This window comes from Konateibacter massiliensis (genome assembly GCF_900184995.1).
Lineage (GTDB): Bacteria > Bacillota > Clostridia > Lachnospirales > Lachnospiraceae > Lachnotalea > Lachnotalea massiliensis.
The window spans coordinates 178014-235684 of record NZ_LT860098.1 but is presented as its reverse complement, the minus strand read 5'-3'; the positions used below and the strand labels follow the sequence as shown (position 1 = coordinate 235684).

The following is a 57671-nucleotide window of genomic DNA, read 5'->3' as shown; positions in this document are numbered from 1 at the left end:
AGGTGTAACGATGTTATTAGTAAGAGCGATTATCAGACCTGAGAAGGTGGGAACCGTATTATCAGAACTATTATCAGCAGGTTATCCGGCAGTAACAAAAATGGATGTGTATGGACGTGGTAAACAAAAAGGAGTTAAGGTCGGAGAAATTTACTATGACGAAATTCCAAAAGATATGCTTCTTATCGTAGTGGAAGATATTGATAAAGATGACGTCGTAAAAATCATTATGAGGTATGCAAGAACGGGAGAAAGCGGGCATTTTGGAGATGGTAGAATTTTTGTCAGTCCAGTAGAAGAAGCCTATACAATTAGTACAAAGAAAAAAGGATTGTAGGAGGGCTAAGCTATGAAAGAAATTATGGCAATTGTCAGACAAAATAAAGTCAATGCAACAAAGGAAGCTTTGGCAGAAGCAGGAGTTCCGGCATTTACTTGCAGAAAGGTATTAGGTAGAGGAAAGAAGCTTATTGATATGAATCTATTACAATCCATTGTGGAGGCAGGAGAAATTCCAACCACTCATCTTGGCGAATATATGTCAGAAACCACAAGATTGATATCGAAACGTGTATTTACCATGATTGTAGAAGAAACGGAGGTTGAGAAAGTAGTAGATGTCATTATGGAGGTGAATTCAACGGGAAATCCGGGTGACGGAAAGATATTCATCTTACCGGTTTTTGAAAATTATCAGGTACGAAACGGCGCATCAACCATAGAAGCATATTAACGTAGGAGGTGAAAATATGAGCGTTGCAGAAAAAGTACTGGATCAGTACAGTTCGAGAGTATATAAAAACAGAAAAACACACATCGTTGAAGTTAATAACAATGATAACAATAATGAAATTGCTGCAAATGTCCGTACCATTCCCGGTATTATGACACAGCGTGGATGTTGTTACGCAGGTTGTAAAGGCGTTGTACTTGGACCAATCAAGGACGCACTTCAAATTGTACACGGACCAATCGGCTGCTCTTTCTATGCGTGGGGAACAAGAAGACACAAAGGAAAAAATGCAGAAGGTGTAGACAACTATTTGCAATACAGTTTTTCCACTGATATGCAAGAGCCGGATATTGTATTTGGAGGAGAAAAAAAATTAAAACAAGCGATTGATGAGGCAATGGATTTATTTCATCCGTCCACCATTATGATATGCTCCACTTGTCCCGTGGGTTTGATTGGTGATGATATTCATGCAGTGGCAAAATGGGCAGAAGAAAAACACTCCATTAAATGTATTGCTTTCAGCTGTGAAGGATATAAGGGTGTAAGCCAGTCTGCCGGACATCATATTGCAAACAACCAATTGATGAAATTTATCATTGGTGAAGGTGACCGAGAAATTAAAAATAAATTCTCCGTTAATATTCTAGGTGAATATAACATCGGCGGTGACGGATGGGAAACAGAGCGTATTTTAAAAAGAATTGGCTATGAGGTAGTATCTGTTTTTACAGGAGACAGCAGTATAGAGGATTTAAAGAATGCACATCAGGCGAATTTAAGCCTGGTACAATGCCATCGTTCCATCAATTATATTGCAGAAATGATTGAAACCAAATATGGTGTGCCTTGGATGAAGGTCAACTTTATCGGAGTAAAAGGAACCATTCAAACCTTAAGAAATATAGCCAAGTATTTTAATGATGAGGAGCTGACAAAAAAGACAGAAGAAGTGATTGCAGATGAATTGGAAAAGATAATTGATGATATTGAATATTACAAGACAAAGTTAAAGGGCAAAACAGCGGCACTTTATGTTGGAGGCTCCAGATCTCATCATTATCAGACACTTCTAAAAGACTTTGGAGTTCAGACTGTTTTGGCAGGATATGAGTTCGCACATCGGGATGAGTATGAGGGAAGAGAAATCCTGCCATTTGTGAAAGAAGATGCAGACAGCAAAAATATTGAAAGCATTACGGTGCAGCCAGACCCTGAAAAGTACCATGTATATGTATCGGAAGACGTTTTATCAAAATTAAAAGACGAAGGACTTCTCGGTTATTACAGTGGTATGGCAAAAGAAATGGAAGCGGGTACCTATATGGTGGATGATTTAAACCATTTTGAAACAGAGGAATTTTTAAAGTTGTTAAAACCGGATATTTTCTTTTCGGGTATCAAGGATAAGTTTGTCGCTCAAAAAAGTGGGATCTTATCAAGACAGTTACATTCCTATGATTACAGTGGACCATATTCAGGATTTCGTGGTGCAGTAAATTTTGCAAGGGATATTACAATGGGAATTTATACCCCGGCGTGGGGCTATGTAAAAGCACCTTGGAAAACAGCTCCGGTGCTGACGGGAACCATGGGAGGTGAAACAGCATGTTAGACTACACGAAAAAAGAAAAGTATGATAGAACGGCACTTCGAGTAAATCCGGCAAAAACCTGCCAGCCGGTAGGTGCAATGTATGCAGCACTTGGAGTACACGAATGTATGCCGCATAGCCATGGCTCACAAGGATGTTGTGCTTTTCACAGAATGTTCTTAACAAGGCATTTCAAAGATCCGGCAATGGCATCCTCCAGTTCTTTTACCGAAGGCGCATCCGTTTTCGGAGGAGGAAGCAATTTAAAAACGGCAGCTAAAAATATATTTGATATTTATAATCCAAGAATCATTGCGGTACACACAACATGCCTTTCTGAAACCATAGGTGATGATTTAAATTCTTTTATCCAGGATATTGATATACCGGAGGGGAAATTCATGGTACATACCAATACCCCAAGCTACAAAGGCTCTCATATTACAGGCTTTAGCAACATGGTAGAAGGTTTTATCAAATATCTTTCTGCTTCAACAGGCAAGAAAAATGGAAAAGTAGCATTGTTTCCGGGGTTTGTTAATCCGGGAGATATGAGAGAAATGAAGAGGATTGCAGCCTTGATGGGAGTTTCTTATACCATGCTTCCTGATACAAGCGGGGTAATGGATAGCCCGATGACCGGTAAGTTTGAAATGTATCCAAAGGGCGGAACGACAGTAGAAGAAATCATAGAACTTGGAGACAGCAATTTTAGTATTGCGTTAGGAAAATTTGCAAGTGAGCTAGGAGCTGAAACTCTCAAGAAAAAATGCGGGGTACCTTATAAAACACTTGGATTGCCAATCGGTATAGAAAGAGCAGATGAGTACGTGATGGAATTGCAAGCTTATTCTCAGGCAGAGGTTCCTTATGAGTTAGAAGAAGAACGAGGGCAGTTAGTTGATATATTAATCGATATTCATCCTTATACCTATAATAAAAAAGTGGCAATTTACGGAGACCCTGATACAGTACTTGGAATTGCACAATTTGCATTAGAGATGGGAATGATTCCTAAATACATTGTAACAGGTACACCTGGTGAGGCGTTCGAAAGGGAGGCAGCAGAACTGTTTGCTAAATTTGGAGTAGAAGGCTGCAAGGCAAAGGCGTCGGGCGACTTGTATGAGCTGCACCAGTGGATTAAAGAGGAAGGAGTTGACCTGCTCATAGGCGGAACGCACGGAAAGCATATTGCAAGAGCAGAAGATATTCCGTTTGTACGTGCAGGCTTCCCAATCATTGATCGTTATGTGCACTCCTATATGCCGTTGGTCGGCTATAAAGGTGCAATGCGATTAGCAGAGCTTATCATGAATGCCCTTATGGACAGACAAGATAGAGACTGCAAAGAAGAAGACTTTGAAATGGTCATGTAACTTATCGGAAGCAGGAGGTAACTCCTATTTACTAAATTCGAAAAAACCTCATTAAGTAAATAGGAGTACATTCGCACATAAGAGAGCAAACTACGCTCTCTAAGTGCTTGAAGCAAGAGGTAACTCCTATTTACTAAATTCGAAAAGACCTCATTAAGTAAATAGGAGTGCATTCGCACATAAGAGAGCAAACTACGCTCTCTAAGTGCTTGAAGCAAGAGGTAACTCCTATTTACTAAATTCGAAAAAACCTCATTAAGTAAATAGGAGTGCATTCGCACATAAGAGAGCAAACTACGCTCTCTAAGTGCTCATAGCAGGGGGCATCATTATGGGAAACGCAAGTGTTTTAGAAGAAAGAAAAGATTTTATCCTGCATAAGCAGGATGGATGCAGTGGAAATGGGATGCGTTGTGATGCGAACAGTGTGTCTGGCGCAGTCAGCCAAAGGGCTTGCGTATACTGTGGAGCACGAGTCGTATTAAATCCCATAACTGATGCATTTCATATTGTGCATGGACCAATCGGATGTGCCAGTTATACATGGGATATCAGAGGAAGTCTGTCAAGCGGGGAAGACTTATACCGCAATAGCTTTTCAACTGATTTAAGAGAACCGGATATCATATTTGGCGGAGAGAAAAGATTAACGGCTGCAATTGAGGAGATTGCAGTCAAATACCATCCAAAACTTATTTTTGTCTATGCTACCTGTATTGTGGGAGTCATTGGAGATGATGTGGATGCAGTCTGTAAAATGATGTCAGAAAAATATCATATGCGTGTGATTCCCGTTAAGTCCCCGGGCTTTTCAGGAAACAAATCCGTAGGATATAAAATGGCTTGTAATGCAATTATGGAGCTGATAAAAGGGCAGACGCCGGAGAAAAGAAAGGGTGTCAACATATTAGGTGATTTTAATCTGGCGGGAGAAATGTGGATTATAAAAGATTACCTAAAGAAAATTGGGATACCCGTTATCTCCCGTTTTACAGGAGATTCCAATTATGAAAATTTGTTAGAAGCGCCCAAAGCGACACTGAACGTTGTTCAGTGCGCAGGCTCCAGTACTTATCTTGCAAATCGTATGGAGGAAGAAATGGGAATACCATATATCAAGGTAAGTTTTTTTGGAATTGAAGATACTACCAGTTCCCTGATTCGAATTGCAGAAGCATTGCAGGATGAACAAGCAAGACAAAAAGCAATCGAATTTACCAGTGCGGAGGCAGAAAAATTACAACCGCTTATAGAAAAATATAAAAGAAACTTAAAGGGGAAGAGAGCAGCCATTTATGTCGGTGGAGGCTTTAAAGCAATTTCTCTAATCAGACAATTTGATTCTCTGGGAATGGAAACTGTAGTGGTAGGAACGCAGACAGGGAAAAAGGATGATTATGATGTGATTGAAAGTCTGGTTGGCAAGGATACCGTGATTTTAGATGATGCAAATCCTGCTGAGTTAGAAAAGTTTATGAAAGAAAGGAAGGCTGACATATTAGTCGGAGGAGTAAAGGAAAGGCCGTTAGCCTATAAGCTTGGAATTGCATTTTGTGATCATAATCATGAAAGAAAGCATCCTTTAAGCGGATTTGTCGGAATGATTAATTTTGTGAAAGAAATTAATGGAAGTATAAATAATCCGGTGTGGAAGTATATGGAGGGAAGCCTATGAGAGGTACATTAGTCAATTTAAATGTAAATCCGTGTAAAATGTGTATGCCGATGGGAACCGCAACAGCGTTGTATGGAATTAATAAATGCATGACAATACTGCATGGCTCTCAAGGGTGCAGTACCTATATCAGAAGACATATGGCAACTCATTACAATGAACCTGTTGATATTGCGTCCTCCTCCCTTACCGAGGAAGGAACCGTATATGGAGGCGAAAAGAATCTATTACAAGGGCTTAAAAATTTAATCAAGTTATATAATCCGGAAGTAATTGGTGTTGCAACTACTTGTCTTGCTGAAACAATCGGAGAAGATTTGGTACGAATGATTGATAAATTTTACAGAGAAAACCCAAAGTATCGGGACATAAGGATCATTCCCATTCCATCGCCTGGATATGGAGGAACCCAGTTTGAAGGCTATATGCGGGCTTTGTATGAAGTAGTGAAAAATGTTGACATGGATACGACGAAAAATGAAAAGGTAAATATCGTAACTTCCACGCTGTCTCCGGCAGATACGAGGTATTTAAAGGAATTGCTGGAGGAGTTTTCAATTGATTATATTCTACTTCCTGATTTATCGGAGACGTTGGATGGTACTCATAAAACAAATTATGAACGATTGCCTTCAGGAGGAACGTCTATCTCGGATATCAGTAAAATGGCGGGTGCAAGCCTAACATTAGAGCTTTCAAGCTTTACGGAGGATAAACCGTCTGTGGCAGAATATTTATTTGATACATATGGTGTGCCCTATAAAAAATGTGCACTTCCTGTCTGTTTAAGAGATACAGATAAATTAATAAAAATATTCTCAGATATCTCCCAAAATCCAATACCTGAGAGAATAAAGAATCAAAGAGGGCGCTTCTTGGATGCGATGATAGATGGACATAAGTACAATGGAGAAGCAAGGGCTGCCATTTACGGGGAACCCGATTTTGTACATAGCACCGTAAGGCTTTGCGTTGAAAACGGAATTATGCCAATGTTAGTTGCCACAGGCTCCAAGTGTCCCGGTTTACGAGAGCTTGTTGAAAACGAAATACAACAGGTTGCAGACGCATATCTGATTGAACAGTTTGAGATTCTGGACGATATTGATTTTCAGACAATTGAAGAAAAAGCGAGAGAGCTGGGAGTTAATATTTTAATAGGAAGTTCAGACGGAAGAAGAATAGCAGAAAAGCTTCAGATTGGTCTGGTACGAAGAAGCTTTCCAATCCACGACAGGGTGGGAGGACAAAGGCTTCGTATGCTCGGCTATGAAGGAGCTCTTACTTTTTTAGATGAAATTGCAAATGTAATATTGGCAAAAAAAGAAACGAGTTTTCGTAAAGAACTATATCAGGAATATTACATGGGAGAGAATACTATGGAAGAAAAAGAAATCATAGAAAAGACAATTGAAGAAAAAACGGCCACCCATCCATGCTATAACTGCGGCGCACATCAATATGCCAGAATGCATCTGCCAATTGCTCCTAAATGCAACATAAGTTGTAATTACTGTCTAAGAAAGTATGATTGCCCAAATGAAAGCAGACCGGGTGTTACAACAAACATCTTGAATCCAGATGAAGCTTTCACAAAGTATATGGAAGTAAAGAAGAAAGTTCCCAATCTTTCCGTAGTCGGAATTGCAGGACCGGGCGATGCATTGGCAAATTTTGAAGAAACAAAAAAGACGCTTTCTCTTATTCGAGAAGCAGATAAAGACGTAACGTTTTGTTTATCAACAAATGGATTAATGCTTCCGCGTTATGCCAATGATTTAATTGAACTTGGTGTATCCCATGTAACGGTAACCATGAATGCTATTGATCCAAAGATTGGCGGACAAATATATAAATATGTGGATTATATGGGCACAAAATATTATGGTGAGACAGCAGCGGCAATCTTGCTTGCAAATCAATTGACAGGAATACAACTGCTTACATCACAGGGTATTGTCTGCAAGGTAAATATTGTTATGCTGAAAGGAATCAATGACCATCATATTCCGGAGGTGGTGAAAAAGGTAAAAGAACTAGGCGGAACCATTACAAACATTATGCAGCTTATCCCGGTAGAAGGCAGTGTGTTTGAGAACCTCCCGCTGGTAAGCAATAAAGAAATTATGGAAATGCGCAAAAGCTGCGGGGAAACCATGAAGCAAATGTATCATTGCAGACAATGCCGGGCAGATGCCATCGGTACCTTAGACCATGATCAGTCCATTGAATTCAATGCCTGCCATAAAGAGGAGGAAAAAGAGAAAGAAAATTTGAGTGAAAGCGTGGCACAAAAATTACAGGTGGCAGTTGCAACAAAGAGTGGCATGATTGTAGACCAGCATTTTGGCCAGGTATCCGAACTATATGTTTATGAATATTTCAAAGGAAATGCTAAATTCATAGAAAAGAGAAATATCGATAAGTATTGCAGCGGCAAAGAAGAGTGTGAGGAGAAGGAGGATAAAATATCTATGATAATTGATACAATAGCAGATTGTGATGCTGTTATAGCTATGAGAATTGGAGATTCCCCAAGAATGAAATTAAACCAAAAGGGAATTAAGGTATTTACTACATACGATAAAATTGAAGATTCCGTGAAAAAGGTTGCAGCAGAAATAGAAATGAAATAAAAACAGTATAAAAGAAAAGGAGAATGCATATGGTTAGTCCAAAGTATCACATTTTTGTCTGTACAAGTTGCAGAGTAAATGGTCAGCAAAAAGGCTTTTGTTTTTCGAAAGGAGCAGTTGATTTAGTACAACGCTTTATGGAAGAAATCGAGGATAGAGACTTGTCAAGTGAAGTCATGATTACCAATACAGGTTGTTTTGGCATCTGTGATAAAGGTCCTATTGTGGTAGTTTATCCGGAAGGAGTCTGGTATAGAAATGTAACGGAAGATGATGTGGAAACTATTGTAGAACAGCACATTGAAGGTGGTTCAGTCGTTGAATCATTGGTGCTGTAACTGATCGAAAAGAAAACCGGTATTTGATTTTAACTAAAATAGAGGTAAGGGGAGGTATGCTTGGTGATTCAAATCATAGATAACACATTAACAGCCTTTGATAATTGCCTGCCAACCAAGGAGGAGCTGCATCTTTTTTGCGAGCTTCTTTTTGCCATAGGCGTGGATATTGTGGAATTATCCGTTGATGCATATGAGAAAATGGAGCAGTTACCGATAGAGAAAAAATTTGCTCTTCATATTGAATTGCCTGAAATAATGGATATGTTCCCTGGATTTTACCGCTATATATGTCACACTGAAAAATCAAAGGAAAAAGTTATAAATGAAATTCAGCTTAATGATGTAAGAGAGATTGTAAGGCTAAGAGCACTTCAAGCATGTAATGAAATCCGCATTGTCGGTTTAGATGACTTAATATGTAAATCATACGATAAAACGATGAATGAAATAAAGAATAGTTTACCAAAAAGTAAAATTAATTTCTGCCCGGAAAATACTTACGGATGTGCAAGTGCGCTAGCGGTTCAATGGGTTATGATGGGAGGAAGTTATATTACAACAAGCTTTGCGGGTTATAAAAATAATGCAGCAACCGAGGAGGTCATAATGGCGCTTCGACTGGCAATACGGCATAAGCCGAACAAAGACTTATCCATTCTTCCTCAATTGGCAAATTTGTTTGAGAAGATAACCAATACTACAATCAGTAACAAAAAGCCTATAATCGGTAAAAGTATTTTCAAAGTGGAATCGGGTATTCATGCCGATGGAATCAAGAAAAATCCTGCCAATTATGAAGCTTATGATCCGAAAAGCGTAGGTGGAAAAGCAGAGTTAGTAATAGGAAAGCATTCCGGTTTAAAGGCAATTCAATACAAAATGCAGGAACTGGACATACCGTTGCCAAAAGAAGCGGTACTGGAAAAGATATTGTACTCAGTGAAAGAAACGTGCACAGAAACGAAAAACAGTATGGAAGATGATGATTTTCAAAATCTTGTTTGTGAGGTGATTGCCGATGAAAGAAACCAAATACATAGTTGACACCACATTAAGAGATGGGGAACAAAGCCCCGGAATTGTTCTTCGAACAGAGGATAAAGTGAAGATAGCTAAGTTTTTAGATGAATTAGGTGTGTATGAAATAGAGGCAGGAGTACCTTGCATTAACAGCGTTGAAGAAGAAAGTATTTGCAGGATAAAAGAAAATACAAAAAATGCTAAGATTTCAGTGTGGAGTCGTATGCATCCTGTTGATGTAAAAAAATCCATTGTCTGTCAGCCTGATATTATTCATATTGGGACACCTGTATCGTATATACAAATTTATAGCAAATTAAAGAAAAATAAAGTATGGGTACAAAAGCAGATACTAGAATGCGTCTCCATTGCAAAGAGTCAAAACGTTGATGTTACCGTAGGATTGGAAGATGTCTCCAGATCCGATATCGGTTTTGTGCTTAGTTTGATTAAAGAGCTTAATAAAGAAGGCGTAAACACCATACGTTTAGCAGATACCGTTGGGGTTTTAACACCGAAACGGACAAAAGAAATCGTAGAGACAATCAAGGAAAATAGTAATATGAAAATAGAAATGCATGTCCATAATGATCTTGGCATGGCAGTCGCCAATTCTATCATAGGGGCAAAAGCAGGTGCGGACTATATTGATATTACTTTATTTGGAATTGGAGAGCGAACAGGTAACTGTAATTTTTATGATTTCATTAAAGCAAGTGAGTCTATTTTTCAGTTTGCCATGACAAAAAGGCAGATTCGGGATGTAGAAAAACAAGTATACGAAGAGTTGAGAGGGGCGATGTAGGGTGCTAAGAATCGGTGTTGTTTTAAACGAAAAGCAAGAGATTGCTTCTATTATGGATGGAGTAAAAATAGCTGTTTATGAAAAAAAGGAGTCTGGGTGGTTTCCAACCTATGAAGTGAAAAATTATTTGGGGCAAAAAGAAACGATAGATGAGATGAGAGAATTTATCCAGCAGTTAATACTTGAGTTAAAAGGCTGTAAGATATTGGTTGCTTTTGCTTTAACAGGGATTCCTTTTATGATGCTGGACAAAGAAGGATTTATGCTTTGTGAGGCAGAAGAAATTTCAGAACGTTTATTTGAAGAGATTGCCTACGATTACGCCAAGACAGAGCAAGAAAAACTGCGACATTCCCTAAAGTTACAGATAGATTATCCATCAAAGCCATTTGAAACAAACATAAAAGGAATTTTCGAATTAGATTTAAAAAAACTGCAAGAGTGTCATCCGCAGATTTCTTCCAAAATGGCAGTCATTCCATTTTTAAAAGAAGAAACCTTTTATCAGCTCAACCTATATTGCGATCATGTCATGCCATGGCTGGAACATAATCCTATTATGCTAGGATATCAATATGAGGTGATAAAACTAGAAAGCAAAGGTTATCAGGTTTGTATTGGAAAGAAGCTGTGCCGCTGATGCAGAATAGATTTCTAAAAACCCCCACTCCGGTTCCTAACAGCCGGAATGGGGGTAAACTATAGCAAAGCCCTTATGAGCAAAAACAAAGTAGTAAAAGAATCCAAATGAAAGAATCTCCGCGACTATCGCAGCCATGCCCCCAGCCACCATTATTACAGCAGGATAATAAAATAATTGGCAATAAACAACCTAAGCCATTATTGTGGCAATCGTCTCTACAATTCAATGAATTTAAGTCAGTCATATTGTTTCTCCCTTAACCTTTAACACTATATAATATGAGAAATAGCATGTTTCAGTGAGAGAGTTTATGAAAAAATTAACATAATCTCCAGCATTGCGATACGTCTGTTAAACTGTCGTCCAATATTTTTTCTTCTGTTCCTCGGAAAGTGAGGCGGCAAATTCCCCTTTAATTTGAAGAAAATATTCAAAATCCTTTAATATCATATACAAAACCGCCCGCGCTTCAAACTCCTGCCTTGTGGCAGGTAAATCACTTTCCTGAAACTTTTGGAATAAGGCGTGGCACTCCAATAGAAGTCCGCCGGCATTATTTGATTCCTTCAGACTCTTTTCAATATGATCGATAAAATCTGAGATGTCCTTTGCCTGTGGGGGAATATGATTCAGAGAAATTATTTTTTCATAAATATTTCTTAGAACCTGGCATTGCTGCTTTCTCATCTGCATATAATCGATAAAATATTGGGAATCCTGTGAAAAGCTGTTGTTTGTGTTGTCATAAGCATATTTTAGACCGGTTTGAATATGTTCCTCCAAAGCCGTAAAGCAATCATCGGTGTAACCCTCTTTGAATTCAAGCAAAAGATACCGAGACATTTTGGAGAGCACCTTTTTTAAATCAGTCTCCAAGATTGCTTGTGTATTTCGAATATGCTTTACTTTATCCGGCATAAAAAGGTTGAGCACCGTACCGACGCCTGCGCCGATGAGTAAAAGCATAAATTCATTTGTGATTAAGGAGAGCGGAATGCTTCCCTCCAAAAGATAGTGAGTAGCCAAAACGGCATTCATTGCAATGGCATCCTGTAACCGCAGCGCATAACAAATCCAAACAAAGGCAAGGAGAAAAATGCCAAAGGAGACGGCATGATAGCCAATCAGGTTGAAGATGGCAAAAGAAAACAGGGTTGCAAAGCAAAATGCCAGCAGCCGCTTTAAGGAAATAAAGATGGTTTCTTTCGTCGTATCCTGAATGGTGAGCAAGGTAATGATACCCGCAGCGGTACTGTAGTTAAGACCTATCAGGTCAGCCAAAATAATAGCAACAGCGCTGCCAAATGCAATTTTTAAAATTTTCATATCAAACGCCCTCCTGTATGCCAAGCTTTTTGGGCAAATCATCCTTCGCTCTGCCCTAGATTTTCAGAGACAATTACTTCTGTGTCTTTACCGCTTTCTGATAAGAATAAGCCAACTAAGATAAAGCCAATTCCACCGACAGCCGCCCCTGTAATAGGCTCATGCAAAATGAGAACGGAGACAACTGTGGTGATAACCGGAATCATGTATATGTAAACACTTGTTTTTACAACGCCAAGAACCTTTACGGCAAAATTCCAGGTCACGAAGCAAAGTGCCGAAGCCCCAAGTCCTAGAAATAGGAGATTGAGAAGGTTTGTGAGCTGAAATACCTGTGATAAATTTACATCAAAGCCCATGATTCCAACACATGGGAGCATAAACAGCAGCCCGTAAAAAAAGGTGCGTCTGGTTGCTGAAATAGTGGAATAACCAAAAGACGAAATCTTTTTGAAAAGGGTTGAGTAGGCAGCCCATATTGCAGCCGCTAAAACCGCCAAAATATTGCCGATTACCGAAACCTCAAAGGAGGTATCCCCTTTCAGACTGATGAGGCAGATACCTGCCATCGCAAGCACAAAACCCAGATAAAACCGAGCGCCCGGGCGTTTTTCCTTCAGAAAAATGCAGCTGCAAATTGCCGAGAAAAAGGGTGAAACCGAAACAATAATACCCACATGGGAAGCTAGTGTGTGGGTAAGTGCAATATTCTCAAAAAGATAATATAATGTAATACCGCATAAACCGGCTGCGGCGAAATACCATTCCTGCTTTTTGGACGTCAAGGACAGTCGGTGCGGATAGGCAAGCCATAATGCTGCATAGCCCATGATAAAGCGGATAAGCAGAATTTCAAGCGGTGAAAAATCCTGTAAGAGCACCTTTGTCGAGATAAAGGTTGTTCCCCAGACAAAAATGGTAAAAAGAGAAAGGGCATGCCCTGTTATAGTTTTATTTTTCATTGTATTTACAAACTCCTTTGTGCTGCATTGGTAGAACCGTAACCTATTTTAACACGTATATTAGCGCTGTTCCAGTAAATTCCTATTTTTTGTTGCATTAAAGTGTCAAAAAAGTGTCACGCGCAAAGGGAAAAATATATTGACACATCATGAGTAGTAACGTATAATTGCATTGTAAATTATATTAACAGTGTTAAGGAGCGAACTATATGGGAATTAAAGAACGACGTGATATTGAAAAAACAGAAATGAAAAGAAAAATCATAAAAGCTGCCATTGAGATTATTGAGCAAGAGGGATACGAAAAATTATCAATAAGGAAAATTGCTGCTAAAATTGAGTATTCACCGACCACTATCTATCTTTACTATAAAGACAAAGCGGAAATAATTGTGGATATGTCTAACAAACTCTATAGTAAAGTTTTTGATGGTGTGACGGCTCTCATAAATGTGAACCCAGGATTATCCGCGGAAGAACAATTTTATAATACTATGTGCACATTTATTAAAGAGCTTTGCAGTGAGTCGGAAATGGTAAAAGCAATTATGTTTAGCGGAACAAATGTCATATTTGCAAATGAAAGCGCAGATTGTACACCTACCAATTCGGGAATAGATATACTTGATAATTTGATTTCTAACGGAATTGCCCAAAAAGTTTTTAGATCTGACACGCGGAATACTTCGTGGATGATTGTAAGCGCATTACTCGGTTTCGTAATGAGTTCTATCGCAAACCAATTACATCTACATGATAATTTCGACCAACTTGTAGATGATTTTGTAAAAATACTTATGGAGGGGGTTAAGGAATGAAGGAACCAAACAAAGCCGGCAGGGATAATTTACGAAAGGTAATACTAATAATAGGTATTGTACTTTTCGTTTTATTTAGTATCTTTGCCGCTATAGTACTAACACAAAAGCCTACGGATTTACAAGTATCTAATGTAGATATAGACACAATCAATGATGGTGTTTATGTTGGAAGTGCTGATAATGGATTAGTAAGGGCTACTGTATCAGTCGAGGTAAACAATGGAAAAGTCCTAAGTGTTACGATATTAGAACATGAACAGTTGTTAGGTAAGAAAGCTGAGAAAATCACAGATAGTATCATAGCTCAGCAGTCATTGGAAGTAGACGCTGTTACTTCTGCAACTTATAGTAGTGACACAATACGAAAAGCGATAGAAAATGCTTTAAGACAAGGAGAATGAAAAATGAATACAATTATTATTTATTCAAGTAAATATGGATGCACAGCGGATTGTGCAGAATACTTAAAATCTGGCTTGTCTGATTCGGCAAAGCTCACTGACATAGACAAGACTAATTCTAACGCCATTGCTTTAGAAAGCTATGATACTGTCATTTTTGGTAGCTCAATCTATGTTGGTGCAATTTCAAAGAAAATGCGTAAATTTTGCAAAGAAAATGTTGAATTGTTAAGTAAAAAAAGAGTTGGGATATTTCTTTGCTGCGGGTTCCCAGAACAAGCAAAAGAATACTTAACTACAAATTTCCCATCCACACTACTAAAAAGTGCAATCGTTATAAAAGATTTTGGCGGCGAAGCAAGAATAGACAAAATGAAGTTTATTGATAAGTCAATTATGAAAACAGTAATGAAAGGCAACCATGAAGCCTTAAAAATTTCACATGAAAATATTGATGCATTTATAAAAGAACTAAATAAATAATACATAAAAATCAAGGTAAGACAATAGGAAAATTTGTACAGCTGTTATGTCTAATTTGCAGAAATAAAATAAGAACAAAGTGTGTGAAGATACAGTACTTGAAAACGTCGGGCTATTTTTTGTTGCATTTTCTTCAAGCCATGGTATAATTATTTTTTGTTATTGCTATTTAAAACTTAGGGATAAAATAGCAGAGAAACGAAAGAAGGGAACGAGTTATGAAAAAAAGAATATTATCCATGTTTTTATCAGCCATCATTATATTTATTATTATAATGAGCCCTATTCAAGGCAATGTAATGGTTGCCGCTGCGGCATCTGATAAGACTAAAGTAAAAACAACTGTTAATAATTATTTTAAGGCTGCAAAGAAATATGATGTAAAAAAAATGAACAAGTATGTAAAAAATACGGACGATTATGATCCGTCGGAATTATATGCATATTCAGCTTTTCGTAATTATATAAAAACAAGAAATAAGTCATTGAATTACTCTGTGCAGAAGGTAGCGGTTAAGGGGAGCAATGCAACTGTTACTGTAAAATGTAAATATTTAGATTCGTCAAAAACCTACGAACAAGCATTTACCAATCTTCTTTTATTTGCGATTATAAACTATGATAAAGACTATTCAGAGAAAGAGCTGTTAAGGGAATTTAATACTATTTTTAAGTTAACGATTAAAGATAATAAAAGCGCTTATGCGAAAAAATACAAAACGAAAACCTTTAAAATTAAGTTAGTAAAAGAAAAAGGATCTTGGAAAATAAACAAGATGACCTATGATTTGGCAAATTCTGTAACTGCAAATTTTTACAAAGCTGCAAACTCTATATTTTCTGATTAAACCGCATAAAGAACGAAGCATAATTCCCAAATAATAACTCAGAAAGCATCCATAGGGGTGCTTTTTGAGTTATTATTTGAGGATTATATCCTGTTACAACGATATAATTTATGTTATAATGTGATAACGTAAGTTTTTAGAATTAAGTTATGAGATTAAGGCGTCAAAAACACCTTTTGACATCTTAATCGGTTTGGAAGAAGGGTGAAATGAAAAAAGATACGATTAAGCGTCTTGGGGACGCAGAACTTGAAATAATGCTTATAATATGGGAGGCAGATGAGCCGGTTACCTCAAACTATATCTTGGAGAAGCTGGCAGGAAAGAGAAAGTGGGCTTTATCCACACTTATGACAGTGCTTTCAAGACTGACGGAGAGACGTTTTCTTCAATGTGAGAAGAGGGAACGCAATTATTACTCTGCTCTCGTAACGGAGAAAGAGTACAAGGTCAAGGAAGGCAGCCTGAATTTAGAAAAGCTTTACGGGAATTCAATTAGTGACCTTATCACAACACTGTATAAGGGAAAAGTAATTAATAACGATGATTTGGAAGAGCTGAGAAGATTTATTGACAAGATTTCAGACGAAGGATAAAGGGTGTGTGAGTTGTGGCGGAAATAGTTTTTGCTACAATAATTGAAAAGTCTATGATAGCCGGATTTATAATCTTAGTGCTAAAGACGGCAACTCCGATTTTGAGTAAAAGGTATACTGCAAAATATAAATATTTTATTTGGCTTTTGATTGCACTATATTTAATCATTCCGATACAGATAACGATTGACGTAGAGCCAATTAAAATTGAGGTTCCGGTTATTGAATTTGCGGAGGAAAAAGGCGAGAGCATAAGTGAAAGTGATGGACAGCATGCGGAGAATGACAGTGCAAATATAGGAAGCGCAGAGGCAGGCACGGAACAGGTGCAGTACAATATTAATACGAATACAGACATTCTAAGTGCAGATACGAAGAAAGAACATACATTAAATACACAGAAGATAAATGTTTCACTGGAAGCACGTATAGCTGATGTGAAAAATGACATAAAGGCATCAATTACCCTAATCAATATTATGTTACTGTTGTGGATGATTGGTGCTTTAATTTTCTTTGCCTATCATTTGTTTTTATATAAGCTCCAAAAGAAAATGATATTTCGCTGGCAGCGTCCAAGAAAATCGGATTTTCCCGAACAGTGTATAAAGGAAATTGCAGGGAGGAAAGGTATTAAAAAACTCCCGTCTATCATAGTCAGTGAAAAGGTGCCAAGTCCGATGCTTATTGGACTTTTCAAGCAATATTTGGTACTTCCTTGTGAAAATTATACTAAACAGGAATTAGATTATATATTGCATCATGAGCTTGTGCACTTCAGACGCCATGATTTGTGGTATAAATTGATTTTACTGCTGGCAAATGCAGTACATTGGTTTAATCCACTTGTATACATAATGAGAAAAGAAGCGGATATGGATATAGAATTATCCTGCGACGATGAAGTGATGCGGGATAAACCACTGAAGGAACGTCAGGAATATGCCGAGACTATTTTGGTTTCCATTCAGCAGTCCATAATGAGGAAAAATGCTCTGAATACCTGCCTGTGCAAAGAGGCAAAGGCGATGAAAATCAGGCTGAGAAATATCATCTCCTCCGGGAAGAAGTACAGCGGTAAGGTTATTTTGGGTGTTGTCTTTTTCCTCGTTATTACGGCGGGTTCGGTTAGAACTTTGGCGGTGTCGGAGGAAGTGTTGGATTATGTTATCATTGGTGCGAGACCGCTGAGTGGGGAAGATTGGTATAACAGAGGAAAACAGATTGCAAATGGGACAAAGGCAAGCAGTTCGGCAGTGATTGAAGGAGATGCTCCTCCTCCGGTTACAAGTGATATCCTAAGTGAGGAAGAACTGGAAGATTTTTTTGCAGTCACAGTCACCAATATTTCGACAGAACAGGAGGATGGGTATTATAAAATACCGGATATTATCACTAATTCGGCAGATATGGCGATTTTTACAAAACCAGACGGAAAAGGCTGGTATCTTGAAAAAGGGCAGACAATAGAAATATCATTTAGATTAGACCAAGAGAGAGTGGCAACGGCGAATGGAGCTAAAGTTGCGGTGGAAATCGGATATATATTCAATGGTAGTATGTATAAAATGTATTCAAATAAAGAGCAGGTATTTTCTGTTAAGATGACGGCAGAAAATGATGGAGAATATTTTTTATATACGACAAACAGGACTTCTGGTTATGAAATAATGCTAGACGGAAGAGTGAATGTCGAATAACGAGAAGAAATGTCGAAATATAAAGTGTTTATGTAAAAACTATTTAAATTTTAAGAAAATAAATCAAAAAATAAGAAAAAAATGTAAAATAAATATTGACGCAATCATTATACAATAGTATAATCCGATTATACAGCTGTATAATAAGAGAGCGGAGGTAATTATATGTTAAAAAAGGTAATAGCAATGGCATTAACCTTATGTCTGCTGATAAGCAGCGGTACAGTAGCAAATGCCGCAACATTGTCAACAGCCGAAGATTTGTCAGAAGTCACAATTACCGTTGGCGGACAAGTATACTCATTGAGTGAATTGTCCTATGAAATCGTTGACAAAGATGGTAATGTGGTAAATTCTGGGCCGGTTCTTTATTCTTACCCACTTGCCAGCGCTACAGTCGGTGTAGGTCAGACGGTTAGATGGTATCCGACAGGTAACACCAATGGTTTTAAGTTTGGAAAGTATATTGCGGTAATCATTTCTTTATTGACTGATGTAGAGGCGACTTGTACGATTTCTCTTACAAATGGTACAAGTATAGGTACCACTGAAAAAAATCCGAATGTAGCGCTAGTATCATTGACAGACGGATATGGCAAATTGGCAGTATATAATGGCGGCTCAAGCAGTTTCAAGGTTACTGGGGGAACTATTAGCTGGGATTAATTGTGAATAGCTAATAGCAGTAACAGATACGAAATGGGTCATCAATCCACCACCAAATTAACAACAATAACAAGAATGAAATTGAACAACAATCCATCACCAAATTAACAGTAACACCAACAATGAATTTGAAACAATCATCAAATCCATCACCAATCATAAAATACAAGGGGAGTATTTTATAAGGGTATAAAAATGTAATGGAATAAAACACAATCACCAAACAAAATGAATCAAAAAGAGAGACAGTTCGGGTTAATGATAATCTGGACTATCTCTCTTTTTAATAGTAATTACATTGCATTGTGGAATGTACGTGCAATTACATCATTTTGCTGTTCTCTGGTAAGCCTGTTAAAATTAACTGCATAGCCGGATACACGGATGGTCAGCTGAGGATATTTATCTGGATTCGCCTGTGCATCCAAAAGAGTTTCTTTTGTAAACACATTTACATTGAGGTGATGTCCGCCTTTTTCTGCGTATCCATCTAATAAAGCTACTAAGTTATCTACCTGATTTTGATTTGCCATAGGAAAAACCTCCTTTATTATTTAAGTAATAGTAATTATTATTGTTATTATCTATATGAAAAATATATCATATATTTTTATTTCTGTCTATAGAAACAACGGTTTTATACTGTTCTTTTTTCAAAACAAAATTACTAACATAAATTGTCAATCTCCTCATATACTGTTTTAAGAGGTGAGTGAATGATAAAAAAAGACGAGCTGATTAAAATTTTTTCAGGTAACATCAGAAATATTTTATTGCAGAGCAATTTGGATTTTGAGCAACTGCAAGAGGTACGCTTACGGGTCAACAGCCCGCTCCTTATCATTTATAAAGGAAGAGAGTACTTTGTCTGCGAGGACGGGTCACTTCATAATGGGGAGAATGCCGCATATTATGTAGCAAAGCAGGAAATCAAAGAGACGATGGACTACATAAGCAGTTATTCCCTGTATGCCTTCGAGGATGAAATTAAGCAAGGCTTTATTACCATTCAGGGAGGGCATCGTATTGGAATAGCCGGAAAAACAGTGTTAGACGGAGAAAAAATAACGGGGCTGAAATATATTTCCTATATTAATGTAAGAATTTCACACGAGGTGAAGGGCTGTGCAGACAAGGTAATGCCCTTTGTGGAGGAAGAGGACAGGGTTCATCACTGCCTCATCATATCTCCGCCGAGATGCGGCAAAACAACACTGCTTCGGGATATCATAAGGCAGATATCAAACGGGGTAAACGGAATGACAGGAAAAACAGTCGGTGTTGTAGATGAGAGAAGCGAAATAGGCGGCTGTTACATGGGTGTGGCGGTCAATGATTTAGGGATTCGCACTGATGTGCTGGATTGCTGCCCAAAGGCGAAAGGAATGCTGATGCTCATACGCTCCATGTCGCCAAGTGTGATTGCCGTGGATGAGATTGGTGATTACGAGGATGTAAAGGCGATTGAGGCAGTTATCAACTGCGGCTGCAAGCTACTGGCGACAGTGCATGGGAGCTCCATTGAGGATATCAAGAGCAAGCCGCTTCTCCAGAAAATGATTACAGAAAAGGTATTTGAGCGATATATTGTTTTAAATAATGACAAGAAAGTCGGAAATATCAAAGAAATTTACGACGAGAGAGGAAGTATAATTTATCGAGAGGGGGCTTGAGGATGATAAAGCTGGCGGGTTCGGCACTGATTATTTTTGCGACAACGGGAATTGGATTTACGGCAGGAAGAGATTTAAAAATACGTTTGGATAACTTAAGATACATCAAAAAACTTATGCTGATGCTCCGAGGTGAAATACAATATTTGAAGGCACCCTTGGGCGAAGCATTTTTTAATGTAGGAAAAAGGGCGAGAGCACCCTTTGATTTATTTTTTGACCGGATTGCACAGGAGATTGAAAGTCTGGAGTGCGAAAGCTTTTATGCCATCTGGTGTAAGCATATTGATGAGGAGCTTTCCCAGATTAAGCTGACCAAGCCGGACTGTCAGACTTTAAAGCGTGTGGGAGAGCATTTGGGCTATATGGATAAGGAAATGCAGCTGGGAATGATTGATTTGTATGTGGAACAGCTTGAGGAGGAAATCAAGTTGTCCAAGGAAAATATAGATGAAAAAATCAGGGTGTATCACTGCCTTGGCGTAGCCGCCGGAATCTTTGCAGTGCTGATTATACTTTGACACGGCGGGTACGGATGGAGGAAGAGATGAGCGTAAATATCATATTTAAAATTGCGGCGGTAGGAATCCTGGTGTCAGTTTTGGGACAGGTGTTAAAACATAGCGGCAGGGAAGAACATGCATTTTTGACCAGTCTTGCGGGGCTGATTGTCGTACTGTTTTGGATTATACCGTACATATACGATTTGTTTGAAACCATCAAAAATTTATTTGCATTGTAGGTGATTGGATTGGATATGTTAAAAATAGCCTTTATTGGCTTAATTGGAGTGATACTCTCCATTCAGTTTAAGGGTACAAAAACAGAATACGGAATTTACATCAGTCTTGCGACCAGCCTTATCATACTATTTTGTATTGCGGATAAGCTTTCGGTTGTCATAGATGCCATCAACAAAATACAAGGCTATATCAAGCTAAATACGGTATACCTGACAACACTTGCAAAAATTATCGGCATCACCTATATTGCTGAATTTGCCGCCGGAATATGCAAGGATGCAGGGCATAGTGCAATTGCAGGACAAATTGAGGTGTTTGCAAAAATTTCGGTTATGGCACTGAGTATGCCGGTACTCATTGCCCTGTTGGAAACAATCGACAGCTTTTTAAGCTGATAAAGGCAGGTGAGGGTATATGAAATGTGCATTTTTAAGATGGACAAGGCGTAAGGTGTGCTGTTTCCTTTTTTTCTTGGCGCCGCTGACATTATATGGGACAACCGCATATGCGATGGAAAGCGATTTATCAATCACTCAGAGCAGTGAATTTGATGACGTGAATAAGAGTATCGACAATATTTTAGAGGGAGAAACAATTGATTTTAAGCAAATGATAGCAAACGTGATAAAGGGAAAGGAACCCCTTGATATCGAAAAAATCATACAAGCCCTGGCAGAGCAGGCATTTGGTCAGGTCGGCTATGTAAAGAGGACGGTTGTACATATTATGATTATCACGATTGCCGGAGCACTTTTGAGTAATTTCAGCAATGTGTTTCAAAACAGCCAGATTTCCGATATCAGTTTTTATGTGGTCTATATGCTGATGCTTACGATACTGATGAAATCCTTCGTGGCGGTGACAACTATCGCGGAGGAGGCGGTGAGTGCGTTAATTGAATTTATGCGGGCACTTGTACCGGCATATTCTCTCGCCCTGACCTTTGCAGGCAAGGTCACGACTGCGACGGTATTTTATCAGGCGATCCTGATGATTATTACAGGTGTTCAGCTTCTGTTTGTCAATCTGATTTTACCGCTCATCAATATTTATGTAGTTCTAATGCTTGTGAATAATTTATCAAAAGAGGATTTTCTATCAAGACTTGCACAGCTCATCAAAGGAGTGGTTGAGTGGCTGTTAAAAGCGATGCTCACGGTTGTCATTGGTTTCAATGTAATCCAAACTCTTGTGGCACCCGCGGTGGATGCTTTTCGCACCACTATGCTGAATAGGACTGTCAGTGCCATACCCGGAGTAGGAAATGCAGTCAATGCGGTGACGGACATGGTAATCGGCTCCGCCGTCATCATCAAAAATGGAGTGGGCGCCGCGGCACTTATCATATTGGTTGTACTAGGGCTTACCCCTCTTATACAGCTTTGGATTTTTTCGATTATGTACAAGGTGTCGGCGGCGGTTATGCAGCCTGTATCAGATACCAGAATGATTAGCTGTATCGGAAGTGTGGGCGATGGGGTTAGACTGTTAATTAAGGTTGTGACAACGGCACTTGTTTTATTTATCATTACGATTGCGATTGTCACGGCAACGACGATGGGATAAGGGGTTATGATATTATGATTGCGGGAATTTATCAGTGGATTAAGAATATTGCATTTTATATGATACTCATAACCGCCGTTATGAATGTCATACCAAATAATAACTACAAGAAATATATCAACCTATTTACAGGTATTGTTATGATTATTCTGGTTATCTCGCCAATCAGCAGTTTGCTGGGTGCGGATATCAGGCTGGATACGAATTTTATCAAAAATATTTATAATCAGGAGCTAGGCAACATAAATCTGGATACCTACGAGATTTCAGAAACAGGGGCTACGAACCTGTTGGAGGAATATAAGGTTGAAATCGGCAGGCAGGTGGAAGAGATTGTGGAGAAGGAGGGGTATCATATGGTAGAAGCCAATATCACGATGGATGAGGACAGAGAAAGTGAGACTTACGGAAATCTTGAGAAAATTGGGGTTGTCCTTACGTCGGGAGAAGAGGAGGGTCAGAGAATTGTGGTGAGCAAAATTCAGATTGGGGAAAATCAGGTGGAAAGTCCCGAAGAAATTAGTGTGAAAAATGTGCTGGAAGACTTCTATAATGTTGGTTTGAGTAATATAAATGTTAATATACAGAGGTAAAATATGGAGCTGAAAAACAAACTAAAATTTGATTTTAAAAATATAAAAAAGGATAATCTCCTTATTGTACTGTTGGTGGGCGTCCTACTTATTGTGATTGCATGGCCGACATCCGGCACACAAAAAAAAGAGAGTGAAGCAAAAACAGCAGTTGAAACCTCAGAGACTCAGAAGGAAGCAGAAGACTCAAGTTATGAGACGGAGCTGGAAAAACGCCTTGAGAATATACTCAGCAAGGTTTCCGGCGTGGGTGAGGTAAACGTTATGATTACACTGAAATCCTCAAAAGAGCTTATTGTGGAAAAGGATACACCTGCGACGTCTTCCTCCACACAGGAAGAGGATGCGGAGGGAGGAAAGAGGACGACGACGGATAAAGCAACGACGGAGGCAACCGTATATGAGCAGGATGAAAGCGGAAGCAATATCCCGTATGTAGTAAAGGAGCTTGAGCCGGAGATAGAAGGAATCATTGTCATTGCAAAGGGAGGAGATGACCCTGTAGTAGCGAAAAATATTTCAGATGCCATACTGGCATTATTTCACGTAGAAGCACATAAAATTAAGGTAATGAAAATGGAATCTAATTAGTAAGGAGGACGAAGCAATTGAAGAATGTATTTAAAAGAAATCAGATTGTCATTACGGCATTGGCAATTATGATTGCGGCGGCATTTTACTTAAACTATGCGGAAAAAATAGATGTCAATGAAGCTACGCAGGAAACCAGCGCGCCGGTGGAGGATGGAGAGGTTGATGTAGGCGATATCTCCGATGAGGACGTTTATCAGGCATCAAATACGGAGAGCAGTGAAAATGAAATATTAGACGCACTGGCTCCAAGTGGTGAGGATGACATTGAAAGCTATGATTTGGACTTGACCTCTGACACAACGAGTGATGCACAGACAGCAGAAGGCACAGCAGCAGCGGATACAGACACGACCGATACCACATCAGGAGAGACACCGGGTGAAGCGGTACTCACAAGTGCAACGACAAGCGTAGGCTTTATCGCAGAGGCAAAGCTTTCCAGAGAACAGGTGAGGGCAAAAAACAAAGAGGCTTTATTGGAAATCATCAACAATACTTCAATTGCTGACGAGCAAAAGCAGACTGCTATTGACGCAATGATTAAAATGACCGATATCGCAGAGAGAGAAGCAGCAGCAGAAACCTTATTAGAATCCAAGGGATTTGAGGATGTAGTTGTAAGTATCACGGATGACACAGCGGATGTAGTTGTGAACATGGCAGACATGACCGATGCAAAGCGGGCACAGATTGAAGATATTATGAAGAGAAAAACTGGAGTATCAGCAGAGAATATTGTAATTACGCCGATTAGTGTGGAGCAGTAATACATAAAGAAAGAATGTGCCTTGGCACATTCTTTTTTAATTGTTAATATCTTACAGCCGAAACACCATATTCCACTGCTTTTTATCAAAGGGGATTAAAGCACATTTTGCCTTATATTCAGTCTTGAGAAAATATAAAAATAAAATGAAAGATAATATAAAATTTTTAGGTGTATTTTTAGGAAAAAAATGGTATAATTTATATATTCTCAATATTTGTGGGGGAAAACAAATAGGAGTATAAATTTATGATATGCTTTAGGGGGGCAATTGAATAGACTACAAAGGAGGAGGTTTCATGAGAAACTATCTTTTTGTTCTTATCATATTGACGATATGGTTTCTGTCTCCATGCCAGCAGCAAGTTCAGGCAGCAGATTTGGAAAGCAAAAATATTCTTATATTAAATTCATACCACAGTGGATTTCAATGGACAGATGATCAAACTGAGGGTATGCTAAATTCTTTGTCAAAATCAGATGCAAAATACAACATTTCAATTGAATATATGGATTGGAAGCGTTATCCCACGCAAACTAATCTGGATAATGTATACAAGAGCTTGAAGGACAAGTATGCATCCCAGACTACAGATATTATTTTATGTACGGATGATGCGGCTTTTTCGTTTGCCCTGAAATATCGCAGTGAAATTTTTTCCGATGCGCCGATTGTGTTCAGCGGTGTTAATTCAACAGGTGCCAGCACGCTTGCCGCAGGAGAAACAAATTATACAGGGACACTTGAGATAATGGAGCCGGAGAAGGCAATAAGAACGGCACTTGTGATAAACCCTGATATAAAAGATATTTACTTGATTTACGATAACACGGAGAGCGGCATTTCAACGGGGGAGCTGTGTATTAAGGCGGCAAATAGCATTGATTCCTCCTTAAACGTCATTTCACTGAATCAGGAAAGCAGTGTGGACATTCTTTCGCGGCTTTCTGCAATAGATAAAAACAGCATGATACTTATGACGACCTATTTTATGGACACAGACGGACATTCAATCAACCATGAGATGTTTTGTGAAAAACTAAGTGCGGTTTCACCCGTACCGGTTTACCATTTGTACGATTTCGGATTGGGTCATGGAATCTTCGGCGGTTATATGACCTCCGGAATTACGCAGGGCTGGCAGTCAGGGGAGTTGGCACTTCAAATTTTAAATGGAAAAGATGTCAATTCAATTCCTATTTTGCAAGAGGAAATATCCGATTTTACATATGATTATCAGGTTATGAAAAAATATCAGATTTCCGAAAAATTATTGCCGGAGAAAACTCAGGTTATAAACGAACCATTTTCTTTTTTTGAAGAATATCGCACTTTAGTGCTTGGTGTCCTTTTTGTTTTTCTGCTTCTTGTTGTTTTTACAATCATTCTTCTGTTTTATATCAGAAAAATTAATCATATGAAAAAGAAGCTTCAGGAGAAAAATGAGGAGCTGACGGCACTATATGAAGAGCTGTCTGCAACCGAGGAGGAACTGAGGGCTAATGTAGAAAGTATTACGGTGGCACATGAGCAGCTAGGAAAATACAGTGACAGACTGGAGTATCTAGCATATCACGATGTGTTGACAGGGCTTTATAACCGCCTGTATTTATACAAAGATATTGATGTAAAGCTGCAAGAAACTTCTGAAATGGGAGCTTTATATTTTGTAGATTTAGATAACTTTAAGTTTGTAAATGACGCATTGGGACACAATATTGGTGATATATTATTAAATGAGATAGGCGTCAGGCTTTCGAAGCTTGCAAGCGAAACAGTTAAGTTGGTAAGGCTTGAAGGAGATGAATTTGTACTTATTTTGTGTAAGGCGAGAGATCGAGAGGAAATACGGGAGCTTGCCGATAAAATAGTAGACAGTTTTTCTCATCCGTTTAATATAGTTGGGAACCAGCTTACCATTGGCGGAAGTATTGGTATTGCTGTTTTTCCGGAGAACGGAAAGAATGTGGACGAGCTGCTTCGAAATGCAGATATGGCGATGTATCAAGTGAAAAGTAATGGAAAGAACAGCTATTCCTTCTTCAATACCCAGCTAAAAGAAAAAATAATGGAGAGAATTGCAATAGAGAATAATTTGAAATCGGCATTGAAAAAAGGTGAATTCCAGCTTCATTACCAACCGCAGATTAATATCATAACCGACACAATTGATGGATTTGAAGCATTGCTTCGATGGAACAACGAGGTAATGGGTATGGTTTCTCCGCTCAAATTTATTCCTGTTGCAGAGGAGACGGGATTTATCACGGTGCTCGGAGAGTGGATTTTACAGACGGCATGTGATACTATTGTGGATATGAATCGGAGAGTGGGAAAGAGTTTTAACATATCCGTCAACATATCAGTCACACAGCTGGTGCAGGATAATTTTATCAGCATAGTAGAAAACGTATTGGGCAAGACGGGACTTTCACCGGAGCTTTTGGAGCTGGAAATCACGGAGTCAGTTATTATGGAATCGCCGGAACTTGTTACAGAGAAAATCAGGCAGCTTCGAATGCTTGGAATTAAGATAGCGATTGACGACTTTGGAACAGGCTATTCCTCTCTTTCTTATTTGCGAAAGATACCAATTACAACCTTAAAGATTGATAAGATGTTTGTGGATGATATCGCGAATGTTTTGGTAACGACGGAGGTAACAGACGCAATTATTGATCTGGGGCATAAAATGAATTTGACCATTGTAGCCGAGGGAGTGGAAACACAGACACAGCTTGACTATCTGAAAGAAAATGGCTGTGATAAAATTCAAGGTTTCTTTTATTCGAAACCTTTGCCGATTGCGGCATTGGAGGAGTTTATAGCACGATACTAGAAAAAGAAGGACATCAGAATGGCTATTATTGTAAAAAAATTAGTAAAAAATGCATCATTTTTATATAAGATGGAATTAATTGCCGGAAGAAATGGGCTGAATAATCTGGTTCAATGGGTGCATATCATTGAAGATGACGAGGTCAGCTCCTTTTTGCATGGTTATGAGCTTGTATTTACCGCCGGAATTTTAAACAAATCAGAGGATTGGCTTCTTAATTTTGCCAAGAACCTAAATGCATCAGGAGCCAGTGCCTTTGTGGTCAATCTTGGTCCCTACACAAAAGAAATCCCGAAGGAGGTAGCGGCATATTGCGACGAGGTAAATATGCCGCTGTTTACCATACCTTGGGAAACCCGTATGGTGGATATGACGAGAGATTTCTGCCGTCGAATTATGATGAATGACAACGTGGAAAACAGTATGGCGACGACCATAAAAAATATCATTTTTAATATCGGCGATTTGGAGTCCCAAATATTGCAGATGGAGCGCTACGGCTATAAAAGAAGCGATCGTTTCTGCTTTATCAGTCTTTGTCTGGAGGAAGAGGATAGCGGCATAGGCGAAGACTATCTGGAGGAACTTGGTACGAATGCAGAAAAGATAGCGAGAAAAATAAGAGAGCTGTTTATCTCCTTTACCTATAAGGAAAATCTGGTATTCGTTCTTGTGGATTACTTGGACGAGGAGATTGAAGAGTTTGTAAGGGAGTTTTTGGAGCTTGTGAAAAGAGGAAAGGACATCTCTAAGCTCTTTATGGGAATCAGCTCAAACCGCCCTGGCATCTACAAACAGGAGCATAATTTTGAGAAATCAATTGCCGCAATGGAGATGGCAAGGCGACAGAAGGAGCCAGTTTTATTCTATGACCATCTAAGTGTGTATAAGATTTTATATGCCGTGAACGACAAGTCTGTCCTACGGAATTTTTATAATGACACAATCGGTCTTCTGGAAAAATACGACAGAGAGAACGAGACTGATTTGATGTCGCTGTTAAAGACTTATTTGGAGAATAACGGAAGTCTTCAGCTTGTATCTGAGAAAATGTACATTCACCGGAATACGGTGACAAATCAATTAAAAAAGATTGAGAAAATTACAGGCTACAACCCTCTTGAGCTAGAGGATAAGGTAAAATTATATTTGGGATTTTATATACAGGATATTATTTGACAGGTTGGAAGTCCTAAAGTTGCAGGGTGAAAGTAGATGTGCAACTGCACAATCATATTTGTTCAGTTGCCGATTGCAAATGCAATACGGATATGGTTATAATACTAACATGTTAAAAATCATAAGCAACACAAAGCAGCGACGGAGCTAAAAAGCTATCCGTGCGCTGCTTTTTTTATATCATTAGGAAAATAGGAGGTAATCAGAATGAATGGAGAAGAAATAAAAAGCACATTAAAGGAATATAATTTACAATCATGGAGCAAGCAGAAGGGATTAAATCCAATTTCTATAGAGAAGGCGGAAGGAATTTACTTTTGGGATTATGAAGGAAACCGCTATACCGATATGTCATCTCAGCTTGTCAATATGAACCTTGGTTTTGGCAATACGGCAATCAATGAGGCAATCAAGAAGCAGGTGGATCAGTTTTGTTTTGTAGGTCCTTCCTACGGAGCAGAATCAAGAGCCACACTTGCGAAAAAGATTATTGATTTGATGCCTGACAATATGGGAAAAGTATTTTTTACAAATGCGGGTGCTGAAGCAAACGAAAATGCGGTAAAAATTGCAAGGCTTTTCACCGGAAAAAATAAGGTATTCAGCCGATACAGAAGTTACCATGGATCCTCCTTCGGAGCAGGAAGTCTGACAGGAGAGCCGAGAAGATATGCGTTAGAACCGGGTGTTCCGGGGTTTGTAAAATTTTTTGACCCTTATGTTTATCGTGAGGCAGTGGATTTTGAGACCGAGGAGGCGGCGACAAAGTATTATTTGACAAAGTTGGAAGAACAAATTCAATACGAAGGACCAAATAATATCGCAGCAATTGTGCAGGAGACCATTACAGGCTCCAATGGAGTATTGATACCGCCGAAGGGATATATGCCGGGTGTGCGGGCTCTCTGCGACAAATATGGTATTTTGATGATTTGTGATGAAGTCATGACAGGATGGTGTCGTACAGGCAAGATGTTCGCCTTTGAACATTTTGATATCAAGCCGGACATCGTTACCTTCGCAAAAGGCGTCACCTGCGGCTATGTACCGCTTGGAGGTGTGGCGGTAAGCAAGGAAATTGCGGCATACTTTGATGATAACCTGCTTTCCTGCGGACTTACCTACAGCGGACACCCGTTATCCTGTGCGGCAGGTGTGGCATGTGTCGATTACTACGAAGAGGCAGAGATTTTAAAGAAGGTAGAGAAAACCGGCAAGGTGCTTGGCGAGAAGCTGGAGGAGATGAAGGAGGCATATAAGTGTGTCGGCGATGTGCGTTACATCGGTCTATTTTCTGCAATTGAGCTTGTAAAGAGCAAAGAAACCAAGGAAGCAATTGTTCCATACGGAAAAGATCCGGATGGAATTATGGGAAAAATAGTGGGACTTCTGAAGGAAAGACGATTTATGACTTACACCCATGAAAATATAATTTTGGTTGCGCCGCCTCTTATTATCACAGAGGAACAGCTTACGGAAGAGCTCGCAAAGCTCGAAGAGGTTCTTTCTATTGTAGACAAAGAGTTCTTATAAGTTTATAATAGTTCGAAAAGCTGTGAATGATGAAAGGAAGAAGAGGTGTAGTATGGCAATTCAATTTATGTTACCGGGACGGACAATATTAGGAGAAAATGCTTTGGAAAGCAGTGAAGATGCTGTCAAAGCTTTGGGAACAAAGGCATTTATCGTGACCGGAAAAAATGTAACCCGCATGGGAACTGTGACAATCCTTACGGATTATCTCACCAAATGGAATATTGATTATGAAATCTTTAACGACATTACAGGGGAACCGACAGACAAAATGATTGAAGCGGGTGTGGAAGCATATCAGGAATCCCAAAGTGATTTTCTTATTGCAATCGGAGGCGGAAGCCCTCTTGACAGTGCAAAGGCGATTGCCGCAATGACGGTTTTGGAGGGAGATATCGCAGACTACATGGGAGTTGAGATTAAAGGGAAATTTCCACCTATGGTGTTGATACCAACTACAGCCGGAACCGGATCTGAGACGACGAAATTTACAATTATCACCGATACAAAGAAGGGTGTCAAAATGCTTTTAAAGGGAGATGATTTGCTTCCGAAGGTTGCAATTATCGACCCGCAGTTTTCTCTTACGGCACCGAAAAATATCACGGCGGCAACAGGGATGGATGCTTTAACCCACGCGGTGGAATCCTACACCTCCAGAAAGGCAAATACACTGACTGATTTGTATGCACTGTCGGCAATCAAACGGATTTTTACCTATCTGCCTCTTGCTTATAAGGATGGGACAAATAAGAAAGCGAGAGAGGAAATGTCCATTGCGGCGTTTGAAGCAGGTGTCTGTATCAACAATGCGTCGGTAACTTTAGTTCATGGAATGAGCAGACCAATCGGAGCATTATTTCATGTACCGCACGGAATTTCCAACGCAATGCTGATTACCGAATGTCTCTCTTACGTGGCGGATGGCTGTTATGATAAATTTGCACGGATGGCAAAGGTAATCGGGGCGGCAGAGCAGAACAGCCAGGATGAAGAAGCGGCAAAGGCATTTTTTGAAGCATTGAAAGAGTTATGCAGGCAGTGTGAAATTCCTAACCTTTTGGAATATGGCATCAAAAAGGAGGACTTTGAGTCGGTTATCGATAAGATGTCGGCAGACGCTATGGCAAGCGGGAGTCCTTCCAATACGATAAAAGAAATTACCAAAGAGGATTTAGTAACGATATATAAAAAATTGTATTAATGATACTTACAAGGGCGTAAGGCGAAGGCTTTACGCCCTTGTTGTATGCAAAGGAGGCTTCACATGAGAAATTTGGAAATAATGGAAGAAGAATTTAAAGAAAGAGACCACTCCCTTCCAAGGGAAACGGAAATCATCATAGAAAATTTAAGCGTTAAGTTCCCGGATAAAAACGGAGGAGAGCCAATCGTAGCACTCTCGAATGTTAATTTAGAAATCAAGCAGGGAGAATTTATTTCACTCTTAGGACCATCCGGCTGCGGAAAGACGACACTTCTTAGGACCATCGCAGATTTGCAGGAAAAAACGTCGGGAAGTATATCGGTCAGAGGACAGTCACCGAGGGACATCCGATTACAAAAGAAATATGGCATCGTATTCCAGTCGCCTGTTTTGTACGAATGGAGGAGTGTGAGAAGAAATGTATGTATGCCGATGGAGCTTCTCGGCATGCCGAAGAAGGACCGCACAGTCAGAGTAACCAAAATGCTTGAGCTCGTAGGCCTAATGGAATTTGGGGAGAAGTATCCTCATGAGCTGAGCGGTGGTATGCAGCAGAGAGTAAATATAGCAAGAGCACTGGCAATCCGCCCTGAAATTCTTTTGATGGATGAGCCGTTTTCCGCTCTGGATGAATTTACAAAGGAAAAGCTTCATGAAGATGTGCTTCGCATCTGGCAGAAAACAAATAAAACGATATTGTTTGTGACACATAATATTCAGGAGGCAGTTTATCTGTCAGACCGTGTGGTCGTGCTTTCACCGCATCCCGGACGTGTATCGGCGATTGTGGATATAGACCTTCCAAGGCCCCGACCGATTGAGATGAAGGAAACGCAGGAATTCAATGCTTTGGTGTCAAAGGTAAGAAACAGCTTTGAGGGGGTATGATTATGAACCGAATAAAAGAGGCACTTTCCTCGAAATATATGGTAACACTTGTGTGGGTAATCGGACTTATCATTGTCTGGGAACTTGGAGCAACAGCCATTGAACAGACCAAGCGTTCGCCGGAAAATGTATTACCGCATCTGTCACAGATTGTACAGTCTGTTTTTACGGATAATAAGGTAAACGGAAGCCAGACGGCATTTCAAATGGTAATTAGCAATGCGGGAATTACGTTGTATCGTGCAGGAATTGGATTTGTCATCGGAGCGGGACTTGGATTTTTGCTGGCACTGCTTATGAATTTATTTTTGCCGGTTGAAAAAATATTATTTCCGTATTTGATGATGATACAGATGATACCGATTCTAGGTATGGCACCGATTGTGCTTGCAATCACAAAGGATATTAATAAGAGCCGGATTATCATTGCTGCAATCCTTACCTTTTACCCTGTAGCGACAAACACGCTTGCGGGTTTCAAATCCATTGCCAAGGAGAAGCATGAGCTGATGTATTCCCTGGCGGCAAGCAAATATGAGATTTACAGAAAGCTCTTGATACCGTCGTCCCTGCCTTACTTTTTTACAGGCTTAAAAATATCGGCTCCTATGGCAATCACAGCAGCTATTCTGGTAGATACCCTACAGGGCGGAGCAGGGCTTGGAACGGCACTTTCCCAATCACTAAAGCATGCTACTACGATTTATATTTTCTGGCAGATTGTATTTTTAAGTGCCATCATCGGTATTTTAAGCTTTTATCTGATGGTTTTATTGGAGCATGCGGTGTCACCTTATAAGAGAAAAAAGAAAAGATAGGAGGAAGACGGATATGAAGAAAAAAATAAAATTCAGATGGAGCTGGCAGTCTGTCTCCACAATTTTATATCCGGTGGTATTTGGAATTATCCTTCTGCTTCTCTGGCAGACACAGATACTGCATAAGCTGCTTGGAACGGACACCTTTACGCTGCCGCTCCCCGGAAGAATTGTAAATATTATTCTGGATAATGAGGCTTCCGTTATGAGAAACGTAAACGCTACACTAATCGTGGCAGTCGGAGGACTTTTGTGCGGTTCAGTATTTGGCTATCTGCTTGGTGTGATTGCAACGGTATTTCCAAAGTGGGGTGCAGGAGGACTTAGCATTGCCTCTGCAATCAGCGCAATTCCGATTATAGCGATTGCCCCGATACTGAACAATCTGACAAAGGATTTCAGCGATGACGCCAATATCAGAAGCATGCTTGCCAAGACAATTGTTGTAATGATTACGTGCACGGTATCCATGAGTATCAATGCCTACAGAGGACTAAATGAATTAAAGCCGTTTTCGCTGGATTTGATGAGAAGCTATGCCGCAAGCAAATGGACGGTTTTTATGAAGCTTCGCATCCCAAACAGTGTACCTTATATATTTATTGCTTTGAGAGTCAGCGTTCCGGCAAGCATTATCAGTGCTTTAGTCAGTGAATACTTTGCAGAATATATTATCGGCGTCGGAAGACAAATCAGGGAAAATATCGTGCTTGCGCAATATTCGACCGCATGGGCATACATAGTAGTTGCCTGCGCAATGGGAATTTTAATGTACGGAATTTTATTAGTGACAGAAGGTATTGTGCTGAAGGGAAGAAAATAATTTTTTCAGCTTAATATATAGAAGCTATTTTAAATCATTTATTTAAGGAGGAATTTATTATGAGAAAATTAAGAGACAAATTTACTGCATCAGTTGTAATTGCCGCAATTACAATGCTGACGTTAGCAGGATGCTCAAGCTCTTCGAAAACAACAGCAGAGAGCACAACAGAGACAACAAAGACAGTCGAGGCGACAGACAGCAGTTCCACCGATGCGTCAGGCACAGATACGGCATCAAGCACCGGAGCATATTTCGATGCAGATATGAGCGCAGAAGATATTATAAAGCAGGCGGCGCTTGAAGGAAAGGTCGGAAACTGGGGACTTGGCAATGAGTATGAGGTGCAGGCACTTTTAACAAAATACAACCAGAAAACCGATTTTTTAAGTCAGGCATTTGATATGGACGGCTTTGATGATGACTCAATCCTCTTGGCTTCTGCCATGACCTACAATGAGCTTGGCTTGGTAAAGAATGACTATGACGGCGGCTATGGCTACGGCGATACGGTAAAATACATTGATATGAATGATGAAGGCGTAGCAATGCTGGAAGACAATATTTTTACGACAAAGGAATTTGCAGAGGCAAATCCGAATACGGTAAAGGCATTTATCTATGCATCTATGAAGGGTTGGGAATATGCATGTGCAAACCCGGAGGAAGCAGCAGAAATCGTATTTAACGCAGGCTCCTCCGTATCCAGTGAGCACCAGCTTTATATGGCAGAGGAAGTAAAGAAACTCGTTGAAACCGACACAAAGGGAAATGCCGTGACGGAATACGGAAAAATGGATGAGGACGCATTGGAGCAGACACTTAATCTGGCAAAAAAATATATCAAGCTTGAGGACAGCGCGGCAGCAGAAAAATTACAGACATTAACCTTAGATGATTTCCGAGATTCTTCTTACTGGACGGAGGCTATGGCGTCAAACGGAGAGCTTGGAACACCGGAGAAAGCAGATGTGTCCATTCAGTTGAAATGGCTGCCGCAGGCACAGTTTATGGGCTATTATGTTGCAGCAGCAAAGGGATATTATGATGAGGTAGGATTGAATGTAACCATCACACCGGGCGGCGGCGATATCGGTGAGACAACTGCTGTAAATTCAGGTCAGGTAGACTTTGGTGTGACGTGGGATGCAAACCTGATTGCTGCAAACGCAGGCGGTATGAATTTGGTAGAGGTAGCACAGGTATATCAGAGATCGGGATTGGTACTTGTCTATAAAATAAATGAATAAGCGTCGTAACAGTACACTTTAATTCATAACAAGTGAAGCGGCTTGTTGGGATATGTGGGTGCGAAATGTACCCCCATATCCGTTAAGGAGGAGACATTATGGATTTATTAATAAAAAACGGAACTATTATTACAGCAAAAGAAACCTTTACAGGTGATATTGCAGTAAGTGACGGAAAAATCATGTGCATCGGCACAAATTTATCCGTTGAAGCAAAGCAGGTAGTGGATGCCACAGGCAAGCTTGTTCTACCGGGGGCGATTGATGCTCATACCCACCTTGCTATGCCGTTTGGAGGAACTGTTTCAGCAGATAATTACCTGGCAGGGACAAGAGCGGCGGCATGCGGCGGTGTCACGACGGTGTTTGATTATCCGATGCAGAGAAAAGGGCACGGTATTGTCGAGACCGTACAGACCAGAAAAGAGATGTGTGACCCAGAAGCTTGTGTCGATTATGCATTTCATTGCTGCATCACAGACTTAAATGAGGGAGCTATTCTGGATGAGTTTGAAGCAGCAGTGGCATATGGGATAACGAGTTTTAAGTGTTTTCTTGTTTACAAAAAGGAAGGAATGATGGTGGATGACGGCACACTCGTCCGTGTGCTGAAAAAAGCAAAGGAAGCAGGAGCTATCACCAATATTCATGCAGAAAATCCTGATGTGATTGACTTAAATATTGAGCAGTTTAAGGCGGAGGGAAAGACCTCTGCTTGGTATCATTATTTAAGCAGACCCGAATATGTCGAGGCAGAGGCAGATAAACGCGCCGTACACTGGGCAAAATCAGTGGATGCACCTCTTTATATTGTACATATGGCAGATAAGGAAGGGCTTGAGGCAGCAATCTCAGCAAAAAGAGAGGGCTATGATATTTTTATTGAGACCTGTCCACAGTATTTAGAGTTTACCTGTGATGTATACAAGAGAGAGGACGGAAGAAACTTTGTATGCTCTCCCCCTATGAAAAATCAGGAAAGTCAGGATGCACTTTGGAAGGCAATCATAGACGGAAGCATTGATACGGTTGCAACAGACCATTGCCCGTTCCAGAGCTATGAGAAGGATTGGGGAAAGGATGATTTTACCAAAATTCCAAATGGATGCGCAGGAGTTGAGAACCTCTATCCTTATATGCTATCCAAGGCAAATGAGGGAAAAATCAGCTTTAACCGTGCTGTGGAGCTATGTGCCACCAATCCTGCAAAAATTTTCGGCTGCGGTCAAAAAGGTTCTTTGACAGTCGGAAAAGATGCGGATATCGTGATATACGATCCTGCTAAGGACGTTACCATCTCGGTAGATAATATGCATTCCGATTATGACCATACGATATGGGAAGGAATAAAGGTACACGGCTATCCGGTACAGACCTATGTAAGAGGAACATTGGTGTATGATGACGGAGAGTTCGTAGGAACTCCGGGATTTGGAGAGTTTGTAAAACGAGAACCAAAAAAATAAGGTTTGGAGTGATAAAATGAGTAAATTATTGTATAAAGAAACTTCGTTATTGGAGGAAGCAGGCGGGTGTCTCCTGTGCAATGAGGCACCTTGCACCAAAGCTTGCCCTCACCAACTTGAAATAGATAAAGTGATACGGTCTTACCGTTTCGAAAATAAAGCAGGGGCAATCAACAGACTGCCGGAAAATCTGCCATGCCAAAGCTGTGAAGGAACACCTTGCCTTACAGCATGTTTAAAGGGTCAGATTAATACTCCGGTTCCGATACCCGAAATGTTTGAAAAGCTTTCTACCTATGAAAAGACGGAAAATAAAACAGAAGAGGTAGATTTATCGATAGAGTTTTGTGGAATTCCCTGTGAAAATCCGTTCTTTTTATCCTCTTCCGTTGTGGGAAGCAACTATGAAATGGTGGCAAAGGCTTTTGATATGGGCTGGGCAGGAGTGGCGTTCAAAACAATCGGAAACTTTGTGCCGGAGGAGGTATCACCAAGATTTACCGCACTGAAAAAGGAAGCACTTCCCTTCGTGGGCTTTAAAAATATTGAGCAGATATCAGACCATACTCTTGAGGAAAACTTGGAGTTTATCAGAGAATTAAAAAGAGATTACCCGACCAAAATATTTGTTGCCTCGATTATGGGGCAGAACGAGGAGGAATGGACTTACCTTGCTAAAGTGGTGACTGAAGCAGGCTCCGACATCATTGAATGTAACTTTTCGTGTCCCCATATGGCGGCAGACGGACTTGGCTCCGACGTCGGGCAAAATCCTGAATTGGTAGCTGCTTACACAAGAGCAGTCAGGCGAGGAAGTGACCTTCCGATTTTGGCAAAAATGACACCGAATATCGGTCATATGGAAATCCCGGCTATTGCTGCAATACAGGCAGGGGCAGATGGCATCGCGGCAATCAATACGATTAAAAGCATTATGAATGTGGATATAGACAGTCTTGTATCCGAACCGCAGGTAATGGGAAAAACAAGTGTTGGAGGCTATTCGGGAAAGGCAGTAAAGCCGATTGCTCTCCGTTTTATCCATGAGATGAAGAAGAATAAGGAGCTTGCAGCCATACCAATCAGTGGAATGGGAGGCATTGAGACGTGGAAGGATACACTTGAATTTATGGCACTTGGCTGTGAAAATATTCAAGTTACAACCTCGGTCATGCAATACGGCTATCGTGTCATTGATGACATGATAGAAGGAATGAAATATTATTTAGCTTCACATGGCTATAAGAGTATAAGTGAGGTTGTCGGGAAGGCATTGGCTCATACCATACCGGCAGAGGAGCTTGACAGAGCTTCCATCTGCTACCCGAAATTTGACCGAAATAAATGTATCGGATGCGGGCGCTGCTATTTATCCTGCTATGACGGAGGACATCAGGCTCTAAGGCAGGACGAAAAGACAAAAAAACCGATTATGAATGCAAGAAAATGTGTAGGATGCCATCTATGTGTTTTGGTATGTCCGGTAGGTGCTGTTGCACCGGGAGTGCGGGTGGCAAAGAGATAAAGGAGGTAACGATTATGGTTCAGTGTAATTATGAAAGAATGGAAGACAAGATTAACACCTTTAGTAAGTTTGGTGATACGGGAAACGGCGGAATTACCCGATTTTCCCTGTCAGAGGAGGCAATTGCGGCGAGAAAAGAATTTACAAGACGCATGGAGGCAATCGGCGCAGATATCGTGACTGACGATATGGCTAATATGTATGCTACGATAAAGGGAACAGAGAATTTGCCGGCCATTCTCTCCGGCTCTCATATGGATTCGGTGCGGCAGGGAGGAAATTATGACGGAATACTCGGTGTTCTGACCGCAATGGAAGTGGCTGAAACAATCGTAAAGGAAAATATTCCACACAGACATCCGATTACTGTGGTGGTATGGACGAATGAGGAGGGAGCAAGATTTGAACCGGCCATGATGTCATCAGGAGTCATATGCGGTAAGTTTGACAAAGCCGTCATGCTTGCCTCCGAGGCGAAGGATATTCCGGGCTATACCTTTGGAGAAGCATTGGAACAAAGTGGTTTTAAGGGGGAGGAAGCAAATCGTATGAACCCTGCACAGGCAAAGGCTTTGGTGGAGCTTCACATTGAGCAGGGGCCGGTGCTTGAGGCGGAGGAGATTGATATCGGTGTTGTGGAAGGCGTCTGTGGAATGATAAATTATGAATTTACCTTTACCGGACAGGCGGGGCATGCAGGAACCACACCGATGAAATACAGAAAAGATGCTCTCTATGCAGCAGTAAAAACCATCCAGTATTTGCATGATGAGCTGGATGAACTGGACAGTAAGCTTGTATATACGACAGGAAAAATAGCGGCGCACCCTAACATTCATACGATTATTCCGGATGAAGTAAAATTCACGCTGGATGCCAGACATCAGGATCCGGAGGTGATAAAGCAGGTACTTGCCATTATTCATAAAATTCCAAGCATAGTGGAGCAATGTAAGGTAAAATATGAGGAGGCATGGTCCAGAAAAACAGTTGTATTTACCTCGGAGTTGGTGGATTATGTGGAAAAGAGTGCACAGCAGTGCGGCTATACAAACCGTAGAATATACAGCGGGCCGGGACACGATGCACAGTTTATGATAGATGTCATACCGACTACGATGATTTTTGTACCGAGTGTGGACGGACACAGTCATTGTGAAATTGAATTTACACCGGTTGAAAATTGTTTAAAGGGAGCCAACGTACTTTTAAATACAATATTGCAGATTGACAAGCAATAAGGGTTAAGAAAAGGCTGAAATCCAAATTAGAGGATTTCAGCCTTTTTGTTATATCATAGGAAATTGCTTTACAATTTCTTATGGTGATGAATCCGTAGGCTTCTCAGGCGGACGATTGGAATCGAGAATGGAATTGACTCCGGCATCCCCTGTATTACCGGGACCGGTATCATTTGTACCGTCCTCGCCCTCGGTCGTACCTTCTGTGTCTGTACCTGTCTCTCCTACCGTTTGGTCAGGGTTGACGGTCGGCAGATTATTATAGTAGTAATTCGGGTCCGTGATAACACTTGAAGCGTTGTGAACCGGACACATATTCAGTGTGTAGTCAGCCGGAAGCTCATATGGAGTATCGTCAGTGACGCCCTCGGAGCCTTCAGGACGGATGATATATACCTGATCGGAATTATAGGTTACATCAGGGCAATAAGGACTTGCCGGTAAGCCTGTTAAAGTACAGGTAGCAAGTTTAATATGGGTATCACATACCTCTGTCGGTGCCGTACCCTTTGCAAAGTATTCCGTTATCACCATACTGCCTCGTGGGTCCGCATCGCATAAGCCTGCAACCGCAAGGTCACCTGATTTTTTACAAACAACCGCTGTTTCAATATCGCTTGGTACGGTAAATTGCTTTGGTTCCAAATTCTGATGGATGCGCGACATAACACTCTTCCATAATGTTTTGTGGAATGACGTGCTGCTTGCCATCTTATCATTGGTGTCATAACCGCCCCATACGGTGAAGGTATAATACGGTGTGTAGCCCGCAAACCAAACATCACGGTAATCTGAAGTGGTACCCGTTTTTCCGGCAATTGCCATATTCGAGAAGTTTACCGATTTACCGGTACCAATCTTAACAACGTCCTCCATCGCATTGGTCAATAAAAATGCCGTACTTTCTTTTATTACAGTTGTAGTTGTCGGTGTATTGTCAATCAATACATTTCCGTCGTGGTCCAAAATTTTTGTATAGAATATCGGTTCCGTATAGGTTCCGTGGTTTGCAATTGCAGCGTATGCCGCGGTCAGCTCTAAATTGGTGACACCGGTTGTGATACCGCCAAGTGCAAGAGACTGCGTAATGTCAGTCAAAACCGTGCCGTCTGCCTGCTTTTTGGAGCTTACCAGAGTGGTAAAGCCAAATTTAAGCAGATAATCATAGCCAAGCTGTGGGGTAACATCGGTCAATGTTTTTACCGCCACAATGTTCATAGAGTTTACGATAGCGTCCCTTATTGTGGATAATCCGCGATAGCCTGTGGAGTACCAATTGCTTACCGGTCTGCCGCTTGCATAGTTATAAGGCGCATCATCGTAAACCGTCGCCAAGGTCATGCCAGCCGAATCAAGTGCCGGAGCAAATGCGGAAAGCACCTTGAAGGTGGAGCCGGGCTGACGTGTTGTGTTGGTAGCGCGATTCAGTGTCAGGCTGGCTTCCTTCTCACCGCGGCCGCCGATAATTGCTTTTACGTAGCCTGTCGATTGATCCATCAGGACACCGGAGGCCTGAGGCTGTGGTGTCAGCGTGGAGGATTCGACAATCTCATCTCCCTCGTTCAGAATTGCTTCCTTATAACGCTCTATTTGGGCATTGGCTTCTTCCTCGCTCTTAAATACGGTGCTGTAGCTGATGCCGTCGATTTCCTGAAAATAATCTTTCAGGCTTTCTTCACTGTAATTGGTCACCGTGCCGTCCTTTGCAGTGACGGTTAGGCGATAGGTCAGAGCAACCTCGGTGCCGGTAGGATAATTATCCGAATTGGCAAATTCTTCGTCCAGAATAGCCTGAAGCTCTGAATCCTGTGTGGTATAAATGGATAATCCGCCGCTGTACAAGGCATTGTATGCCTGAGTCTGCGTATAACCCTTTACCTCCTGTAAATCCTGAATTACCTGCTCTGTCAGTTCATCTATAAAGTATGTATAAACAGAAGAGGAAACGATTTCTGTATTTACAGTTTGGATTCTGTCATACACATCATCCGTCAATGCTTCGTCATATTCCTCCTGGGTGATATAGCCCTGCTTCAGCATATTACCAAGAACTTTTTGACGGCGCTCCGCATTGTTCTCCGGGTAGCTGATGGGATTGTAACGGTACGGATTCTGTGTAATTGCGGCAATAACCGTACATTCTGATAAGGTTAAATCAGAAACATCTTTATTAAAATAACGCAGGGAGGCAGCCTGTACACCCAACGTATTTTGTCCGAGATTGATTGCATTTAAATAGTTTTCTAAAATTGCTTCCTTTGTCATGGATTTCTCAAGCTTAATTGCAAGATATTGTTCCTGTATTTTTCGCTTGAATTTATCAGCAAGAGACTTTTCCTCCGTCCATCCCTCAAAAACATTGTTCTTCAATAGCTGTTGTGTGATCGTACTGGCGCCTTCCGAAAACTTGCCGCTCGTGAGAGCCACAACACCAGCGCGGACAATACCTTGCATATCAATACCATTATGTTCCCAAAAACGCTCATCTTCAATTGCAACAAATGCATTTTGTAAATTCTTTGGAATTTCGTCAATTGATTTTGAAACTCTGTTTGAGCCGGTTGCAACAAGCTTTGTGATTTCATTGCCGTCCTTATCATAGACAGAGGTTGAATATTTCTTAGGAGTTACATCATAAGTAGATATTTCAGGTGCACTGTCAATTACGCCTTTGACGATTCCTAAAACTGCGCAGCTGCCAATAACAGCGACAGCTAGGAAACAAGCAATAAAAGTCTTGAATATCGTGACAGACAGTTTTTTTCCAAAACGTGCTGACTTAGAAACCAAGGCTTTCTGCTTATCAGAAGCTCCTTTTTTTCCGTAATTCATGCATATGCCTCCTTTATCCCTCCTATTATAACAAATAACTTACTCTAAATAAAGGAAAATTTGTTACCGTTTCGCTAGGCAAAATATTTATACGATTCAAAACGGTAATGTTTTAGACTTTATTTTATAAGCATGGTCAAGGTTTAGAAAATTTATACAATACGCAAAGAAAATTGTCAGGGACAACAGATGTAGGAGACCTTGTAAGTTACGGCAAATACAGTTATAATTATGAGTATAGTATAAATTACATACACCGCTTATTGTAAAAGCAAGCTTAGAAGAATAAAGTAAACATAATGAGGAGAAATACAAGATGGAGTATTATAAAGCCGTATATGAAGGCGGGGAGGGTGAAATTCAGGAGAAAAAGTCCAGATTCATTGCTACGGTGTTTCCAATTCAGTCGGAGGAGGAAGCAATCACCCATATTGAATCAACAAAGAAAAAATATTGGGACGCAAGGCATAACTGCTTTGCCTATGTCCTCGGAACCAATCAGGAGATACAAAGGTGCAGCGATGACGGTGAACCAAGCCAGACAGCAGGAAAGCCGATTCTGGACGTTCTGCTTGGAGAGGGACTGCGAAACACGCTCGTTGTCGTGACAAGGTATTTTGGAGGAACCCTTCTTGGAACGGGAGGGCTCGTGCGCGCCTATTTCGGTGCCACGCAGGAAGGCTTGAGAAACAGTGTGATAGCGGAGAAATATTATGCGGTAAAGCTTGCAATCGGAACTGACTATAATGGAGTCGGGAAAATCCAATACCTGCTCGGACAAAGGCAGATAACCATCTTGTCCAGTGAATACACGGATGTAGTGAAAATTACAGCACTTGTACCGATAAAGGAGACAGAAGGTCTGAGAAACGAGATAATAGAAGCTACCAACGGAAAAGCAGAGCTCGAGGAGGCAGGAACACTCTATTTTGCGAAGATTAATGGGGAAGTCATTTGTTTTGAGGAGTAAAAAATGGGGCATATCAGATCATGATATGCCCCACTTATGTATGACAAGTAAAGTGGTTTGCAAAGTTATTTTATATAAAAAATGGCTATACCTGCTTCTTATTAAATAGCTTGACAATCAAGACAGGATACAATATCATAATCCAACAAACTAAGATAAAGTAGCGAATGGTATCGGCAGTCAGACTTGTTCCGAGCAGCATTTTTAAGCCGGATTTCAGCAGGATGGCAACAAGAAGCCCAAGCCCAAGCTTTACCACTTGCAGAAACGGGCTGCCACTTTTTTCATTGAAGTTAATGTAGCGCGATTCCACATACCAGCCAAGCGCGAAGCCAAGTCCGGCACCTGCCGCCTTGAAGCAATCGTGAAACTGTGTAATATCAGCATTCGGAAGATTTTTCAGTATCAGGCTGTAAACTAAAACGGCAAAAGAAAATACGGCAAGGAAAACAGCCACCTTTTTATAATCACAGACAGTCACATCAATCACCTTGTTTACAAGAAGTACGATAAACAGGGAGAGAAACATTGCAGTGAGCACGTCCTTTGGCGTATGGTACCCTAAGTACATACGGGAAAAGGCAACGCCGGTCATGAGAAATAAAGGAATAATTCTCAGCCATATTTTTTTAGAAAGAAGAGCGCACGAGCCAAACAGCGCAGAGCTGCTCTGTGTATGCCCGCTGGGGAAGGAATAGCCGGTGGCAGAAGCAATCTTTGTATCAACCGGCTGAAAGCTGGGATCTATCACCCAAGGGCGCGGAATACAGAAGGTCAGCTTCAATGCCTGTACGGTCAGACCGCTGGCAAAATAGGCAATACAAATCTTTTTTGCAAGTTTTTTATCGTAACACCAATATAAAAGGCATATGATTGAGATGGCGAATACCTCCTCGCCCAAAACGGTAAAGGCACTGAAAAATGAAGTAAGCCAAGGGGTGCGGTATTCCGCTAATAGTCTTAAAAATTCCATATCTATATTCTCCTGAAAAGTAGTTATTATTATGATTATGTTACAGTTGGGGCATATGGCTTTGCTGTAACAATATTATACCTGTAGCTGGATAAGATTTCAAGAAAGTATTGCAGTTGACAAGGAAAAGGATTACAATTATAGTTACTGTGGAGCCCTTGACTCCACAGTAACTATAATTGTACAGTATGCACAGAAATACTGCATTGAATTTATTAAAATAACTATAAATATGCGCACTTGAGGTAATTAAATGGGAATTATTAAATCAAAAAATTTGGTATTTGAATATATAAGGCGCGATGAAGAGGGAAACGTAGAGTCTATTAATCGTGCCGTGGATGAAGTAAATGTCGACATTAAAGCAGGAGATTTTGTGGCGATACTCGGGCATAACGGTTCAGGAAAGTCTACTCTTGCAAAGCATATGAATGCAATTCTTCGTCCGACGGAGGGTGACCTATGGATTGACGGATATGATGCTAAGGACATGGACCGTTTGTGGGATATTCGAAAAACAGCAGGCATGGTTTTTCAAAATCCTGACAATCAGATAATCGGAACGGTAGTGGAGGAAGATGTCGGCTTCGGACCGGAGAACATCGGCGTGCCGACTCCGGAGATCTGGGAGCGCGTGGAAAAGGGCTTAAAGGCGGTAAACATGTTAAAATACCGCGAGCATTCTCCGAATAAATTATCGGGCGGACAAAAGCAGAGAGTTGCAATCGCAGGAATTGTAGCGATGCGTCCGAAATGTATCGTGTTGGACGAGCCTACTGCCATGCTTGATCCAAACGGAAGAAAGGAAGTCATTGAGACCATAACGAGACTCAACAAGGAGGAGGGAGTTACGGTCATTCTGATTACCCATTATATGGAAGAAGTTATTAACGCGGACAAGGTTTACATCATGGACAAAGGAAGCGTTGTGATGGAGGGAACCCCAAGAGAGGTATTTTCCAGAGTTGCGGATTTGAAAAGATATCGTCTGGATGTGCCGCAGGTGACATTGCTTTCAGAGGAATTGAAGCAGGCAGGACTTGACTTACCGGAAGGTATTCTCACAATAGATGAGTTGGTGGATAAATTATGTCAATTATATTAGATAAAGTAAATTATATATATGGAAGCGGAACTGCATATGAGATGCAGGCGTTAAAGGATATCAATCTGGTTATTGAGGACGGACAGTTCATCGGCATTATCGGGCATACGGGCTCCGGTAAATCTACGCTTATTCAGCACCTAAACGGCCTGATGCAGGCTACGGCGGGAAGCATTTACTATAACGGCGAGGACATCAGTGAGAAGGGATTTAACAAGAAGAACTTGAGAAGTAAGGTTGGACTTGTGTTCCAATATCCGGAGCACCAGCTTTTTGAGGTAAACGTGTTTGAAGACGTGTGCTTTGGACCGAGAAACTTAGGGCTGTCAGAAAAGGAAGCACAGCTTCGCGCTTTTGAGGCGCTTAAAATGGTTGGCTTTGATGAAAATTTATTTTATCAGTCCCCGTTTGAACTGTCAGGCGGACAAAAGAGGAGAGTTGCAATCGCAGGCGTGCTTGCCATGAAACCGGATATTCTTATCCTGGATGAGCCGACGGCGGGACTTGACCCGAAAGGCAGAGATGAGATTTTAGACCAAATCAAGAAGCTTCATGAAACAACGAATATGACGGTCATTTTGGTTTCTCACAGCATGGAGGACGTTGCAAAATATGTGGAGCGGCTTATTGTGATGAACCAAGGACAGATTATGTATGATGACACGCCGAAAGAGGTGTTTAAGCATTATCTGGAACTGGAAGAAATGGGACTTGCCGCACCGCAGGTTACTTATATTATGAACCGCTTAAAAGAAAAAGGGATTTTGGTCAGCACCACGGCAACGACAATCGAGGAAGCAAAAGAGGAGATACTTCGGGTATTTCGTGAGAAAAATTAGTTTGCTTTATTTAGGAGGCAAAGATGATAAGAGACATAACAATCGGACAATACTACCCCAAGGATTCCGTAATTCACAGGCTGGACCCAAGGACAAAGCTGGTGGGAACCTTGGCCTACATTATATCCTTATTTGTTTTTCATAACTTAGTGGGATATTTGATCGTGACATTATTTTTGGCAGGTGTGATAGCTGCCTCCAAGGTTCCTTTCCGTTTTATCGTAAAAGGTTTGAAGGCAATTATTATGCTGTTGATGATAACGGTGCTGTTTAATTTATTTTTGACGCCCGGTGAAGCCTTAGTCCAATACGGTATTTTTAAAATTACAAAGGAAGGGCTTAAAATTGCTGTATTTATGGCAATCAGACTGATTTATTTAATTATCGGCTCTTCGATGATGACACTGACAACAACGCCAAATCAGCTTACAGATGGCTTAGAAAGCCTTTTGGGACCGCTGAAGCGCATCAAGGTTCCGGTTCATGAAATTGCAATGATGATGTCGATTGCGCTTCGCTTTATCCCTATTTTATTGGAAGAAACGGATAAAATCATGAAGGCACAGATTGCAAGAGGCGCTGATTTTGAGAGCGGAAATCTAATTAAGAAGGCAAAAAGCCTTGTTCCCCTCCTTGTTCCGTTGTTTATATCTGCTTTTCGCCGTGCAAATGATTTGGCGATGGCGATGGAGGCAAGGTGCTACAGCGGCGGAGAAGGAAGAACAAAGATGAAACCGCTTTTATACCAGATGAGAGATTATCGCGCCTATGTTGTTTTGATGCTGTATTTTATTGCTATTATCGGTTTTGAGTGGCTGATATAGAAATATAACAGTTTAGCCATGCCATTCATAATGTGCCAGATATACAAATGATTATACCAAATATCCTTAGAGTGCAAGCACTCACGGTTATTTTGCATAATCATTTCTGCAAAGCTGAACTGTTACAAAAAATGATCGAGGTTTAAAATGAAACGAGTTAAAATGATTGTGGCATATGAGGGCACAAATTACTGTGGCTTTCAAGTTCAGCCCAATGGCATAACGATAGAGGAAGTATTAAATAAAAAGCTTACAGAGCTTTTGAATGAAAATATTAAGGTGATTGGTGCGAGCAGGACAGATTCGGGTGTGCATGCACTTGGAAATGTAGTTGTGTTTGACAGCAGCACAAGGATTCCCGGGGAGAAAATCTCCTTTGCATTAAACTGCATGTTACCGGAGGATATCCGTATACAGGGCTCCTGCGAGGTGGCTTCTGATTTTCACCCGCGCTATTGCAAGACGAGAAAGACGTATGAATACAGGATTGTAAACCGCACTTTCCCCATTCCCACACTTCGAAATCTCACTCACTTTGAGCATTATCCGATGGATGTGGAGCGGATGAGGGAGGCAGCCAAATATCTTGTCGGAGAGCATGATTTCAAGAGCTTCGCCACGGCAAAATTGCAGGTAGAATCGACGGTAAGAGAAATTTATTCCCTCACGGTGGAAGAGGAGGGAGAAATGATTGTCATTCGGGTAACGGGAAATGGCTTCCTATATAATATGGTAAGAATTATTTCCGGCACACTGATGGAAATCGGTAAGAAGCAACTGGATGCGAGCATTGTATCCTCCATTTTGGAAGGATGCGACAGAAGCCTTGCAGGGCCGACTGCTCCGGCGAAGGGACTTACTCTGGTAGAGATTGAGTATCTATAAAAAAACAAAAAACTGTGGTGAAAAAAAGTGAAAAAAGCGTTGACATCCCATATTTGATATAGTAGAATAAGTAGATGTGACATAACGTAAAAATGTCTTACCTGCCCCGGGAGACTTTTTATAAATATTAAATTAAAATTAAAAAAAGCAATATTGTTTATTATTTAAGGAGGTTTACCGATGAATAGTTATATGGCTAGTCCAGATAAGATTGAAAGAAAATGGTATGTAGTTGATGCTACGGACTGTACGTTAGGACGTTTATCATCAGAAGTTGCGAAAGTTTTAAGAGGAAAAAATAAACCAATTTTTACACCTCATGTTGATACAGGCGATTATGTAATCGTAATTAATGCAGAAAAAATCAAAGTGACCGGTAAAAAAATGGATCAGAAGATTTACTATCACCATTCTGATTATGTAGGTGGAATGAAAGAGACCACTTTAAAAGAAATGTTAGCAAAGAAGCCAGAAAGAGTTGTTGAACTTGCTGTTAAAGGCATGCTTCCAAAGGGACCTTTGGGAAGAACAATGTACAAGAAGCTTCACGTATGCGCAGGCGCAGAGCACGGACATGAGGCTCAGAAGCCAGAAGTATTAACATTTTAATTACAGGTTGAAAGGAGGAAATAAAATTGGCTAATAAGTTATATGGAACAGGTAGAAGAAAGAAAAGTATTGCTAGAGTATATTTAGTACCAGGAACTGGTAAAATTACAATAAATAAAAGAGATATTAATGAATATTTCGGACTTGAAACATTAAAGGTTATCGTTCGTCAGCCGTTGGTTGCAACAGAGACAGTTGAGAAGTATGACATACTTGTAAATGTTCACGGAGGTGGATACACAGGTCAGGCTGGTGCTGTTAGACACGGTATCGCAAGAGCGTTACTTCATGTAGACAGCGAGTTCCGTCCGATACTCAAGAAAGCTGGATATTTAACAAGAGATCCAAGAATGAAAGAAAGAAAGAAGTATGGTCTCAAATCAGCGAGACGTGCTCCTCAGTTTTCAAAGAGATAGGCAGTTATCTGCGATCAAAACGTATATCAAAGCCCCGGAATGCCTGCATTCAAGGGGCTTTTGTTATGCGCTTTGATTCATTGGAATGCAAGAAATGACCGAGATGAAGCGAAGCGGAGTCAAGGTTATTTTTTGCGTTCGCAGATAACGTCCGAAGTTTGGAAAACGATAATAAAGAGATAATAAAAAATATTATAAGGGATATAAAACAGAGGAAAATTAAAAGAATTAAAAAGCAAAATTGCAGATTGTATGAAAATGGTGATTGTGATAAGATAAGCACAAGGACAATCGTGTTGCAGGGTGTGTTGACCTCATTCTAAAAGAATGGGGGTGATGCCTATGAAAAATCATTTTGATTTTAAGGATATAATGACCTTTGGTCTATTCCTTTTGGCATTTCTTACATTCGTTTTTACGTTTTGTAAGTAGCTACATAGAAAAACCACCCTGATACTTTGGACGGTTTAGGGTGGTAATTCTACTCATTCAATCGGTCAAACCACCTTGTGGGCGATTGTTCCTTTTCTATTTATAATATAACATTTGAATTCTAATGTGTCAAGGAAGGAAAAAACAGATAGGATTTGATAGTAATAATATGTCACAGTTTAGTTTAAACTATGAAGCAATATATTAGACAGTATACAACGAGATCAAGAGGAACAGATAAAAGCAAATTATTCATAACCAAAATATTATATTAGATTATTAAAATATCAGAATGAGATTTTGAAAAATGTTTTTTCATCTGGAGAAGAGGGTGTTGTGGTTCAGAAAGAAATTATGAAGATAATGTTAGAACGATAAAGGAATAGAGTTTTAATTTGAGTTTAAGAAAATATAGGAGTGTATCAAAAAATAGGGGTAACTAACAGGTAACAGATAAATAGTTAAAAAATAGCGTATTTATGGGATTTGGAGTTCTCAAAGAGATAATACTCAGAACAACATATTACAATTCAAAACCTCTCAGGACATTTGTCTTGGGAGGTTTTTTGTATATTTTTTATGTGAATTGTGGTAGAATTTCTATTGATATGTCTGACATATTTCTAGATTGTCAGATTGATAATACTATTTTGGAGAAGCGGTAAAATGGAACCATATTATTATAGTCAGATGAGCAAACAACAGCAAAGAATTTATCAGGTCATCAAAAGCGGTCTGGAGTCGCTTTCACAAAGCTTCGATGTTCAAAGAATTGAAGGAACAGAGCTAAGTGATATTTTTTACAAGTTAAGATTGGATTGTCCGGAGATATTTTATGCTTCGACATTTCGTTATTCTTTTTATGATAATTCCACATTGGTAAAGATAAAGCCGGTATACTTGTTTGAAAAGAATAAAATCAGAGAGCATCAGTTGGCGATGAGAGCCAGGGTAGAAAAACTTGCCAGGGTGGTAAAGGATAAAAGTGACTGGGAAAAGGAGCAATATATTCATGATTTTATCTGCGAAAATGTGACTTACGATAAACTAAAAAAACAATATTCACATGAAATTCTAGGCCCATTGGGGCAGGGAGTCGGTGTATGTGAAGGAATCGCGAAATCTGTGAAGATTCTTTGTGATCAGTTGTCTATTCCTTGTATTGTTGTTATTTCCGAAAATAATCCGGACAAGCACATCAAATATCGTCATGCATGGAATGTGCTTCGAATCAATGGCTCATGGTATCATTTAGATGCTACTTTTGATAATTCATTAGGGAAAAAAGAAGTGAGATATGATTATTTTAATTTGGATGATAAGAGTATTTTCAAGGATCACGAGCCTGTGATATACAAAGTTCCTGCGTGCAACGAGGGTGATCATTTTTACTATAAAGAGAAGAAGCTTTCTTTTACCAAGCAGGAAGATGTAGAAAGACGTTGCCAACAAGCAATCAAAAAAGGAAAAGTTCTAACCTTTCATTGGCGAGGAGGTTATCTCACAAAAGCTGTCACAGAGCAATTATTAAATATCATAGCTGAGGTGGCCAAGGAAAAAAGTATGCACAGTCAGGTTTCTATAAACTGGCTACAGGCAGTCATTCGTGTGAAATTCATTCAGGAACAGATAGAGAATTCCGTAAAGATGGATGATGCATATGAAGAGGAGAATGATGCAGCATCGTAGGAGTTGTAGAAAGTAATTTTGTATAAGATGCATACAATAGGAGGCTTTTTATTATGATAAGAAAAAAGAAACCAGTACACAAGATACAATAAGAAGCCATTATCTGAAACCCACTACTAATTTATAAAGTCTGGTACAATAAGTTTTAAGGACAAAAAATAATCAAGACAGAAGGCTGGTGTATTGTGAAAATAGAGAGGCTACTTGCAATAACGAATTATCTGCTTTCCAATAAAAGAGTAACGGCACAGACGTTGTCGGTAAGATTTAATGTATCGACAAGAACTATAATGAGGGATATTAATACGTTATCTTTAGCAGGAATACCGGTTGTTACTTATTATGGGGCTGATGGAGGATATGAAATACTCGATTCATTTAAATTGGATCGGCAATTGGTAGGGGAAAATCAATTTTCATATATTGTTACGGCGTTACAAGGCTTGCAAACGGCATTTGATAATAATGAATTGAATGAGACATTGGAAAAAATGCAAGCAATTGCACCGGAGAATACTGCTGATATGGTATTAGATTTTGGAGTACTAAAAGAAAATAATAATACGAATGAAAAATTGCTTCTTTTGCAACGAGCGATTCACATTCGACAGAGAATAATATTTTCATATACAAATGCTGATAATGAAGAAAAAGACCATGAAGTTGAACCGGTTGCAACGATGTATAAGTGGTATAATTGGTATCTGTTATGCTATTATCCTAAATATGAGGATTATCGGATTTTTAAACTTGTCAGAATGAGAGCCCTATCTATTACAGGGCAGATGAATAGTAAAGTACATAGCGTCGGAGAAGCAAAAAGGAAGTGGGAGCAGTCCGAGTATAAGCAAAAGATTATCAGAGTAAGGTTATTGTGTAAACGTAGTATTAAGGCCAAATGCGAGGAATACTTGAATGGAAAGATAATAGAAGAATTTGATACTGGAGAATTTTTGTACGAGATTAATGTGCCTGAGAATGAACATTTTTGGTATGGGACAGTATTGGCATTTGGTAATCAGGCTAAAGTAATTGAGCCGCCTGATTTGATAGAAAGAATTTGCTTGAATTGTAATGAAATATTGAAACAATATAAAGAAGTGTGACATACAGGTGTCAGACTTCTTTTGTTATATTAGTATTACAAGGAGGGCGTATGAATAATAAAGTAAAAATCTCGATAGAAGAAGCAGGGAGTTCTTTAATGGTTATACGGATATCAAGATTTTGCGAGGTATCTATCAGTGCCTTGTAAGGGCACATATACAAATATGATTATGAGAACAGAAGGAGGAGCTATGAGTAGTATTGTCAGAACATGATGTTAGAATTTAAATAGTACAAGTCAAAATGAGAAATTCCAATATAAAAAATTATGGTACAATACTTGTACTGAATCATGGAGGGTCTCATTATGCCGAAGAACTATGACAAACAATTTAAATTGGATTGCATCCAGTACTATCATGACCACAAGGAGCTTGGTTTGATTGGCTGTGCCAACAATCTTGGAATCAGCCACCAGTCTATATCAAGATGGCAAAGAGAATTTCGTGAGACAGGTGATCTCGAATCTAGAGGCTCTGGAAATTTCTCTTCGGATGAAGAAAAGGAGATTGCCCGTCTTAAGCGTGAATTGCGCGACACACAGGATGCACTTGATGTGTTAAAAAAAGCCATCGGCATTCTGGGAAAATGACGCAAGCCATTTACCTCGAAGTATCTGAGAAGACAGAAGCTTCCAAGAAAAACGGACGCCGTGTTTCTGTCTCCAGAGTGCTGCGAATCTTAGGCGTTTCACGATCGGGATATTTCGCATTTTTAAGAAAAACTCCTTCAAATACACTCGTACGAAAGAAAACTATAAAGGCCAAAATAAGAGAGATTTATGATGGCTCCAAACAAAACTATGGTGCTCCCAAAATCACCAAAGAGCTCAAAAAAAAGGGAGAAGTTATTGCAGAACGAACGGTTGGTACCTACATGAAGGAAATGGGAATTAAAGCGCAATGGGTAAAACCATGGACAATCACTACAAAAGATTCTGATTTTAGTAACGAACTTCAAAATATCCTTGATGAACAATTCAATCCTGACCGCCCTAACGCTGTTTGGTGCACCGATATCACTTATATTTGGACCGTAGACGGATTTGTCTATCTGACAAGCATTATGGATTTGTATTCCAGGAAAATCATTGCATGGACACTTTCAGAAACGTTAGAGGTTTCTTGTGTAATTGATGCCATAACCAAAGCAAAAGCACGTCGCAAAACAGATCTTCCGTTGATTATACACAGCGATCGCGGCTCTCAGTATGTTTCAAAAGCCTACAACGAAGCAACCGAAAATATGAAGCGTAGTTATTCAAAAAAGGCCTTCCCATGGGATAATGCATGTATTGAATCATTTCATGCACTCATAAAACGGGAGTGGCTGAACCGATTTCATATCCTCGATTTCGACCAGGCTTATCGCCTCGTATTTGAATATCTAGAGGCATTTTATAATACAAAACGTATCCACAGTCACTGTGATTATATGTCACCAAATGACTTTGAAAAACTATATGAGCAGAGCCAAGATGGCCGCCTGCTTCTAGCAAGTTAATGTGAGGAATTTTTTCTCATTTTAACTTGTACTAAATCTTGACATAGGACCAACAGATATAAATGAGGAGTATGCATACTCTGGGATAGTGGAAGCTGGTGATTTTGTATTTCTTAGTTTTTGTGTAGGAAATGTAGGGGCATCGATTGAAGAGCAAGTAAATGGTGCACTAAATGATATGGAAAAACGCTTAGGAAAAATAAACCTGTCTTTATGTAATGTGGTTAAGATGGATGTTTTGCTTAGGGACGCCTGGAATATTCCAATTATGGAAAAGGTATTTAAGGAACGATTTGAAGGAGTTTATCCGGCAAGAAAAACGATTCAAACGGAGTTTGCTCATGCAGGTGGGCCGGATGGTTTGCATGTTCAGATTGATGCAATTGCATACAAAAAATAAAGGTGATATACTTGTCCATAGTATTTATTTTAAAGAGGGTTATTTCACTTTGAAGACGGAAGTAATGATAGAATTATTTTGTTGAAGCTTAATAAGAGAATTAATAGAACCCTTGGAAATGTGATGTTTTCAAGGGTTTTAACTTAAATTTAGTCAAAAGCTTTCTATTAAGGAAAGTGATTCTGATGGATTTAGAAGACAATATAATAAAATATGGAACTATAAATGTAGTAATTTGCAGAAGTATATTAAGGGCTTGTGCAGGAGCACAGATAATAGTTGTAAATTGTTGAATTAGTAATTAAGAAGCCAGTTTTTGTCTTTGAAAAACGATATTTATTTGAAAGATATTGTTAAATTTTAATAACAAATAAGGTTTTTTTGAATATTATAATATAGAAAGAGGTGATAGTACTATGAATAAAGAACAACTACTGGCTCAAATAGATGGAAGATCAGAAAACGAAATTAGGCAGATACTACAAGATAACTATAATATATCTTGGGAGTATTATGATAGAACACGTAAGTTTTGGTATGCTAGGGTTTTCACTTATAACAGCGCAAGGCAGTTACAAGAAGAGCTGGATTTTTTCTTATGGTTAGTTAATTATTTTGCACCGATCTTTAATTTTTGTTTTCAAGAAGAAGACACAGTTTTTCTAGGCTGTACTTGTCCTTGTGGTTACAAACAAACAATTCTTTACTATTCAATAACACGTGCTAATTAACGAATATTAATTTAAGTTTGCAATAAATATTTGCCATAATAGCTTTAAATTAAAATATTAGTTTATTAAAATAAATTATCAGTCGAGAAAGATTAGAAAATCATTTCTCGACTGAATTAAAAGGCAGTATTTTTAGCAAATTCTTAAATCCTTTATACTTTGTTTTTTCCAATTATTCCATATAAAAACAAATTAACAATTTCTTCTTGCACGAACTCTACGTGCTGATTTACTGCAATCGCAGCCATATGATTTATGCTATCAATAAACAATTCTATTGAGTTGTTTGAGATATTGCTATCGATAACGCCTTCCCGTTTACCCTCATCAATGTATTTTATATAGATATCTTTTTTTAGAGTATTAATATTGTTCGTTACTAAATCAACAAATTGCCTATCTTTTAACACTTCTTCGGAAATAAAGGCACTTACTGATTTATTAAGCTGATTATTGCATAAGTTTAATGCATTTAAAAGTTTATGAATGTATGTGTCATCAGAAGCTAAAATTTCTTCTGCTAAAGCCATTGTATCTTTCATTAATAAAACAGCACACTCTCCAACTAAGGCTTCTTTGCTTCCAAAGTAGTTATAGATTGAAGCTTTTGATACATCCGCCTGACGAGCTATATCACTCATAGTTGTTGCTGAAAAACCTTGTCTATGAAACAGATGCAAGGATGCTTTGATAATATCATCTTTCTTTTTTTGAGTAGTTATATCATACTTATTCATTGTATTACCACCTTTAATTTCTTATGATTATACTACCATAAACTTTGGAATTTATAAATAAATATTCTAAATAGTTGACAAAGGTCTTAACTTCCATTATTATAACTTTAGACTATTTGGAGTAAAAGTATAAAGTTTGGAGGCGCTATGAGAACTATATTATTTTATTTTACCGGTACTGGAAACTCATACTATATAGCAAGCGAACTTGCTTCGCTGGCAAGGGATAAGGATGTTATGCAAATTGATTCTTTATTAAATTATAAAGAATATGATCTAAATGATTATAAAAGAATTGGTTTTGTTCTTCCAGTTTATTACAATCATTTACCTCAAATATGTATTGATTTCATAAAGGGTATGGATTTAAAAAATATTTGCAATGTTTTTTTTATTGCCTCTTATTCTGGAAACACTGGTTTTGTCTTTGAGAATTTTAGAGATATAACAAGTTTTAGAGACAAAACAATTCAAGAATATAAGGTCAAAATGCCAGGAAACTATATTTTGGAATATGGTGCGTTTCCCCAAAAACTTCAAACTCTGATTTTAAATCAAGCTAAAATAAAAATCAAAAAAATTAATGAAGATATGCACAGTAATAATTTACAAAAGAAACTGATAAAAGCTAATCTTATTTCTAGGTTATATAAAACACATTCACTAAAAAAAATTGAGAATTTCTCCATTCTGGGACAAGGCTTCTATGCAAATGACAGATGTATTAAGTGTTTAAAGTGTATTAAAAATTGCCCGGGTAAAAATATTTCTATTTTCGAAAATGAGTTAAATTGGGGAAGCAGCTGTAAACAATGTATGAGATGTATACAAATTTGTCCGGAGGAAGCTGTAAGCCATGAAATCCTTAAGAAGGAGAGAAAAAGATATATAAATCCCTATGTAAATATGTGATATATTGTCGAAGAAAATTTATATTCTTATTGACGTATATTAATATCAGAATTGCTATTATTCGTTTAAACGAATATAATGTTCTTATATTGATTGCAAGGAGGTAAGAATGGATTATATTTCAGTGAAGGAAGCTTCTGTAAAATGGAAAATTTCAGAGCGGAGAATACAAAAATTGTGTGAAGAAAATCGTATATCTGATGTGGAACGTTTTGGTCGTATATGGTTAATTCCTAAAAATGCAAAAAAACCAGCAGATAAAAGATATAAGAATCAAATTCCTGCGCTTGAATCAGTGCTAGAACAATATGGCAGTTATGTATATAATTTAGCGCTGAAACTATCCGGGAAACCCGAAAAAGCGGAGGATCTGGCACAAGAAACCTTTATTAAGGCATGGAAGCATCTTGTGAATTTAAAAGAGCCTGCGGCTCTAAAGAAATGGCTACATGTAATTTGCGTGAATGAATTTAAAATGATGGTAAGAAAGGAAACACGTGAAAACATTGATTACATAGGCAATATGGAAGCATTGGAAAATGATTCGGATTTACTGACCGATGTCCAACAGATAGTAGTTGATGAAATTCAGATGAGTGAAGAAATCGTAAAGCTGAGAAATGGATGCTTTTTAGCTATGTCAAGAAAACTTTCCTTGAATCAAAGAATCACATTTTCCTTAATCGATATGTTTGGCTTATCAATTAGTGAGGTGGCTGATATATTGGACATTACACCGAAAGCTGTAAAAGGGCTGTTGTATAGGGCTAGGATGAATCTGGATGCCTTTTTTGAAGGGCACTGCAATATTCTTGATATAAAAAATCCTTGTAGCTGCGAGGCATGGAATAAGTTTTATCGAACGCGGGAAGGGCTTCAAAAAGCAATGGAAGCGAAGCTGCCGGATTATAAGGAAAAAGGCTATTTATTTGACTTGCAGGTAAGGGAAAAAATAGCATATTTTTATCGTCAAATGCCAGAACAACAACCGCCGCAAGAATGGTATCAAAATGTTATTGCATTAGTTGAAGATTTATATAAATAAATTAATTCTAATCCGAGTCTTTTCTATAAATTCGGCATCTTTATCTATGAGGAGGAAAATATTATAAAATCATAGGATATTTTTGTTGAACTACAAAAGAAAGACAATGAGTTAGAAATAAAAATGGCAGCACATAGGAGAGATATAACAGTAGATTGGAGAATAACATGAAAAACTTTGATAACTTTTTTCTTCCTGTCAATGATATGGAAGAGGCAAAACAATATTATGGAGAATTATTAGGATTACAGATGAAATTTGATTTTAGTGATAATGGAGTGGTTGCGTACAACGTTGGAAGTGAAGAACCTGCGATTATTCTGAAAGA

At 39.4% G+C, this 57671-nt stretch carries 58 protein-coding genes (1 of these 58 only partly in view); 52 read left to right on the top strand and 6 right to left on the bottom strand.

Going from position 1 to position 57671, the window contains the following annotated elements:
- The first annotated feature begins 10 nt into the window (after positions 1 to 10).
- The 10 genes from CTY48_RS02490 to CTY48_RS02445 all read left to right on the top strand — a co-directional run bounded on the left by CTY48_RS02490 (position 11) and on the right by CTY48_RS02445 (position 10823).
- Positions 11 to 337 carry a P-II family nitrogen regulator gene (locus tag CTY48_RS02490; RefSeq protein WP_099466938.1) on the top strand — a complete coding sequence of 109 codons (327 nt, stop codon included), beginning with the start codon at positions 11 to 13 and terminating at the stop codon, positions 335 to 337.
- Between the two features lie 12 nt (positions 338 to 349).
- A complete protein-coding gene (locus CTY48_RS02485; protein WP_099466937.1) occupies positions 350 to 733 on the top strand; it encodes a P-II family nitrogen regulator in 384 nt (127 codons plus the stop codon).
- A gap of 16 nt (positions 734 to 749) precedes the next feature.
- The gene (gene nifD / locus CTY48_RS02480; protein ID WP_099466936.1) at positions 750 to 2348 is read left to right on the top strand and encodes a nitrogenase molybdenum-iron protein alpha chain; all 1599 of its coding nucleotides are present in this window, start codon (positions 750 to 752) and stop codon (positions 2346 to 2348) included.
- Entirely contained in the window at positions 2342 to 3706 is a 1365-nt protein-coding gene (locus CTY48_RS02475) for a nitrogenase component 1 (protein WP_099466935.1), read from the top strand. Before nifD ends, CTY48_RS02475 begins: the two co-directional genes overlap by 7 nt.
- Positions 3707 to 4037: 331 nt before the next feature.
- Positions 4038 to 5381 carry a nitrogenase iron-molybdenum cofactor biosynthesis protein NifE gene (gene nifE, locus CTY48_RS02470; protein ID WP_099466934.1) on the top strand — a complete coding sequence of 448 codons (1344 nt, stop codon included), beginning with the start codon at positions 4038 to 4040 and terminating at the stop codon, positions 5379 to 5381.
- On the top strand, positions 5378 to 8017 hold the full coding sequence (gene nifB, locus CTY48_RS02465; protein ID WP_099466933.1) for a nitrogenase cofactor biosynthesis protein NifB: 2640 nt from the start codon (positions 5378 to 5380) through the stop codon (positions 8015 to 8017). Before nifE ends, nifB begins: the two co-directional genes overlap by 4 nt.
- Positions 8018 to 8046: 29 nt before the next feature.
- The gene (locus CTY48_RS02460; protein ID WP_099466932.1) at positions 8047 to 8355 is read left to right on the top strand and encodes a 2Fe-2S ferredoxin; all 309 of its coding nucleotides are present in this window, start codon (positions 8047 to 8049) and stop codon (positions 8353 to 8355) included.
- 63 nt (positions 8356 to 8418) lie between these two features.
- A complete protein-coding gene (locus CTY48_RS02455; RefSeq protein WP_099466931.1) occupies positions 8419 to 9402 on the top strand; it encodes a homocitrate synthase/isopropylmalate synthase family protein in 984 nt (327 codons plus the stop codon).
- A complete protein-coding gene (locus CTY48_RS02450) occupies positions 9377 to 10183 on the top strand; it encodes a beta/alpha barrel domain-containing protein (protein WP_099466930.1) in 807 nt (268 codons plus the stop codon). Before CTY48_RS02455 ends, CTY48_RS02450 begins: the two co-directional genes overlap by 26 nt.
- 1 nt (position 10184) lies before the next feature.
- Positions 10185 to 10823 carry a Fe-only nitrogenase accessory AnfO family protein gene (locus tag CTY48_RS02445; protein ID WP_099466929.1) on the top strand — a complete coding sequence of 213 codons (639 nt, stop codon included), beginning with the start codon at positions 10185 to 10187 and terminating at the stop codon, positions 10821 to 10823.
- A gap of 354 nt (positions 10824 to 11177) precedes the next feature.
- Here CTY48_RS02445 and CTY48_RS02435 read toward each other — a convergent pair whose 3' ends face one another.
- Complete coding sequence (locus tag CTY48_RS02435) at positions 11178 to 12152, bottom strand: aromatic acid exporter family protein (RefSeq protein WP_180272618.1); 975 nt, start codon at positions 12150 to 12152, stop codon at positions 11178 to 11180.
- A gap of 38 nt (positions 12153 to 12190) precedes the next feature.
- The gene (locus CTY48_RS02430; RefSeq protein ID WP_099466926.1) at positions 12191 to 13114 is read right to left on the bottom strand and encodes a DMT family transporter; all 924 of its coding nucleotides are present in this window, start codon (positions 13112 to 13114) and stop codon (positions 12191 to 12193) included.
- Positions 13115 to 13323: 209 nt separating this feature from the next.
- Between CTY48_RS02430 and CTY48_RS02425 the strand changes: the two genes are divergently transcribed.
- The 7 genes from CTY48_RS02425 (at position 13324) to CTY48_RS02395 (ending at position 18629) form a co-directional block, all read left to right on the top strand.
- Positions 13324 to 13932 (top strand): TetR/AcrR family transcriptional regulator, encoded by a 609-nt coding sequence (locus tag CTY48_RS02425; protein ID WP_099466925.1) that lies wholly within the window; start codon positions 13324 to 13326, stop codon positions 13930 to 13932.
- A complete protein-coding gene (locus CTY48_RS02420; protein WP_099466924.1) occupies positions 13929 to 14336 on the top strand; it encodes an FMN-binding protein in 408 nt (135 codons plus the stop codon). Before CTY48_RS02425 ends, CTY48_RS02420 begins: the two co-directional genes overlap by 4 nt.
- A 3-nt stretch (positions 14337 to 14339) precedes the next feature.
- A complete protein-coding gene (locus CTY48_RS02415) occupies positions 14340 to 14819 on the top strand; it encodes a flavodoxin domain-containing protein (RefSeq protein WP_099466923.1) in 480 nt (159 codons plus the stop codon).
- 218 nt (positions 14820 to 15037) lie between these two features.
- Positions 15038 to 15667, top strand: a complete 630-nt coding sequence (locus CTY48_RS02410; RefSeq protein ID WP_099466922.1) for a nuclear transport factor 2 family protein — start codon at positions 15038 to 15040, stop codon at positions 15665 to 15667.
- A gap of 209 nt (positions 15668 to 15876) precedes the next feature.
- A complete protein-coding gene (locus CTY48_RS02405) occupies positions 15877 to 16263 on the top strand; it encodes a BlaI/MecI/CopY family transcriptional regulator (protein ID WP_099466921.1) in 387 nt (128 codons plus the stop codon).
- Positions 16264 to 16277: 14 nt separating this feature from the next.
- Positions 16278 to 17963 carry a M56 family metallopeptidase gene (locus tag CTY48_RS02400; RefSeq protein WP_099466920.1) on the top strand — a complete coding sequence of 562 codons (1686 nt, stop codon included), beginning with the start codon at positions 16278 to 16280 and terminating at the stop codon, positions 17961 to 17963.
- Positions 17964 to 18128: 165 nt separating this feature from the next.
- Positions 18129 to 18629: a hypothetical protein gene (locus CTY48_RS02395; RefSeq protein WP_099466919.1), complete on the top strand. Its 501-nt coding sequence runs from the start codon at positions 18129 to 18131 to the stop codon at positions 18627 to 18629.
- 293 nt (positions 18630 to 18922) lie between these two features.
- Here the strand turns inward: CTY48_RS02395 and CTY48_RS02390 are convergent, their stop codons facing one another.
- The gene (locus CTY48_RS02390) at positions 18923 to 19162 is read right to left on the bottom strand and encodes a glycine radical domain-containing protein (RefSeq protein WP_099466918.1); all 240 of its coding nucleotides are present in this window, start codon (positions 19160 to 19162) and stop codon (positions 18923 to 18925) included.
- Between the two features lie 183 nt (positions 19163 to 19345).
- Here CTY48_RS02390 and spoIIIAA point away from each other — a divergent pair, with 183 nt between their 5' ends.
- The 19 genes from spoIIIAA (at position 19346) to CTY48_RS02295 (ending at position 39334) form a co-directional block, all read left to right on the top strand.
- Positions 19346 to 20302, top strand: coding sequence for a stage III sporulation protein AA (gene spoIIIAA / locus CTY48_RS02385; protein WP_180272617.1), 957 nt, complete (start codon positions 19346 to 19348; stop codon positions 20300 to 20302).
- A 2-nt stretch (positions 20303 to 20304) separates the two neighbouring features.
- Positions 20305 to 20823 (top strand): stage III sporulation protein AB, encoded by a 519-nt coding sequence (locus tag CTY48_RS02380; protein WP_099466917.1) that lies wholly within the window; start codon positions 20305 to 20307, stop codon positions 20821 to 20823.
- Positions 20824 to 20849: 26 nt separating this feature from the next.
- Complete coding sequence (spoIIIAC, locus tag CTY48_RS02375) at positions 20850 to 21044, top strand: stage III sporulation protein AC (protein WP_099466916.1); 195 nt, start codon at positions 20850 to 20852, stop codon at positions 21042 to 21044.
- A 9-nt stretch (positions 21045 to 21053) separates the two neighbouring features.
- Complete coding sequence (locus CTY48_RS02370) at positions 21054 to 21440, top strand: SpoIIIAC/SpoIIIAD family protein (protein ID WP_099466915.1); 387 nt, start codon at positions 21054 to 21056, stop codon at positions 21438 to 21440.
- A gap of 19 nt (positions 21441 to 21459) precedes the next feature.
- Complete coding sequence (locus tag CTY48_RS02365) at positions 21460 to 22611, top strand: stage III sporulation protein AE (protein ID WP_099466914.1); 1152 nt, start codon at positions 21460 to 21462, stop codon at positions 22609 to 22611.
- A 14-nt stretch (positions 22612 to 22625) separates the two neighbouring features.
- On the top strand, positions 22626 to 23204 hold the full coding sequence (locus CTY48_RS02360) for a stage III sporulation protein AF (protein WP_099466913.1): 579 nt from the start codon (positions 22626 to 22628) through the stop codon (positions 23202 to 23204).
- 3 nt (positions 23205 to 23207) lie between these two features.
- Positions 23208 to 23795: a stage III sporulation protein AG gene (locus CTY48_RS02355; RefSeq protein ID WP_099466912.1), complete on the top strand. Its 588-nt coding sequence runs from the start codon at positions 23208 to 23210 to the stop codon at positions 23793 to 23795.
- A gap of 17 nt (positions 23796 to 23812) precedes the next feature.
- Positions 23813 to 24565: a SpoIIIAH-like family protein gene (locus CTY48_RS02350; RefSeq protein ID WP_099466911.1), complete on the top strand. Its 753-nt coding sequence runs from the start codon at positions 23813 to 23815 to the stop codon at positions 24563 to 24565.
- A gap of 298 nt (positions 24566 to 24863) precedes the next feature.
- On the top strand, positions 24864 to 27404 hold the full coding sequence (locus CTY48_RS02345; protein WP_099466910.1) for an ABC transporter substrate binding protein: 2541 nt from the start codon (positions 24864 to 24866) through the stop codon (positions 27402 to 27404).
- A gap of 18 nt (positions 27405 to 27422) precedes the next feature.
- Positions 27423 to 28583 (top strand): PucR family transcriptional regulator, encoded by a 1161-nt coding sequence (locus CTY48_RS02340; RefSeq protein WP_099466909.1) that lies wholly within the window; start codon positions 27423 to 27425, stop codon positions 28581 to 28583.
- Between the two features lie 207 nt (positions 28584 to 28790).
- On the top strand, positions 28791 to 30116 hold the full coding sequence (locus CTY48_RS02335) for an aminotransferase class III-fold pyridoxal phosphate-dependent enzyme (RefSeq protein ID WP_099466908.1): 1326 nt from the start codon (positions 28791 to 28793) through the stop codon (positions 30114 to 30116).
- A 52-nt stretch (positions 30117 to 30168) separates the two neighbouring features.
- The gene (locus CTY48_RS02330) at positions 30169 to 31320 is read left to right on the top strand and encodes an iron-containing alcohol dehydrogenase (protein WP_099466907.1); all 1152 of its coding nucleotides are present in this window, start codon (positions 30169 to 30171) and stop codon (positions 31318 to 31320) included.
- A gap of 63 nt (positions 31321 to 31383) precedes the next feature.
- Complete coding sequence (locus tag CTY48_RS02325; protein ID WP_099466906.1) at positions 31384 to 32211, top strand: ABC transporter ATP-binding protein; 828 nt, start codon at positions 31384 to 31386, stop codon at positions 32209 to 32211.
- 2 nt (positions 32212 to 32213) lie between these two features.
- Entirely contained in the window at positions 32214 to 33029 is an 816-nt protein-coding gene (locus CTY48_RS02320) for an ABC transporter permease (RefSeq protein ID WP_099466905.1), read from the top strand.
- A 13-nt stretch (positions 33030 to 33042) separates the two neighbouring features.
- A complete protein-coding gene (locus tag CTY48_RS02315) occupies positions 33043 to 33852 on the top strand; it encodes an ABC transporter permease (protein WP_099466904.1) in 810 nt (269 codons plus the stop codon).
- Between the two features lie 59 nt (positions 33853 to 33911).
- Positions 33912 to 35102 carry an ABC transporter substrate-binding protein gene (locus tag CTY48_RS02310; protein ID WP_099466903.1) on the top strand — a complete coding sequence of 397 codons (1191 nt, stop codon included), beginning with the start codon at positions 33912 to 33914 and terminating at the stop codon, positions 35100 to 35102.
- A 98-nt stretch (positions 35103 to 35200) separates the two neighbouring features.
- Positions 35201 to 36568, top strand: coding sequence for a dihydropyrimidinase (gene hydA / locus CTY48_RS02305; protein WP_099466902.1), 1368 nt, complete (start codon positions 35201 to 35203; stop codon positions 36566 to 36568).
- A gap of 16 nt (positions 36569 to 36584) precedes the next feature.
- The gene (gene preA / locus CTY48_RS02300) at positions 36585 to 38093 is read left to right on the top strand and encodes an NAD-dependent dihydropyrimidine dehydrogenase subunit PreA (protein WP_099466901.1); all 1509 of its coding nucleotides are present in this window, start codon (positions 36585 to 36587) and stop codon (positions 38091 to 38093) included.
- Positions 38094 to 38107: 14 nt separating this feature from the next.
- Positions 38108 to 39334 (top strand): Zn-dependent hydrolase, encoded by a 1227-nt coding sequence (locus tag CTY48_RS02295; RefSeq protein WP_099466900.1) that lies wholly within the window; start codon positions 38108 to 38110, stop codon positions 39332 to 39334.
- A 78-nt stretch (positions 39335 to 39412) separates the two neighbouring features.
- On the opposite strand, the gene CTY48_RS02290 is transcribed toward CTY48_RS02295, so the two are convergent.
- Complete coding sequence (locus CTY48_RS02290) at positions 39413 to 42166, bottom strand: transglycosylase domain-containing protein (protein ID WP_099466899.1); 2754 nt, start codon at positions 42164 to 42166, stop codon at positions 39413 to 39415.
- Positions 42167 to 42482: 316 nt separating this feature from the next.
- Here CTY48_RS02290 and CTY48_RS02285 point away from each other — a divergent pair, with 316 nt between their 5' ends.
- The gene (locus tag CTY48_RS02285; RefSeq protein WP_099466898.1) at positions 42483 to 43136 is read left to right on the top strand and encodes a YigZ family protein; all 654 of its coding nucleotides are present in this window, start codon (positions 42483 to 42485) and stop codon (positions 43134 to 43136) included.
- 85 nt (positions 43137 to 43221) lie between these two features.
- Here CTY48_RS02285 and CTY48_RS02280 read toward each other — a convergent pair whose 3' ends face one another.
- On the bottom strand, positions 43222 to 44109 hold the full coding sequence (locus tag CTY48_RS02280; RefSeq protein WP_099466897.1) for a phosphatase PAP2 family protein: 888 nt from the start codon (positions 44107 to 44109) through the stop codon (positions 43222 to 43224).
- Positions 44110 to 44362: 253 nt separating this feature from the next.
- Between CTY48_RS02280 and CTY48_RS02275 the strand changes: the two genes are divergently transcribed.
- From CTY48_RS02275 to CTY48_RS02220, 12 genes are all read left to right on the top strand, one after another.
- Positions 44363 to 45214 (top strand): energy-coupling factor transporter ATPase, encoded by an 852-nt coding sequence (locus CTY48_RS02275; protein ID WP_099466896.1) that lies wholly within the window; start codon positions 44363 to 44365, stop codon positions 45212 to 45214.
- Positions 45199 to 46053, top strand: a complete 855-nt coding sequence (locus tag CTY48_RS02270; protein ID WP_099466895.1) for an energy-coupling factor transporter ATPase — start codon at positions 45199 to 45201, stop codon at positions 46051 to 46053. The genes CTY48_RS02275 and CTY48_RS02270 overlap by 16 nt, the downstream gene beginning before the upstream one ends.
- A gap of 23 nt (positions 46054 to 46076) precedes the next feature.
- Positions 46077 to 46877, top strand: coding sequence for an energy-coupling factor transporter transmembrane component T family protein (locus CTY48_RS02265; protein WP_099466894.1), 801 nt, complete (start codon positions 46077 to 46079; stop codon positions 46875 to 46877).
- Between the two features lie 147 nt (positions 46878 to 47024).
- Complete coding sequence (truA, locus tag CTY48_RS02260; protein ID WP_099466893.1) at positions 47025 to 47762, top strand: tRNA pseudouridine(38-40) synthase TruA; 738 nt, start codon at positions 47025 to 47027, stop codon at positions 47760 to 47762.
- A 180-nt stretch (positions 47763 to 47942) separates the two neighbouring features.
- On the top strand, positions 47943 to 48371 hold the full coding sequence (gene rplM, locus CTY48_RS02255) for a 50S ribosomal protein L13 (protein ID WP_099466892.1): 429 nt from the start codon (positions 47943 to 47945) through the stop codon (positions 48369 to 48371).
- A gap of 26 nt (positions 48372 to 48397) precedes the next feature.
- Positions 48398 to 48787 carry a 30S ribosomal protein S9 gene (rpsI, locus tag CTY48_RS02250; protein ID WP_099466891.1) on the top strand — a complete coding sequence of 130 codons (390 nt, stop codon included), beginning with the start codon at positions 48398 to 48400 and terminating at the stop codon, positions 48785 to 48787.
- 1098 nt (positions 48788 to 49885) lie between these two features.
- Complete coding sequence (locus CTY48_RS02245) at positions 49886 to 50908, top strand: transglutaminase domain-containing protein (RefSeq protein ID WP_099466890.1); 1023 nt, start codon at positions 49886 to 49888, stop codon at positions 50906 to 50908.
- A 185-nt stretch (positions 50909 to 51093) separates the two neighbouring features.
- Complete coding sequence (locus CTY48_RS02240) at positions 51094 to 52014, top strand: helix-turn-helix transcriptional regulator (RefSeq protein WP_099466889.1); 921 nt, start codon at positions 51094 to 51096, stop codon at positions 52012 to 52014.
- A 308-nt stretch (positions 52015 to 52322) separates the two neighbouring features.
- Complete coding sequence (locus tag CTY48_RS02235) at positions 52323 to 52607, top strand: transposase (protein WP_099466478.1); 285 nt, start codon at positions 52323 to 52325, stop codon at positions 52605 to 52607.
- A complete protein-coding gene (locus CTY48_RS02230; RefSeq protein ID WP_099466477.1) occupies positions 52604 to 53518 on the top strand; it encodes an IS3 family transposase in 915 nt (304 codons plus the stop codon). The genes CTY48_RS02235 and CTY48_RS02230 overlap by 4 nt, the downstream gene beginning before the upstream one ends.
- Before the next feature lie 43 nt (positions 53519 to 53561).
- Positions 53562 to 53918 carry a RidA family protein gene (locus tag CTY48_RS02225; RefSeq protein ID WP_099466888.1) on the top strand — a complete coding sequence of 119 codons (357 nt, stop codon included), beginning with the start codon at positions 53562 to 53564 and terminating at the stop codon, positions 53916 to 53918.
- A gap of 416 nt (positions 53919 to 54334) precedes the next feature.
- A complete protein-coding gene (locus CTY48_RS02220; RefSeq protein ID WP_099466887.1) occupies positions 54335 to 54649 on the top strand; it encodes a hypothetical protein in 315 nt (104 codons plus the stop codon).
- Positions 54650 to 54801: 152 nt separating this feature from the next.
- Here CTY48_RS02220 and CTY48_RS02215 read toward each other — a convergent pair whose 3' ends face one another.
- The gene (locus CTY48_RS02215) at positions 54802 to 55386 is read right to left on the bottom strand and encodes a TetR/AcrR family transcriptional regulator (RefSeq protein ID WP_099466886.1); all 585 of its coding nucleotides are present in this window, start codon (positions 55384 to 55386) and stop codon (positions 54802 to 54804) included.
- A 147-nt stretch (positions 55387 to 55533) separates the two neighbouring features.
- Between CTY48_RS02215 and CTY48_RS02210 the strand changes: the two genes are divergently transcribed.
- From CTY48_RS02210 to CTY48_RS02195, 3 genes are all read left to right on the top strand, one after another.
- A complete protein-coding gene (locus CTY48_RS02210) occupies positions 55534 to 56298 on the top strand; it encodes an EFR1 family ferrodoxin (protein WP_099466885.1) in 765 nt (254 codons plus the stop codon).
- Positions 56299 to 56407: 109 nt separating this feature from the next.
- The gene (locus CTY48_RS02200; RefSeq protein ID WP_408609832.1) at positions 56408 to 57343 is read left to right on the top strand and encodes an RNA polymerase sigma factor; all 936 of its coding nucleotides are present in this window, start codon (positions 56408 to 56410) and stop codon (positions 57341 to 57343) included.
- 167 nt (positions 57344 to 57510) lie between these two features.
- Positions 57511 to 57671 carry the 5' portion of a VOC family protein gene (locus tag CTY48_RS02195; RefSeq protein WP_099466884.1) on the top strand. 190 nt of this gene lie beyond the right edge of the window, so only the first 161 of its 351 coding nucleotides appear in the window; it begins with the start codon at positions 57511 to 57513; its stop codon lies beyond the right edge, outside the window.

Excerpts from the sequence above, each read along its gene's own strand:
- CTY48_RS02490 (WP_099466938.1), top strand. The coding sequence starts at position 11 with ATGTTATTAGTAAGAGCGATTATCAGACCTGAGAAGGTGGGAACCGTA.
- CTY48_RS02485 (WP_099466937.1), top strand. The coding sequence starts at position 350 with ATGAAAGAAATTATGGCAATTGTCAGACAAAATAAAGTCAATGCAACA.
- nifD (WP_099466936.1), top strand. The coding sequence starts at position 750 with ATGAGCGTTGCAGAAAAAGTACTGGATCAGTACAGTTCGAGAGTATAT.
- CTY48_RS02475 (WP_099466935.1), top strand. The coding sequence starts at position 2,342 with ATGTTAGACTACACGAAAAAAGAAAAGTATGATAGAACGGCACTTCGA.
- nifE (WP_099466934.1), top strand. The coding sequence starts at position 4,038 with ATGGGAAACGCAAGTGTTTTAGAAGAAAGAAAAGATTTTATCCTGCAT.
- nifB (WP_099466933.1), top strand. The coding sequence starts at position 5,378 with ATGAGAGGTACATTAGTCAATTTAAATGTAAATCCGTGTAAAATGTGT.
- CTY48_RS02460 (WP_099466932.1), top strand. The coding sequence starts at position 8,047 with ATGGTTAGTCCAAAGTATCACATTTTTGTCTGTACAAGTTGCAGAGTA.
- CTY48_RS02450 (WP_099466930.1), top strand. The coding sequence starts at position 9,377 with ATGAAAGAAACCAAATACATAGTTGACACCACATTAAGAGATGGGGAA.
- CTY48_RS02435 (WP_180272618.1), bottom strand. The coding sequence starts at position 12,152 with ATGAAAATTTTAAAAATTGCATTTGGCAGCGCTGTTGCTATTATTTTG.
- CTY48_RS02430 (WP_099466926.1), bottom strand. The coding sequence starts at position 13,114 with ATGAAAAATAAAACTATAACAGGGCATGCCCTTTCTCTTTTTACCATT.
- CTY48_RS02425 (WP_099466925.1), top strand. The coding sequence starts at position 13,324 with ATGGGAATTAAAGAACGACGTGATATTGAAAAAACAGAAATGAAAAGA.
- CTY48_RS02420 (WP_099466924.1), top strand. The coding sequence starts at position 13,929 with ATGAAGGAACCAAACAAAGCCGGCAGGGATAATTTACGAAAGGTAATA.
- CTY48_RS02415 (WP_099466923.1), top strand. The coding sequence starts at position 14,340 with ATGAATACAATTATTATTTATTCAAGTAAATATGGATGCACAGCGGAT.
- CTY48_RS02410 (WP_099466922.1), top strand. The coding sequence starts at position 15,038 with ATGAAAAAAAGAATATTATCCATGTTTTTATCAGCCATCATTATATTT.
- CTY48_RS02405 (WP_099466921.1), top strand. The coding sequence starts at position 15,877 with ATGAAAAAAGATACGATTAAGCGTCTTGGGGACGCAGAACTTGAAATA.
- CTY48_RS02395 (WP_099466919.1), top strand. The coding sequence starts at position 18,129 with ATGTTAAAAAAGGTAATAGCAATGGCATTAACCTTATGTCTGCTGATA.
- CTY48_RS02390 (WP_099466918.1), bottom strand. The coding sequence starts at position 19,162 with ATGGCAAATCAAAATCAGGTAGATAACTTAGTAGCTTTATTAGATGGA.
- spoIIIAA (WP_180272617.1), top strand. The coding sequence starts at position 19,346 with ATGATAAAAAAAGACGAGCTGATTAAAATTTTTTCAGGTAACATCAGA.
- CTY48_RS02380 (WP_099466917.1), top strand. The coding sequence starts at position 20,305 with ATGATAAAGCTGGCGGGTTCGGCACTGATTATTTTTGCGACAACGGGA.
- spoIIIAC (WP_099466916.1), top strand. The coding sequence starts at position 20,850 with ATGAGCGTAAATATCATATTTAAAATTGCGGCGGTAGGAATCCTGGTG.
- CTY48_RS02365 (WP_099466914.1), top strand. The coding sequence starts at position 21,460 with ATGAAATGTGCATTTTTAAGATGGACAAGGCGTAAGGTGTGCTGTTTC.
- CTY48_RS02360 (WP_099466913.1), top strand. The coding sequence starts at position 22,626 with ATGATTGCGGGAATTTATCAGTGGATTAAGAATATTGCATTTTATATG.
- CTY48_RS02355 (WP_099466912.1), top strand. The coding sequence starts at position 23,208 with ATGGAGCTGAAAAACAAACTAAAATTTGATTTTAAAAATATAAAAAAG.
- CTY48_RS02345 (WP_099466910.1), top strand. The coding sequence starts at position 24,864 with ATGAGAAACTATCTTTTTGTTCTTATCATATTGACGATATGGTTTCTG.
- CTY48_RS02340 (WP_099466909.1), top strand. The coding sequence starts at position 27,423 with ATGGCTATTATTGTAAAAAAATTAGTAAAAAATGCATCATTTTTATAT.
- CTY48_RS02335 (WP_099466908.1), top strand. The coding sequence starts at position 28,791 with ATGAATGGAGAAGAAATAAAAAGCACATTAAAGGAATATAATTTACAA.
- CTY48_RS02330 (WP_099466907.1), top strand. The coding sequence starts at position 30,169 with ATGGCAATTCAATTTATGTTACCGGGACGGACAATATTAGGAGAAAAT.
- CTY48_RS02325 (WP_099466906.1), top strand. The coding sequence starts at position 31,384 with ATGAGAAATTTGGAAATAATGGAAGAAGAATTTAAAGAAAGAGACCAC.
- CTY48_RS02320 (WP_099466905.1), top strand. The coding sequence starts at position 32,214 with ATGAACCGAATAAAAGAGGCACTTTCCTCGAAATATATGGTAACACTT.
- CTY48_RS02315 (WP_099466904.1), top strand. The coding sequence starts at position 33,043 with ATGAAGAAAAAAATAAAATTCAGATGGAGCTGGCAGTCTGTCTCCACA.
- CTY48_RS02310 (WP_099466903.1), top strand. The coding sequence starts at position 33,912 with ATGAGAAAATTAAGAGACAAATTTACTGCATCAGTTGTAATTGCCGCA.
- hydA (WP_099466902.1), top strand. The coding sequence starts at position 35,201 with ATGGATTTATTAATAAAAAACGGAACTATTATTACAGCAAAAGAAACC.
- preA (WP_099466901.1), top strand. The coding sequence starts at position 36,585 with ATGAGTAAATTATTGTATAAAGAAACTTCGTTATTGGAGGAAGCAGGC.
- CTY48_RS02295 (WP_099466900.1), top strand. The coding sequence starts at position 38,108 with ATGGTTCAGTGTAATTATGAAAGAATGGAAGACAAGATTAACACCTTT.
- CTY48_RS02290 (WP_099466899.1), bottom strand. The coding sequence starts at position 42,166 with ATGAATTACGGAAAAAAAGGAGCTTCTGATAAGCAGAAAGCCTTGGTT.
- CTY48_RS02285 (WP_099466898.1), top strand. The coding sequence starts at position 42,483 with ATGGAGTATTATAAAGCCGTATATGAAGGCGGGGAGGGTGAAATTCAG.
- CTY48_RS02280 (WP_099466897.1), bottom strand. The coding sequence starts at position 44,109 with ATGGAATTTTTAAGACTATTAGCGGAATACCGCACCCCTTGGCTTACT.
- CTY48_RS02275 (WP_099466896.1), top strand. The coding sequence starts at position 44,363 with ATGGGAATTATTAAATCAAAAAATTTGGTATTTGAATATATAAGGCGC.
- CTY48_RS02270 (WP_099466895.1), top strand. The coding sequence starts at position 45,199 with ATGTCAATTATATTAGATAAAGTAAATTATATATATGGAAGCGGAACT.
- CTY48_RS02265 (WP_099466894.1), top strand. The coding sequence starts at position 46,077 with ATGATAAGAGACATAACAATCGGACAATACTACCCCAAGGATTCCGTA.
- truA (WP_099466893.1), top strand. The coding sequence starts at position 47,025 with ATGAAACGAGTTAAAATGATTGTGGCATATGAGGGCACAAATTACTGT.
- rplM (WP_099466892.1), top strand. The coding sequence starts at position 47,943 with ATGAATAGTTATATGGCTAGTCCAGATAAGATTGAAAGAAAATGGTAT.
- CTY48_RS02245 (WP_099466890.1), top strand. The coding sequence starts at position 49,886 with ATGGAACCATATTATTATAGTCAGATGAGCAAACAACAGCAAAGAATT.
- CTY48_RS02235 (WP_099466478.1), top strand. The coding sequence starts at position 52,323 with ATGCCGAAGAACTATGACAAACAATTTAAATTGGATTGCATCCAGTAC.
- CTY48_RS02230 (WP_099466477.1), top strand. The coding sequence starts at position 52,604 with ATGACGCAAGCCATTTACCTCGAAGTATCTGAGAAGACAGAAGCTTCC.
- CTY48_RS02220 (WP_099466887.1), top strand. The coding sequence starts at position 54,335 with ATGAATAAAGAACAACTACTGGCTCAAATAGATGGAAGATCAGAAAAC.
- CTY48_RS02215 (WP_099466886.1), bottom strand. The coding sequence starts at position 55,386 with ATGAATAAGTATGATATAACTACTCAAAAAAAGAAAGATGATATTATC.
- CTY48_RS02210 (WP_099466885.1), top strand. The coding sequence starts at position 55,534 with ATGAGAACTATATTATTTTATTTTACCGGTACTGGAAACTCATACTAT.
- CTY48_RS02200 (WP_408609832.1), top strand. The coding sequence starts at position 56,408 with ATGGATTATATTTCAGTGAAGGAAGCTTCTGTAAAATGGAAAATTTCA.